This is a genomic window from Deltaproteobacteria bacterium GWA2_45_12, assembly GCA_001797365.1.
GTDB lineage: Bacteria > UBA10199 > UBA10199 > UBA10199 > UBA10199 > UBA10199.
The window spans coordinates 1-52,106 of record MGPH01000050.1; the positions used below are offsets into that span (position 1 = coordinate 1).

The 52,106-nt window shown below is 45.5% G+C and carries 49 protein-coding genes, 1 tRNA gene and 2 pseudogenes; 18 read left to right on the plus strand and 34 right to left on the minus strand.

Annotated features, from left to right (window positions below; all coding sequences use genetic code 11):
- From A2048_07250 to A2048_07270, 5 genes and pseudogenes are all read right to left on the minus strand, one after another.
- A pseudogene (locus A2048_07250) lies at window positions 1–1,212 on the minus strand (hypothetical protein).
- Window positions 1,213–1,404: 192 nt separating this feature from the next.
- Window positions 1,405–2,148, minus strand: a complete 744-nt coding sequence (locus A2048_07255) for a hypothetical protein (GenBank protein ID OGP08217.1) — start codon at window positions 2,146–2,148, stop codon at window positions 1,405–1,407.
- Window positions 2,136–3,518 (minus strand): hypothetical protein, encoded by a 1,383-nt coding sequence (locus tag A2048_07260; GenBank protein OGP08218.1) that lies wholly within the window; start codon window positions 3,516–3,518, stop codon window positions 2,136–2,138. Before A2048_07260 ends, A2048_07255 begins: the two co-directional genes overlap by 13 nt.
- 246 nt (window positions 3,519–3,764) lie before the next feature.
- The gene (locus A2048_07265; GenBank protein OGP08219.1) at window positions 3,765–4,196 is read right to left on the minus strand and encodes a hypothetical protein; all 432 of its coding nucleotides are present in this window, start codon (window positions 4,194–4,196) and stop codon (window positions 3,765–3,767) included.
- A 101-nt stretch (window positions 4,197–4,297) separates the two neighbouring features.
- Window positions 4,298–5,617 (minus strand): hypothetical protein, encoded by a 1,320-nt coding sequence (locus A2048_07270; protein ID OGP08264.1) that lies wholly within the window; start codon window positions 5,615–5,617, stop codon window positions 4,298–4,300.
- Window positions 5,618–5,924: 307 nt separating this feature from the next.
- On the opposite strand from A2048_07270, the gene A2048_07275 reads away from it, so the two are divergent.
- Complete coding sequence (locus A2048_07275) at window positions 5,925–7,682, plus strand: hypothetical protein (protein ID OGP08220.1); 1,758 nt, start codon at window positions 5,925–5,927, stop codon at window positions 7,680–7,682.
- Window positions 7,683–7,698: 16 nt separating this feature from the next.
- Here A2048_07275 and A2048_07280 read toward each other — a convergent pair whose 3' ends face one another.
- The 12 genes from A2048_07280 to A2048_07335 all read right to left on the minus strand — a co-directional run bounded on the left by A2048_07280 (window position 7,699) and on the right by A2048_07335 (window position 22,176).
- Entirely contained in the window at window positions 7,699–8,424 is a 726-nt protein-coding gene (locus A2048_07280; protein OGP08221.1) for a hypothetical protein, read from the minus strand.
- The gene (locus A2048_07285; GenBank protein ID OGP08222.1) at window positions 8,412–9,785 is read right to left on the minus strand and encodes a hypothetical protein; all 1,374 of its coding nucleotides are present in this window, start codon (window positions 9,783–9,785) and stop codon (window positions 8,412–8,414) included. Before A2048_07285 ends, A2048_07280 begins: the two co-directional genes overlap by 13 nt.
- 197 nt (window positions 9,786–9,982) lie before the next feature.
- Window positions 9,983–11,872, minus strand: a complete 1,890-nt coding sequence (locus A2048_07290) for a hypothetical protein (protein OGP08223.1) — start codon at window positions 11,870–11,872, stop codon at window positions 9,983–9,985.
- A gap of 195 nt (window positions 11,873–12,067) precedes the next feature.
- Window positions 12,068–14,260, minus strand: a complete 2,193-nt coding sequence (locus A2048_07295) for a hypothetical protein (protein ID OGP08224.1) — start codon at window positions 14,258–14,260, stop codon at window positions 12,068–12,070.
- Between the two features lie 178 nt (window positions 14,261–14,438).
- Window positions 14,439–15,743 (minus strand): hypothetical protein, encoded by a 1,305-nt coding sequence (locus tag A2048_07300; GenBank protein ID OGP08225.1) that lies wholly within the window; start codon window positions 15,741–15,743, stop codon window positions 14,439–14,441.
- A gap of 21 nt (window positions 15,744–15,764) precedes the next feature.
- Window positions 15,765–16,661: a 4Fe-4S ferredoxin gene (locus tag A2048_07305; protein OGP08265.1), complete on the minus strand. Its 897-nt coding sequence runs from the start codon at window positions 16,659–16,661 to the stop codon at window positions 15,765–15,767.
- A gap of 38 nt (window positions 16,662–16,699) precedes the next feature.
- Window positions 16,700–17,398, minus strand: coding sequence for a hypothetical protein (locus tag A2048_07310; GenBank protein OGP08226.1), 699 nt, complete (start codon window positions 17,396–17,398; stop codon window positions 16,700–16,702).
- A gap of 31 nt (window positions 17,399–17,429) precedes the next feature.
- Entirely contained in the window at window positions 17,430–18,299 is an 870-nt protein-coding gene (locus A2048_07315) for a peptidase (protein OGP08227.1), read from the minus strand.
- 142 nt (window positions 18,300–18,441) lie between these two features.
- Complete coding sequence (locus tag A2048_07320; protein OGP08266.1) at window positions 18,442–19,656, minus strand: polysulfide reductase; 1,215 nt, start codon at window positions 19,654–19,656, stop codon at window positions 18,442–18,444.
- Window positions 19,657–19,718: 62 nt separating this feature from the next.
- Window positions 19,719–20,675 carry a 4Fe-4S ferredoxin gene (locus A2048_07325; protein ID OGP08228.1) on the minus strand — a complete coding sequence of 319 codons (957 nt, stop codon included), beginning with the start codon at window positions 20,673–20,675 and terminating at the stop codon, window positions 19,719–19,721.
- A complete protein-coding gene (locus A2048_07330) occupies window positions 20,632–21,279 on the minus strand; it encodes a hypothetical protein (protein OGP08229.1) in 648 nt (215 codons plus the stop codon). Before A2048_07330 ends, A2048_07325 begins: the two co-directional genes overlap by 44 nt.
- Before the next feature lie 30 nt (window positions 21,280–21,309).
- On the minus strand, window positions 21,310–22,176 hold the full coding sequence (locus A2048_07335) for a peptidase (protein OGP08230.1): 867 nt from the start codon (window positions 22,174–22,176) through the stop codon (window positions 21,310–21,312).
- A gap of 304 nt (window positions 22,177–22,480) precedes the next feature.
- Between A2048_07335 and A2048_07340 the strand changes: the two are divergent.
- Window positions 22,481–22,717: pseudogene (locus A2048_07340) on the plus strand (hypothetical protein).
- Window positions 22,715–22,789 (plus strand) — tRNA-Pro (locus A2048_07345). The pseudogene A2048_07340 and the gene A2048_07345 overlap by 3 nt, the downstream one beginning before the upstream one ends.
- A gap of 138 nt (window positions 22,790–22,927) precedes the next feature.
- Here A2048_07345 and A2048_07350 read toward each other — a convergent pair.
- The 8 genes from A2048_07350 to A2048_07385 form a co-directional block, all read right to left on the minus strand.
- Window positions 22,928–23,389, minus strand: coding sequence for a hypothetical protein (locus A2048_07350; protein ID OGP08231.1), 462 nt, complete (start codon window positions 23,387–23,389; stop codon window positions 22,928–22,930).
- Complete coding sequence (locus A2048_07355; GenBank protein ID OGP08232.1) at window positions 23,314–24,558, minus strand: hypothetical protein; 1,245 nt, start codon at window positions 24,556–24,558, stop codon at window positions 23,314–23,316. The genes A2048_07350 and A2048_07355 overlap by 76 nt, the downstream gene beginning before the upstream one ends.
- Before the next feature lie 221 nt (window positions 24,559–24,779).
- Complete coding sequence (locus A2048_07360; protein ID OGP08233.1) at window positions 24,780–25,541, minus strand: ribosomal RNA small subunit methyltransferase A; 762 nt, start codon at window positions 25,539–25,541, stop codon at window positions 24,780–24,782.
- Window positions 25,522–25,974 (minus strand): hypothetical protein, encoded by a 453-nt coding sequence (locus A2048_07365; protein OGP08234.1) that lies wholly within the window; start codon window positions 25,972–25,974, stop codon window positions 25,522–25,524. Before A2048_07365 ends, A2048_07360 begins: the two co-directional genes overlap by 20 nt.
- A gap of 106 nt (window positions 25,975–26,080) precedes the next feature.
- Window positions 26,081–27,121, minus strand: a complete 1,041-nt coding sequence (locus A2048_07370; GenBank protein OGP08235.1) for a tRNA (adenosine(37)-N6)-threonylcarbamoyltransferase complex transferase subunit TsaD — start codon at window positions 27,119–27,121, stop codon at window positions 26,081–26,083.
- A 169-nt stretch (window positions 27,122–27,290) separates the two neighbouring features.
- Entirely contained in the window at window positions 27,291–28,073 is a 783-nt protein-coding gene (locus A2048_07375; GenBank protein OGP08236.1) for a tol-pal system protein YbgF, read from the minus strand.
- Between the two features lie 7 nt (window positions 28,074–28,080).
- Window positions 28,081–28,530, minus strand: coding sequence for a peptidoglycan-associated lipoprotein (locus A2048_07380; GenBank protein OGP08237.1), 450 nt, complete (start codon window positions 28,528–28,530; stop codon window positions 28,081–28,083).
- A gap of 26 nt (window positions 28,531–28,556) precedes the next feature.
- A complete protein-coding gene (locus A2048_07385) occupies window positions 28,557–28,979 on the minus strand; it encodes a peptidoglycan-associated lipoprotein (GenBank protein ID OGP08238.1) in 423 nt (140 codons plus the stop codon).
- A gap of 115 nt (window positions 28,980–29,094) precedes the next feature.
- Here A2048_07385 and A2048_07390 point away from each other — a divergent pair, with 115 nt between their 5' ends.
- From A2048_07390 to A2048_07400, 3 genes are read left to right on the plus strand one after another with little or no spacing between them, the layout of a single operon-like run.
- Window positions 29,095–29,943, plus strand: coding sequence for a hypothetical protein (locus A2048_07390; GenBank protein OGP08239.1), 849 nt, complete (start codon window positions 29,095–29,097; stop codon window positions 29,941–29,943).
- Window positions 29,940–30,347 carry a hypothetical protein gene (locus A2048_07395; GenBank protein OGP08240.1) on the plus strand — a complete coding sequence of 136 codons (408 nt, stop codon included), beginning with the start codon at window positions 29,940–29,942 and terminating at the stop codon, window positions 30,345–30,347. The genes A2048_07390 and A2048_07395 overlap by 4 nt, the downstream gene beginning before the upstream one ends.
- Window positions 30,348–30,357: 10 nt before the next feature.
- Complete coding sequence (locus tag A2048_07400) at window positions 30,358–30,717, plus strand: hypothetical protein (protein ID OGP08241.1); 360 nt, start codon at window positions 30,358–30,360, stop codon at window positions 30,715–30,717.
- 157 nt (window positions 30,718–30,874) lie between these two features.
- On the opposite strand, the gene A2048_07405 is transcribed toward A2048_07400, so the two are convergent.
- Together A2048_07405 and A2048_07410 are read right to left on the minus strand one after the other, a co-directional pair.
- Window positions 30,875–31,774 carry a hypothetical protein gene (locus A2048_07405; GenBank protein OGP08242.1) on the minus strand — a complete coding sequence of 300 codons (900 nt, stop codon included), beginning with the start codon at window positions 31,772–31,774 and terminating at the stop codon, window positions 30,875–30,877.
- Window positions 31,775–31,833: 59 nt separating this feature from the next.
- Window positions 31,834–32,928, minus strand: a complete 1,095-nt coding sequence (locus tag A2048_07410) for a redox-regulated ATPase YchF (GenBank protein OGP08243.1) — start codon at window positions 32,926–32,928, stop codon at window positions 31,834–31,836.
- A gap of 126 nt (window positions 32,929–33,054) precedes the next feature.
- Here A2048_07410 and A2048_07415 point away from each other — a divergent pair, with 126 nt between their 5' ends.
- Window positions 33,055–34,908, plus strand: a complete 1,854-nt coding sequence (locus A2048_07415; protein ID OGP08244.1) for a hypothetical protein — start codon at window positions 33,055–33,057, stop codon at window positions 34,906–34,908.
- A gap of 53 nt (window positions 34,909–34,961) precedes the next feature.
- Here the strand turns inward: A2048_07415 and A2048_07420 are convergent, their stop codons facing one another.
- From A2048_07420 to A2048_07430, 3 genes are read right to left on the minus strand one after another with little or no spacing between them, the layout of a single operon-like run.
- Window positions 34,962–35,168, minus strand: coding sequence for a hypothetical protein (locus A2048_07420; protein ID OGP08245.1), 207 nt, complete (start codon window positions 35,166–35,168; stop codon window positions 34,962–34,964).
- The gene (locus A2048_07425; protein OGP08246.1) at window positions 35,169–35,408 is read right to left on the minus strand and encodes a hypothetical protein; all 240 of its coding nucleotides are present in this window, start codon (window positions 35,406–35,408) and stop codon (window positions 35,169–35,171) included.
- A gap of 52 nt (window positions 35,409–35,460) precedes the next feature.
- A complete protein-coding gene (locus tag A2048_07430; protein ID OGP08247.1) occupies window positions 35,461–37,122 on the minus strand; it encodes a hypothetical protein in 1,662 nt (553 codons plus the stop codon).
- 67 nt (window positions 37,123–37,189) lie between these two features.
- On the opposite strand from A2048_07430, the gene A2048_07435 reads away from it, so the two are divergent.
- From A2048_07435 to A2048_07450, 4 genes are all read left to right on the plus strand, one after another.
- A complete protein-coding gene (locus A2048_07435; GenBank protein OGP08248.1) occupies window positions 37,190–39,004 on the plus strand; it encodes a hypothetical protein in 1,815 nt (604 codons plus the stop codon).
- Window positions 39,005–39,063: 59 nt separating this feature from the next.
- Window positions 39,064–40,476: a hypothetical protein gene (locus tag A2048_07440; protein ID OGP08249.1), complete on the plus strand. Its 1,413-nt coding sequence runs from the start codon at window positions 39,064–39,066 to the stop codon at window positions 40,474–40,476.
- Between the two features lie 56 nt (window positions 40,477–40,532).
- A complete protein-coding gene (locus A2048_07445; GenBank protein ID OGP08250.1) occupies window positions 40,533–41,165 on the plus strand; it encodes a hypothetical protein in 633 nt (210 codons plus the stop codon).
- 204 nt (window positions 41,166–41,369) lie between these two features.
- Window positions 41,370–41,861, plus strand: coding sequence for a YajQ family cyclic di-GMP-binding protein (locus A2048_07450; protein ID OGP08251.1), 492 nt, complete (start codon window positions 41,370–41,372; stop codon window positions 41,859–41,861).
- Here the strand turns inward: A2048_07450 and A2048_07455 are convergent.
- Window positions 41,858–42,073 (minus strand): hypothetical protein, encoded by a 216-nt coding sequence (locus A2048_07455; protein ID OGP08252.1) that lies wholly within the window; start codon window positions 42,071–42,073, stop codon window positions 41,858–41,860. The genes A2048_07450 and A2048_07455 overlap by 4 nt on opposite strands.
- 91 nt (window positions 42,074–42,164) lie before the next feature.
- Here A2048_07455 and A2048_07460 point away from each other — a divergent pair, with 91 nt between their 5' ends.
- Both A2048_07460 and A2048_07465 read left to right on the plus strand, forming a co-directional pair.
- Window positions 42,165–42,632 (plus strand): hypothetical protein, encoded by a 468-nt coding sequence (locus tag A2048_07460; GenBank protein ID OGP08253.1) that lies wholly within the window; start codon window positions 42,165–42,167, stop codon window positions 42,630–42,632.
- Window positions 42,633–42,828: 196 nt separating this feature from the next.
- Window positions 42,829–43,827 carry a hypothetical protein gene (locus A2048_07465; GenBank protein OGP08254.1) on the plus strand — a complete coding sequence of 333 codons (999 nt, stop codon included), beginning with the start codon at window positions 42,829–42,831 and terminating at the stop codon, window positions 43,825–43,827.
- A 7-nt stretch (window positions 43,828–43,834) separates the two neighbouring features.
- Here A2048_07465 and A2048_07470 read toward each other — a convergent pair whose 3' ends face one another.
- The 3 genes from A2048_07470 to A2048_07480 all read right to left on the minus strand — a co-directional run bounded on the left by A2048_07470 (window position 43,835) and on the right by A2048_07480 (window position 47,333).
- Window positions 43,835–44,509 carry a hypothetical protein gene (locus tag A2048_07470; protein OGP08255.1) on the minus strand — a complete coding sequence of 225 codons (675 nt, stop codon included), beginning with the start codon at window positions 44,507–44,509 and terminating at the stop codon, window positions 43,835–43,837.
- Window positions 44,510–46,768, minus strand: coding sequence for a hypothetical protein (locus A2048_07475; GenBank protein OGP08256.1), 2,259 nt, complete (start codon window positions 46,766–46,768; stop codon window positions 44,510–44,512). It lies immediately after the preceding gene.
- Window positions 46,769–46,895: 127 nt separating this feature from the next.
- Window positions 46,896–47,333: a hypothetical protein gene (locus tag A2048_07480; GenBank protein OGP08267.1), complete on the minus strand. Its 438-nt coding sequence runs from the start codon at window positions 47,331–47,333 to the stop codon at window positions 46,896–46,898.
- A 112-nt stretch (window positions 47,334–47,445) separates the two neighbouring features.
- Between A2048_07480 and A2048_07485 the strand changes: the two genes are divergently transcribed.
- The 5 genes from A2048_07485 to A2048_07505 all read left to right on the plus strand — a co-directional run bounded on the left by A2048_07485 (window position 47,446) and on the right by A2048_07505 (window position 52,010).
- Window positions 47,446–47,865, plus strand: a complete 420-nt coding sequence (locus A2048_07485) for a Holliday junction DNA helicase RuvA (protein ID OGP08257.1) — start codon at window positions 47,446–47,448, stop codon at window positions 47,863–47,865.
- 36 nt (window positions 47,866–47,901) lie between these two features.
- Window positions 47,902–48,933, plus strand: coding sequence for a hypothetical protein (locus tag A2048_07490; GenBank protein ID OGP08268.1), 1,032 nt, complete (start codon window positions 47,902–47,904; stop codon window positions 48,931–48,933).
- A 77-nt stretch (window positions 48,934–49,010) separates the two neighbouring features.
- The gene (locus tag A2048_07495) at window positions 49,011–49,724 is read left to right on the plus strand and encodes a hypothetical protein (GenBank protein ID OGP08258.1); all 714 of its coding nucleotides are present in this window, start codon (window positions 49,011–49,013) and stop codon (window positions 49,722–49,724) included.
- A gap of 98 nt (window positions 49,725–49,822) precedes the next feature.
- On the plus strand, window positions 49,823–50,233 hold the full coding sequence (locus A2048_07500) for a hypothetical protein (GenBank protein ID OGP08259.1): 411 nt from the start codon (window positions 49,823–49,825) through the stop codon (window positions 50,231–50,233).
- 46 nt (window positions 50,234–50,279) lie between these two features.
- The gene (locus A2048_07505; protein ID OGP08260.1) at window positions 50,280–52,010 is read left to right on the plus strand and encodes a carbon starvation protein CstA; all 1,731 of its coding nucleotides are present in this window, start codon (window positions 50,280–50,282) and stop codon (window positions 52,008–52,010) included.
- Window positions 52,011–52,106: the final 96 nt, after the last annotated feature.

Consider the following 52,106-nt stretch of genomic DNA (forward strand, 5'->3'; position numbering starts at 1 on the left):
CCCTGTTTGTTTATCTGCTTGTACCGACCCATCATGGCACGTGGCACATTGGGGGGATGCCGGGGTTGTATCTCCAATAGTCCCCACACCCACCCAATCGGCCGCGTTAATGGTAAGAGTCCCTGGAGATTTTACAGTCGTGGCCGCAGTAGCCCCGGCATAGGCCCCTGTCACACTCGAATAGCTTACAGTATAAAGGCCGGCCCCATCCGGGACAAATTTGGGAGTTTGTAAAGTGGAGGATGTAGTCCCTGAATCGACGAAAGTGGCAGAGGATCCATCCGGAACCGAAAGTGTCCAGCTCCAATCGGTGATAGGGCCTCCTTCAAGTTGAGTGGTTGTATTAGCCGTTGAGGCTTTAAGATCAGGGCCTGCAAGATAAACAGTTTCCCCTACAGCAACATTGGGAAGCCCGCTGGCAGGATGAAGTTCAGAACCATCATCCTCCAGATAAACCGTGAAAAAAGTCGTATCCGTCCCCCCATTGCTTCCGGTCACTGTTAATTTAAAAACCATTTTTGCGTCATTTCGTGAAATGGGGAACACCTGCCATTTATAATGATCCGCCACATTGTAAAGGTCAGTTAATGCCGGGGCAGTAAATTCAAGGGTTTCATTGGAAGACCCATTGGTGGTGGTTGCATTTGGGCCTTCAACCTGTTCCCACAAATAATTGCTTACCGTGGCCGCCTTAGGCCCCGCAACACTGGCTAAAGCAGAAACCTGGCTTGTTGCCGCTGAAAGAATGCCCCCCGTATCTTCGGCATCAATGACATATTCGGTTGTATTAAAGCGAGTTCGGGTCGTGACCGCCGAACTTGCAGGAACCGATACAACAGCCTGAACCTCACTGGCCGTTATTGTAACAGTATCTGTTGAGGCTCCGCTATTAATCGAAAGTTGAACAACATAATCCCCATTGACATCAGGGGTAAAGGTGGGGGTTAAGTTATCTTCATTAACAAGGGCCGCTGCAGAGCCCGTGGGTCTTGAAGAAAAAGTCCAGGTTGCGGTTTCAACACCGGTACTGGCTTCACCATCCAGGCTTGCAGTTTCTGCAGTTAAAACCTCTTGATCATCTCCAGCATTGGCATTGGGCGTACCCGAATTATCACTCCCGGACCCGCATCCTGTAAGCAAGATCGCCCAAAAAAGAAAAATAAAAAAACCAGAACACCAAAAGATTTTCTTAGAAAGTTTTAAGTAACTCATGGGCACCCCCTTTTAAATGGATTTATTTGACATTTTTTCATGAAATTCTGTTCCCCTTATATCAAAACTATTTCTTCTCTACCTATGATCAACATCAGCAACTCAACTGACCCCGCTCATCCCATAATTGCCCATTCCCAATGGGGGCAATTTAACAATACAGAATGCTTTGAGGAATCTATTCAAAGAACACTATTGCGTATGGCAACTTGTGCAAGTCATTCCATTATCGGGATGACGGAGGGGGTTATGGCAACCGCGACAATCCGCTCCTGCAGCATGCAGGGCATTATTGGGTCGCGATGGAGTTTGATCGTGTGTGGGTAAATTTGCATGGCATACGGCACATGTTTGGGCTCCTGCGGAGGTAATGGGAAAGTGGCAACTCATGCAATGATTGTTGGTCGTGTTCCCCCAAGAGGCAATATGGTTTGTGGGTTTGGTTTCCGAATGGCAACGTTCGCAAAAGTCGGTCCCTGCATGGCACACGGCACAAGTACTGCGATTAAGCCCTACCGAAACACCGTGCCCTCGAAGCTTCCAGAACATCGTGTGATTTTGGGGCTCTTCAATTTGATGGCACTGGGTGCACGTTGAATCAGTGTGGCAAAGCCGGCAAACGTTTTCATCCCTAAATCCGAATTTGAGCTGGGCATATTTGCCATGTTCACGTTCCCAAACCACATCATGACTTTTGGGCCTCGAGTTTTTATTCTTTATGGCATCGTGGCAGTCAGAACATTTTGTGTCGCGGTCCATGTCCTTGTGATCATCTTCCCATTTGGCCACAACATCTTTATTGATGTCACCCCATGTAAATGTTTTATCGCATCCTTTATTTCCAAACAAAAAGGGAAGCAAAAACAGGAATGGCAAGACATGGAAAACCATTTTCCCATGAAAGCGTTTTTGACGAGATGGTTTTAAAAATTCCATGTCACTCCTGCTTTTAAACTATGAAAAGTGTTGAACTTGTTATCTTCAATTTCATAGGCCATTTTCGCCTTGAGATCCTTCTTTTTGGTAAGTATGGCTTCGGCATTGGTAAAATAAGTTCGGACATTGTCTGATTCATTTCCTGTAAGCAAATTATAACGGTATAAATAAAACGCCGTTCCGGCACCCACCTTGAGACGTTTTTTGAGAAGATCCTGATTTGCCGAAAAAGACACCCCTGAGGTATTATTTTTGAGAACATTGTCCCGGCTATGGTAATAGTCGAAAGTGGTTGAAGTCGACAAACCCTTTACCAAAAAGTCCCGGCTCGATAAAGAAGTAAAAACCCGTTCAAATCCGTGGTTAAAGGCGCTTGCAATTTGCCTGTCATCTAAACGTCGCACCACAAAACCGCCATCGACTGAAAAATACTTGCTCATTTCCTTTGTGACATTTAAACCCCCTTCAGTATAGGGGCGATAACTGCCGGCGATACCATAAGCATCCCAGTCAACCACACGAATGTCATAGTCTTCCAGAAGACGGTACACACGAAAACGAAAGGACAGCTTTTGTGGATCAAAACGGAGTGTGGAGGCCGCCTCAACATCACGCATCTCATCTGAAAAAGCACTCACGCGTCCAAAAACATTCCAGATCTTTGTTAAATCAGCCCAAACCGAACCTGAAAGAAGTGTGTCCTCTTGATCTTGCTGGGTAATACGGAAACTGCTTGTATCATCTTTAAGATGAACGACATCTCCACGAAGCCTTAAACGGGCCAAAGGTGTCCATTGAACCGAACCGCCGAGAGTCCAATCTTTTTTCCCAACACCAATCTGGCTTTCATAAAGATGAACCGGCACACCTCCAAACGCAGAAAAAACGAGACCGTAATAAGGCCGGGTTGTCACCGAAGCACCATCAAAATACACAGAATCAATTTCATAGATGTGCTGACGCCCCAAACGAGCCAGGCCAATGGGGCCCACTTTGCGCGCGTCAAAGTAGGCATGATACAAACGTCCAACAGCGCGGCTGGAATAACTATCATAGATGCTGGAAAAAAGTTTATTGTCTTCCGCACCGTTGATATCAACGATAAGCCCTGCCTGAACAGAAGCTGAAAAACGATCATAATTCCCATGACCAAGGTTTAAATTGACGATCGATTCACTATCGTGGTCGGAAACAGCCCCCGTGGAGCGCAATTTATATCGTTGGGTGAGCGACCCCCAGAAAGAGTGCTCTTTTTCCTTTCCAAAAACAAATGAACTTGTTCCCAAACCTATTAAAAGGAAAATGACTATAAAGAATAAATAATGTGATTTCTTGGAAAAGATAGTTGGCTGTCTTGACTTAAGTTGCAAGAGCGACCTCTCTTATTAAAGAACTATTTTTTAATGCCAGAGAAATTGGAGAACTAATTTTTTTTACACTAATTTTGTGTATGAGTATATCGGGGAAGAAATTTTTGCAAATGATAAAGATCATATTTTTATTTTTTAAAAATAAACCTGACAAACATACTCTTGAATTTAAGAGGAAAACTAACAAGCCCCATGTTCTGATACTAGAACATGGGGCTTGAGAATAAAACAAACAACTAAGGAGGGTTATTTTACCGTAAGTAAAAAGTTAACAAGCGCCGTCAAGTCGGCATCAGCTCCCTTGAACAGCTTTTTATGCTTGCGCGGCTTTTTGTTGGCTCCTTCACCACCTGTATGATCCACCTTTTTTTGGAGGTAATCTTTCAGGTATTGGGATGCACCCCCGGCAGCCTTTTGGACTTGGTCGTCGGTGGCAACAGCTTTAAGATCGGGCGCTTCAAGAGTATCCGCTTCTTCCTCAGCTTCAGCTTCTTCCCCGGCTTCAGCTTCCTTGGGAAGTTTGGCGATACTTAAGCTTTTAATTTCATGGCATTTGTTGCATTTTTGATCGAGGAAAATCTTTTTCCCCGGATCATCGGCCGCATTGGCCACCGAAAAAAGACCCAAGAGACCCAAAAAGAGGATCCCTGTAACTCCATTTTTAAGCATGGTTTTCATATTAATAAGCTCCTTTTAGTAAAGTTTGTAATCCAAACACGGCAGTGTGTTTATCAAAAATCCTGTAGGACATAAATGATAAAAGTCATAAACATCAAAGATCATGGGGGGTCATCATGGCAAAAGTCACAATCTTGTGAAATGACTTTGCCTTTCTTGGTTTCGTGTTCGTCATCGTGACAACGAAAACATCCATAGCCCTCAAGTTCATATTCATGACCCAAATGACTTTTGTAAGTCCCCCAATCAATATTCATGTTGGGCCATACATTCCCCATGTATTGTTCCAGCAGATAATCTCCTGCTACTTGAATATCTTTTGAAAAGAGGTTTGCCTGTTCCTGGTTACGCTCGGTTTGAAGTCCCATGAGATATTGGCCAAGTTCACTCCGGGCTTCTTCCCGTGAGGCATATCCCTTCTTAAGGGCTTTGAGCCCGTCTTCCCTTAGTCCAATAATTTCAGGATTGATCTTTTTGCTCAACAAACCAAAATCAACAGCCTCTTCGGCAGACTTATAAATATGCGTCGGTCTGTTGTGGCAATCAACGCATTCCATCACACGCCACTTATTCTCTTTGTCAGCGGGAACTTCTTCACCATTGGAATATTCATTTATAGAACCATCCTCTTTTTTGACACGAACACGGGGAATGGAAGTACGCTTTTCATCGGCCGCCAGGAAACTGACCTGAATATCCCGGCTGACATGCCAATGAATGCCTTCAAAAGCTTCCGTCCGCGGGTTACGCCCCCCTATATGAAGGGCAATGTTTGTTTTATCGGGTTCCAATTGATTTTCATTGGTAAAATGAATGAAGGTTTTTGTCTTTTTGCCGGCAAATTTTTCGGACCAATGACATTGTTCGCAGGTCTCCCGGGAAAAACGTAAATGTTCAATGGGGGTGTGAATGGGTTTGTTATAGGTCCCCAACATGACGGCAGCCACCTGTCTTAGCCCGGAAATTTTTGCACGGACATACCAGTCAGCTCCTGATCCAATATGGCAATTCACACAATCAACGCGTGCATGGGGAGATCGTTGATAGACAGTGTATTCAGGTTCCATGACTTTATGGCAAATAGCCCCGCAAAATTGGTTTGATTCCGTATAATGATATCCTTCGTAACTAATCATACCCAAAATAACGAAATTAATTGAAGTAAGCACAATAAAACCGATGACAAACAAACGATGCCGATGGTTACTCAGATTGATCTGCAAATGTTCCTTCTCGACACCATGCTTTTCCCAGTGTCTTCTTCGCAAATAAGCTGCCACGGGCATAATCAGAAGGCCTGCGATCATTCCAACTGGAAGAACCAAAAAGATGAAAATTCCCAGATAAGCATTACGAAAAACACCCAGGAATTCAGCGGCCAACCCGATGATCATCAGGGTAGCAGAAATTGTGGTCAGCATTACACCCAATAATCCCAAAGGGGAACGCCATAGGCCGTGAAAAATATACGCCCATGGGCTTCGTTTTTTCTTGTGATCCCCGGAGGGGGATTGTGCTTGTCTTTCATCTTGTTGGGTCATTTGGGTTCTCCTAAAGTAAACCAACTTATTAAATTTCGAACCTGACTGTAATGATTTTGGTCAGTAGAAAGGGCCTATAATATACTGATTTAAATCATTGGGCATTGTTTTTTTACAGGCCCCGTGAATCATTAATTTTTGACATTTATCCTGCCTTAAGCCATAGTCCCCCTCGCCATATTAGGGGATGGCCATTTACTTCGCTCGTAAAAAAGTTCAATTTCAAAGAAAAGAGTTCAACATGTCTTGTGAAAAGACACTTGATCAACTGAAGCAGTCCATTTCTTCATTGGAAAAGCGCATTGAAAAAATCGAGGGAGCTCTTTTAACTCCGGCAAACAATCCGGTCTACATTATTCCCAATAATGAACATCCCACATCCGAATCGATTCTCGACAAGAAAATAAATCTTGAAAGTTTTTCGGGCGCCACCCAACTGGGTTGGCTGGGCATTGCCATGGCCCTGCTCTTTTGTTGTTTTTTTGTGCGCTATTGCTTTGTTCAAAACTGGGTCACGGGGCTGGGGCAGGTCATTGTCCTTGCCCTTCTGGGTTTGATCTTTTTTTCCGTATCAAGCTACATTCGCATAAAAAATTATCCCAAATTCGGCGGGTTCTTGGGGCTTATTGGGGCCCTGTTGTTTTTCATGGCCATCTACTGGTCAAGTATCAGGCTTTCTTTGACAGGGCCTTATTTCCTGCTCATTTCTTCATTGAGCCTCTGGTTGGCATTTCTGCTTTGGGCATTCCTAAAAAAAACTTCCCTATGGGCCCTTTGGGGCCTTGGGGGATCATGCCTGCTTCCCCTTTTTGTCCTCCCTGACTTCATGGGTACCCACTGGCTTATTCTTTATTATACCGTTATTGTTATGGGCAGTTTTGCGCTGACCCTGCTATGCGATTGGCCCTGCCTGAGCGCTGCTGCATCGTTGATGACTCATCTTTTTGTCTTTGTCTTTATCCGTAATATCAATCTGCAACCCCAACTTGAATCAACACATCTTGTTTTGTGGAAGACAACCCTATTCCCGGCCATTTTCATCCTTTGGAGCGGATTTTTGCCCCTTACTCACAAACGGCCAACCTTCCTTTCGGAAAAATTCACCTGGGGCTTTAACAACATCGCCCTCTATTTTTACCTCTTTGCCTTCTGGGGAAAATTCAACACACCATGGCTTGTGCTGATCCCTGTGGCTCTAAATGCCATCTTGTATTTTACAACCTGGTTAAAAAAACAATCACACGATTTTTTGTTTCTGGTGGGCACGGTACTTTCAACAGCCATCGCCCTGACCATTCTGATGCCCATTCCGCTGGATATCATCACCCTCTGTCTTTTTGCCGTTCTTCTTGGGCATAAGGGAAACAGGGAAGATGGATGGCAACTAAAAACCGTGTCCGGCACAATGATCATATGGTCCCTGATATTTCTTTTTTCGATGCGGTTTCATTTTACGGCGCAGGAAGACATCCCATTTTTTAATTTAAAATTTGTCTCCTTTGTCATCACTTTCCTCTGCTTTGGATACCAGGGCCGGATGATCAACAACGACCTTAAAGCCAAGAACTTGGGCCCCCTGCTTGGGCAGGGATTATTCAGTTTGGGGTTGGCTGTTTTATTGCTTGGCATGGGAAGTGAAATCATGCGCCTCTTCCCTTCCCAAAATCAAAACCAGATTTCACAATTAGCTCTTTTGTTTTTGACCGTTCTCGGAGGATTTTTTGCTTTTTGTGTGGCTTACGTCGGGGTTGTTCTCAAATTATTTTTCATCCGTATTCTTTCAATTTTTTTATACCTTCTTCTTGTATTTAAACTCCTGTTTTTTGATTTTTTCAGGCTTGAACTTCTCTACCTTGTCATTTCACTGGGGTGCATCGGGCTTCTGCTTGGAGGAACGTCCATTTTGCTTAAAAGTAAATTCCCCATCCTGAGGCATTTGGAATAAATAGGAGAGGTGCCCTTTACGGCATGGCATGACAGCTCAAGCAACTTCCACCATTGTCGGCATGGGTTAAATTAGCATGGCAGGTGCGACAATCAGCTCCTGCCACATGGAGGGGAATGGTGTTGGGGGCTGCTGGGGCCGTAAGATGGGATGGGTTCTCTTGATGGCACACTCCGCAACGATCCGGGATGGAGACTGACAATGGGAAATGGCAACTCAAGCAGTGCGTATTCCGGGTGCTTCCCCACAGACCTGTGTGATCCACGGGTTTGGTCTCGCTGTGGCAGCGCGTGCAAAAATCATCGCTGATATGACATGCGGTACACTTGCTGCGATCAAGCCCCACAGTCAAACCATGCCCGCGGTTTTTCCAGAATACTGTGTGGTTTTGTGGAGGCTCTATCTGATGGCAGGATTCGCAAAATGAATCCGTATGGCATAAAGTGCAGATGTTTTCTTTTCGGTATCCGTATTTGAGTTGGGCATACTTGCCATGTTCCCTTTTCCAAACGATGTCGTGACTATTGTGACTTTTGGGAGCTTTGGTCGCCGATCTGCGGTCATCATGGCATTCCCTGCATTTGGTTGACGCATCAAAGTCTTTGTGATCGGCTTCCCAAGCCGAAACAAAATCAACATTGGGATCTCCCCAAGTATACGAACGCTTGCATTCCTTGTTCCCAAGAAGAACAGGGAGCAGCAAGAGGCCCATCCAAAAATATTTGTTCCTTAAAAATTCCATATAAAACGAAAAGTTCCTGTATGAAAAGCATTCAGCTCGCTGTGCTCAAGCTCGTAACGCGTGACGATTTTTATATTGTCAATAATTTTGGTTCCATACTCGGCAAAATAAGTTTGAACATCACTTTCTTCATTGCCTGTCAATAAGTTATACCAATACAAGTAATAAGCCGTTCCAAGGGTAAACTTCATATCCTTGTCTTTAAGGGTTTTGTGCTTCTTGAATAAGGCCTGGGAAGCAGAAAAAGAAGCCCCCACCGAATTATTTTTAAGGGAATTATCCTCACCGTGATAATAATCAAAGACGGCATTGGTAGACAGCCCATCAATCAGGAAATTCTGGCTAAGAAATGAAAAATACCCCCGGCTAAATCCGTGATTAAAAGCACTGACACTTTGGGCATCATCAAGAATGCGTTTAGCACCTCCCACATCAATACTAAAAAATTTGCCCAGCCCTTTTGTCAGGTTCGCTCCAATTTCAGTATAGGGCTGATAAACTCCTGCAAAATTCATCGCATCCCAGTCACTCACGCGAATGTCGTAGGATTCAAGCAAGCGATAAGCCTGAAGCCGGACTGTCAGAGATTTTTCTGGAAATAACAAGGTGGCGGCCAATGTGGCATCCCTTAACTCATCCGAAAAGGAAGTGAGCCGGCCAAAGACGTTAAAATTTTTGCTGGCATCAATCCAAAGGGAAGCTCCCAAGAGATTGTCTTCCTGATCCCCTTGGCTCAGTCTTAACCCGACATCGTCATCCTTGATGTGGGAATAATCAAACTTGACCCTCACAATGCTCACCGGGTTCCATTGAATGCCTCCGCCGACAATCCAATCCCCCACGTCCGTCCCAAGTTTTTTTTCATAGAGATGAACGGGAATACCCCCGAAGGCACTCACCACAAACCCAACAAAGGGGATTGTTTCAAAAGAAACCCCATCAAAATAATGATGCTCGATGCTTTGAAGATGTTGGCGCCCCGCACGAACGTAGCTGATGGGATCAAGCTTGTTAATATTGACATAGGCGTGATAAAGCCGCCCGACAACATCGCCTGAATAAGCGTTATTGATGCCGGAGAAAACATTGGTGTCTTCGTCCCCATTGAGATCGGAAATGATGCCCCCTTGAAGAGACCCCGTGACACGGTCCCAATTAGGGTTTCCAAAATTCAAAGAAAGAATGTCTTCCAAATCGTGATCCGAAAAATCTCCGGTAGTCCGAAATTTATACCTGTTCGTTAAATAGCCACTGACAAAACTATTCTTTTTCTTTTTGGGAGTGGCAGCAAACACATCGGCTACCCCCAAAAATGAAAAAACAATAAGAAAAGACACTATTTTAGAAAAGAAAGAAGTCATGACTTTATCTTTTAAAGACTAACTCAAATAAGACATGCAACCATGATTTTGCTCAGTTTATCAAAAATAAACCAATAAAATTGATGTGTGCAAACTATACGTGTAACCCATGAGAACCTCAATAATTAACATAAGAAATTCTTCATCTTTATGAAAAATTCTTTTTGAGTAAGGAGGTCATTCTGATTTTTCTCAGATTAGGGTAATGGGATGTGACAATAACTTGTACATAGATCAGGGGCCCGAAATTCAAGAACGGGGGATCCTCGTCCATTAAAGTGACAATTTCCTTCAGAGCCCCCACATGTATTTTCTATGGCCTCAAATACTGCCGGATTTTCAACCCCATTCACAAATTGGGCCTGATGATTTCCATTTTCGTCCACCAATAATGGGTTTCCAAAAATATAAGAGAGATGAGCTAAATGCTCGCTTGCAGGCGCCCAATCATTAATGCGCCTTCGACCATTCGGCCTTGGATTTCCATACTCAACCCTGACATGGGGAAAGGCCCAATGACAACGATAACAATCAGATTGCTGCGCAAGGCCTTCCAATGTGTCGTTCAAAGTAAAAGTAACAGGAGTTCCATGACAATGCCCGCAGGAGGCATTAATCCACACATCCACTGAGTTTGGATTTGAATACTGGCTGACATAATAAGCCCCATGCCCCTGGCCATCGGCCCAAGGTTCAGGAATGTTTCGATGCGTCACTCCACTGGGATGACAACCCGCCGCCGTACACGAAACACCATTGACCACACGATCATAATCCTGCCCGTGGCATTCGGTGCAGGCATCGTTATCCCCGGCTCTTACCTTTGCAATAAAGGTCGTCATATGGGTTGGGTTTTGTTCGGCCATCCAGTTTGGATCAAGTTGGTGGGGGTAATTGGGATGGCAATCCTGATTGACACATCCCTTAATAAGGGGTTCACGACCTGAAAAATCGGGGCTGTGGCAATTGGCTGAATTACAGTTGTTCTTTCCTTCTCCATAAGCGGCCACTCCATGTTGAGCCGCTTGCACCCAGTTTTCATTGTGGGGATAAGTAGTATGACAGTTGGCATTGTAGCAGGAAATATTTGAATTACCGCCCTGGAAATCGTTCCCATGACACAGCTTGCACCCCTCTTTTCCATTGAGCAAAGTCACAACTCCATGTTGATCGGGCTGGGGCCATTGTTCATTGTGAGGGAAACTGGCATGGCAGTTGGCATAACAACTTACCCCTGAAATCCCACCGGTAAAATCATCTCCATGGCATGTTTTACATGCATTTTTTCCTTCTCCCAGGGCTGCAGAGCCGTGAGTTTCCTGGCGCCAATTATCAGGGTGGGGGTAAGTCGCGTGGCAACTGGCATTGTAACAAGACACATTGGAGATACCGCCTTGGAAATCCTGCCCATGACAGTCTTTGCAATCTTCTTTTCCTTGGTCATGAGCAAAAAATCCATGTTTTTCTACTTGAGCCCAACCCGACGGATGCGGATAAGTCGCGTGACAATTGGCATTGTAACAAGAAGGTCCGAAAACCCCTCCTTTGTAATCTTCCCCATGGCAACTCTTGCAAGATTCTTTGTCGTTCTGAATGACATATAGTCCGTGACTATCGGCCGCGGCCCAACCTTCCGGGTGATGGCAGCTTTGGCAAGAAATCCTGGATAACCCGCTAGCCAAATCGGCTCCATGACAATCGGTGGCACAGCCTGCTGTGCCATTATCACGCACATAAGCGCCATGGTTGATTGGGTCCTTCCAATTTTCCATGTGAGGAAAAAGCGGATGACAACTAATACAGGTGGGGGCCTCTTTTCGAAGATTGTGGCAAAGAATGCACAAACTGGAATTGGGGTCTTGACCGTTTTGAAGGGTGGATTGGTAAGCCGCCCCATGGTTTACAGGGGCCTTAAAATTCTTGGCATGAGGGTAATAAACAGGGGCCCCCCCACTTGGATTGGGGGCCCCAATATTCGGATCGGGTTCAACTAATGGAATTGCATTGGGTGTTCGCCCGCAATGCACCCCCATGAAGGAAGAAAAAACAAACAAGAATATAAAAAAGTAAGTTTTAGGGGCCATCATAAAATTTCCCTACCAATATCTAAGAGTCCCCTTTTTCCCCAAATCGTCTTAAGTGTAACAATATCTATCTATTTAAATCCATGATTTAAATTAGGATTTAAATAAATCGTCTTTAAAAAAGCCCCCCTTTCTTAAAAGAATTATATTTAATTTCAATTGTTTATACTCTTGCATGCCTGTGAAACCAGGGGATGGTTATTCAACATGGCATGCCGCTTCGCAATAAGTATTGAAAACATGCCAACCGGGATGTTGCCTATTATTGTTATGACATACGCCGCCGCTGGCACCGTAACAGCCCCCTTGATCCATAGTCGACGTCAAAACACTTTCAACGCGATCCCTGCATTCCTGAGTACGACAGTTGTTGTCCAAATTGATGCCCGCATAGCCCTCATTATAATAAATAAAGTTTCTATGACCCTCTTCCCATTGTTGAGAAATAACAATTCCAAGATCAGCTAGGATAGGATCAATTGCCTCGTAATAGACATGAGGATAAGTGGGATGACACGCTTGGTTGTAACAACGTTTCACACCATTTTCAGTGAAATCACTAATGAGTGTGGGAGGACTTTCGTTGTCAAATAAGACCGTTGGGCCATGGCAATTTCTGCATTGGGCATCAAAAACGGGTTGATTGAATTTATCGTAAGGACTTTGCCAGTAAAAATTTTTCCTTAAAACCGATGATCCATGATTTTCGGCCTGGATCCAGTTTTCATCATGGGGATAATTTGCATGGCATGTAAAACAGCTCCATGTGTCATTTTCATAATGGCACTTGGCGCATTCTTCGGTTCCTTCGAGAAGAGCATATTGTCTGTGTCCCTCTTGCCCTTCATCATGCCATACATCACGGTCCCAATGGTTGTCAGGAAATGATGGATGACAATCAGCATTTCCACAATTGGGCAGGCCACGGGCTATCCCCTGATCGCCATGACACTGACTGGTTTGACATGTTTGGTCGATATTTTCATAAATATCCCCTGGCATGGCCTTTAGCTGACTACCGTGTTCATCTTGCCAAGCTTCAAGATGGGGATAAGCAGTGTGGCAATTGGCATTGTAACAGGAGACTCCTGATATGCCTCCGTTAAATTCTTCTCCGTGACAAGCTTTGCAATCTTCCTTTCCATTTTGAAGAGCGAAGACACCATGGTTTTCAACTTGGGCCCAATCGGCTTGGTGAGGATAATTGGCATGACAGTTGGCGTTGTAACAAGTGATACCCGAAATCCCTCCGGTAAAATCATCTCCATGACAGCTCTTACATTCATTTTTTGCATCTCCAACGGCAAGGGCCCCATGATTTTCGGGTTGAGCCCAATTCTCAGTGTGAGGATAACTGGCATGGCAATTAGAATTATAACAAGTGACCTCTGATATCCCGCCTTTAAAATCTTCCCCATGGCAGTTTTTGCATTTTGTCACTCCGGTTAACAAGGCAAACATCCCATGTTGATCAAACTGGGCCCATTGTTCGTTGTGAGGGTAACTGGCATGGCAATTGGCATTGTAACAAGTAACCCCTGAAATCCCTCCGGTGAAATCATCCCCATGACAAGTTTTACAATCTTCCTTGCCATTTTCATGGGCAAAGAGTCCGTGATTTTCCACTTGCACCCAATCGGCTTGATGCGGATAAGTTGTATGACAATTGGCGTTGTAGCAGGAAATATTTGAAATGCCCCCTTTAAAATCTTCCCCGTGGCAACTCTTGCAATCTTCTTTTCCCTCCTCATGGGCAAAGAATCCGTGGTTCTCGACCTTGGCCCAATCGGCTTGGTGCGGATAGGTTGTGTGGCAACTGCTGTTATAACAAGAAGTGTTTGTAACACCGCCCTTGTAATCTTCCCCATGGCATTTTTTGCATGATTCCTTGTCGTTTTGAATGACATACAAACCATGGGTATCCGCAGCGGCCCACCCTTCGGGATGGTGGCAACTCTTGCATGAAATTCCGGATAAGCCATTTGTCAAATCGGCTCCGTGGCAGTCTGTTGCACAATTTGCGGTCCCATTCTCACGAACATAGGTTCCATGATTAAGAGGATCCTTCCAATTTTCTATATGAGGAAACTCCGGATGACAACTGCCGCAGGTGGGGGAATCTTTGCGGAAATTATGGCAAATAACGCACAAACTTGATTTGGAATTCTGATTGTTACGAATGGTTGCCCGGTAGGCATCCCCATGGGTGGCAGGATTTTTCCAACCCTCGGCATGGGGATAATAAACAGGGGCCCCACCACTAATATTGGGAGCTCCCGCATTGGGATCAGGCTCAACCAAAGAAACTGCATCGGGCGCGCTTCCACAATGCACTACAGTCAAAGCAAAAAAAACGAAAAAAAATAGTAAAAACCAATTTTTTGGGAACATACATTAATCTTGATTTTTTGCTGACTCTTCCCCTTTATTCTCCGGACTTGTTTTGTTAACAACATTTGGCATTTTAAATCCATGATATGGGTCATCTATTCAAATAACTAATCTTTGAAAACTGCTGTTTTAAGTTCATCTGTTTTGAATTTAATGAATGATATTTGATTTCAATAACTTACTGCCAAGAAGAGGAAAACCATTTTTTCCAAGAGGAAGGAGGTTTGCTTTCGGTCCAATCTTGATTCACATAGCGCGGTTCATAGATCTCTTCTTTTTCCATGACAAGTTCATCGGTTAATATGGCAATGGCCACTTTTGTGGTGATGGTAAACATGAGGGCTCCCAAGGACACAACCCCCAGACATACAAAAATTTCTCCCATATTCGGCACATACTCGACGATTTCTCCCAAAGGAGTGGGAATAAAACCGGGAAAAATAAGCCCCATGCCTTTTTCGATCCAAATGCCGATGATCGTCATGACACAAGCCCCCAGAAAAATTCTTCGATCCGAACGGAGCCTTGGAACCACGACAATAATGGTCGACAGAATATTGAATGCTGTCGCTGTCCAAATAAACTTGGTGAGCATATTGTGGCCATCCAATCCGAAAAAAAGATACCTGGCAGACAAGGCATGAATGGTATTGGGATATAGTTCCTTAAACAGCTCACAGCCAAGAAGAAACAGGTTAATGGGCAAAGTCACCTTCATGATATTGAGCAAGTAGGCGAAAACGGATGGCTTAACATGTAGCTTGGTTTGACGATTGATGATTTCGAAAATAATGGTCAGAAGGGCCGGACCAACAGCAAATGCCGTGATGAGAAAACGAGGCGCCATAATGGCCGTATTCCAGAAATAGCGGGTTCCCAGACCAGAAAGCAAAAATGCGGTGACCGTGTGAATGCTGACAGCGAAAAAAATCGATACAAAAACCAATGGGAGATAAAAATAGGGCTGAGGTTTTTCCCCCTTATACCTCATGTACAAAAGATAACCGGGAATATGTAAATTCAAGGCAAGGTAAACATTGAAAACAACCACGTCCCAGGCCAAAAGGGAGCTGGGAAGATTGAGCTGGCCGCCAATCAAAGGAATGAGGTGCCATAAACGTTCGGGTCTTCCAATGTCAGTGGAGATAAAAAGCAGACACATCACAATGGCTGTGAAAGCAAGCTGTTCCCCGAGAATGACCACTTCTTTGATGTCTTTATTTCCTTTGACGTAAGCAGGATAGACCAAGAGAACAGCAGACGCTGCCACACCTACAAAGTACACGAAATTGGCGATCCCGATGCCCCAGCTCACCTGGTCACTCATGTTGGTAACCTCAAGCCCTGCCACAAGATGATGGTGATAACTAAAGCCACCAATAGCCAAAAAAAAGCCAAGGACGCCCAGCCAAATATAATAAAGCCGCCCGCCGGTCAAAGCACAGCGGGTCATGCGCATCCAGTATTCGAGATAGTTCATCATAGCTAATTAATCCTCTCAACATTAACCGAAGTAATAAAAAAACTGTGGGATTGTGTTCAGATCCTCCTTCAGAACAAAAATATTCTTGTGCTTTAGAATGTAATAAACCTCGCTATTCGGATCCAGGATATTCCCAAATTTTCTGGCTCCCGTGGGACAAGCCTCGAGGCAGGCCGGATATCTGCCATTGCGCGTGCGGTGGAGACAAAAAGTACATTTTTCGACCACGCCACGCATTCGAATCCGGTTACTTAAATAAGCCTGATTCGGATTAATTTCTTCGGCGGGAACCTCAGGCGCATGGAAGTTGAAATGCCGGGCCTCATAAGGACAGGCCGCCTGGCAATAACGGCAACCGATGCACCAGTTATAATCGATGACAACAATCCCGTCTTCTTGCTTCCAAGTGGCTTTAATGGGACAGGCGCGCGTACAAGGGGGGCTTTCGCACTGGTTACATTGGACGGGCAGATAAAACTTCCCTTCTTTGGGAACTTGCCCATCATAGTAACGGTTGCCCTTCTCAAGATTAAAGTTCCCCTTATCCATCTCAAGAACCTTGATATAGCCAAACGAGCGGTCAGTGTTGTTTTCCTTCTGGCAAGCCGCCACGCACAAACGATTCCCGTTGCACTTGGTGAGATTTAAGCCATAAACGAATTTGACTCCCGGAATGGGTTGAGGATCGGTAATATGCACGTCAACCCCATATTTGCTTTTGGTTTCGGCCTCCAAACGCTCAAAAATTCTTTTTTTGTCATCCGGCGTGAGATTTTTGTAATGCTTCTGAAAAAAGGATTCAAACGAGAAGGCTTGGGATTCCGCCGGATTTCCGACAACGGCCGCCGCCGCAACCCCCACAAGACCCTTCAGGAAACTTCGACGGGATGCCTTCCCCTTAAGTTTTTTTTTGGCCAGCAGTCCGGCCCGTAGTCCTGTATCTGTCTTTTTCATGTTCATAAAACCCAAAAGGTATTCACGGGTGGCACTGAAGTTTTCTTTGTATCCATGGGCTTGAACTTAGGGTCATGAGGATCGTGACATTCCGGACACGAGTATACCTCGCGCGGTCCGTTCCACAACCCGACCCGCTTCCCATGGGCGTTTTTATTCCATTTGTTGAGGAGGTCACCATGACATTCCCCGCAGATAAGATAGGATTCGTTGAAGTTGATTTCTCGCCCACTCTGAAGAATGAGTTTCTTGTAATTGCCTTCCAGATGGCAGTTATGACACCACCTTTCCTCCACACCTTCCTTAGCCGCAAAATGAAGCTTTTTATCAGTGTGTTCTTCATTCAGAATACGCTTCGTTGGGTTAAAATCCTTGGACGTACTGTGGCAATCATCACAGGGATACATTTCTAATTTGGGAATACGTTTGATGACCTTATCTCCTTCCGGACCGGGAACAGGTGGTCCCCCACCCATGCTAAGTACGGGCGCGGTTTCCTCTGCGGGTTCCGTGCTCCAACTTGCAAAAGCAGGAAACAAGGCAAGCCCCAAAATAAATCCTGCGATCAATGGTATGCACCCCAGGGCAAGCCCTGGACCCAAGATTCCGTGGCAAGCCACGGGGTTTTGACCCAGTAAGGCTCGTCCCCGAAGCCAACGAGCGTAGGGGATAAGAATAGATTGTCTTGGGCCAAATATCATCCGATGCTCAATTCTTGGAAAGAAGGGTTTTTTAAATTGTCTTCTTTAATTGCGGAGCAGGCTCGGCCAAAACGGGCAAACCCGTCATGGCACCCAACCCCATCGTTTCGACAGCCGAGGAGGGAACAATAATAATGGAGGAATTTTGTCGCATACCTTCTAACAAAATATTCATGGCCCTTAAATGCAAGGCTGTCGGATTATTCACGTATTTTTCGGATGCTTTGCTGAATTTTTCTGAAACTTGTAGTTCGGATTCGCCTAGTATCACCCGAGCCTGTCTCTCCCGCTCGGCCTGGGCCTGCATGGACATGGCATTTTGTAAATTAGCCGGGATTTTCACATCACGGAGCTCCACAGACAGCACTCTGATACCCCAGGCTTTTGTACTGGCATCAATGGTCTGACAAAGTTTCGAGTCAATTTGCGCACGGCCCACCAACATATCGGCTAAAATCGTTTCACCAATCACGTCCCGCAGGGCTGTTTGAGAAGCCCACGAAATGGCTTTTTTGTAATTTTCAACCTCCAAAGCAGCCTTGGCCGGATCAATCACACGCCAGAACAGGACGGCATCTACATCCACAGGCACGCTATCCTTGGTCAGGGTTTGCTCGGCGGTAAAAGGGGTTGTGATTGTTCTTAAATCGATGCAATAGGGAATGGTATCCACAAAAGGGATGATCGTGAAGAAGCCAGGCCCTTTGAGCTCCTTAAACTTCCCAAGACGCAGTACGATTGCTCTTTGCCACTGGTTGGCAACCCGACAAACAAAAAGAAAACTCAGCCCTAGTACAGCTCCCATCAAGCCGTAAGCACCCACGGATGTAACTTCCCATGCTACAAACCCGGCAACCGTTGACACTATCAACACAATTAAAATAAATGGATGTAACTTCATGGATGTTTTTTCTCCTATGATGGTTATGCAATCAAACTGCTTCTGTCGTTCATGCCAAAACCCATATCAGCTCCTTCATAAAACCAGCCATGACTCAGATCATGTGCACAAATGATCATGATCATGGCTCAAAAAGTGCGAATCATTCTTCCTTACTCATTTTCGGAAAATCGAGGGATTCTTCCTGCCATCTCAGCTTTCCAGATTCAATGGGAATCGCCGCTTTCAAAAGAAGGGTAAAAATAAAAAATCCCGTAGCCCAAATACCCACGCAAACTTGAATCTCCGTAAGAGAAGGAGCATATTCGACAATGTCACCCAAAGGAGTGGGAATGAATCCCGGCACAATGAGCCCCATGCCTTTCTCAATCCAGATGCCCACAATAGCGCATCCTGACGCGATATTGATGTAAAGCCGGTTTTGATTGAGCCCGGGGCTAATGTAAGTGATAGTTGCAATAATATTGAGGACAATGGCAGTCCAGATAAACGGGACTAAAAGGTGATAGCCGTGCAACCCCGTAAAAAGATATTGAGCGGAGGCACTGTGGACTGAATCGGTGTAAAACTCTTTGAACAGCTCACATACCAGAAGAAAAAGATTAATCACAAGCGTGACTGCGATGATTCTCTTTAAAACCTTATAAACTTCATGATCCACTTTAAGACTCGAGAACTTTTCAATGACCTGTAGGGACAGGAGAATAAAAGAAGGTCCTACTGCAAAGGCAGATGCTAAAAAACGAGGCGCTATGATGGCCGAATTCCAGAAAGGCTTACCCCCGAGACCTGAATAGAGAAAAGCCGTCACAGTATGAATGCTGACAGCCCAAAAGATGGAGATCATCACAAAGGGCATGTAATAATGTGAAGTTGGTTCCTGACCCCGATATTTTTTATAGAGAAGATAACCAGGAATGTGCAGGTTCAAGAGCAAGTAACCATTAAGCACAATCACGTCCCAGGTCAACATCGAGATGGGCCAGTTCATGCGACCAAGCTTTGGAATTAAGTGCCATAGACGGTCTGGCCTGCCCATATCTACGGTTACAAACAAGAGGCACATGACAATCGACGCAATGGCAAACAGTTCCCCCACAAGAAGAATCTCTTTTATGGACTTGATCTTGTAGACATAGGCAGGAATCACCAGCATAACAGCTGCTGCAGCCAAACCGACAATATAGGTGAAATTGGCAATATAGGCGCCCCAGGATACCTGGTCGGTCATGTTGCTGAGAATGAGACCTTCTTGAAGTTGCCGCGCATAGCCCGCGACTCCTATCAATATCAACACACCCAGGAAACCCAGCCAGGCAAAGTAAATACGGGGGCCTTGGTAGACCTGCCGGATCATATCTTTCCAGAATTGAATATATGCTGACATATTTTAAATCCTAAAACTTGAATGCCATTAACCTAATCAAAAAAATAATAAAAATGCGGATATGTTTTTAAATCTTCCTTAAGAACAAAAATCCGCTTTTCCTGAATAATGTTTCTCACCTCGCTATTCGGGTCTAAAAGATTCCCGAATTTTCTGGAACCTGTTGGGCATGCCTCAAGACATGCCGGGTAACGACCCTGACGCGTCCTGTGAAGACAAAACGTACATTTTTCCATAACCCCACGCGGACGAATACGGTTTGAAAGATATCCCTGCTCAGGATTGATCTCTTCAGCGGGTATTTTGGGAGTTGCAAAATTAAAGCGTCTGGCCTCGTATGGGCAAGCAGCTTCGCAATACCGGCAACCAATGCACCAGTTGTAATCGATAACGACAATGCCATCCTTCTCCTTCCAGGTTGCTTCGACAGGACACACCTTGGTACAAGGCGGATTCCGGCACTGATGGCACTGAACAGGCATGTAGAATTTGTCTTTTCGAGGAACTTGGTCCGTATCGTAATATATGTCACCCTTTTCCACGTCGAGCGAGCCTTTGGGAATTTCAAGAACTTTAATGTATTGTATTTGTGGGTCACGCGATTGGTTATTTTCAGCCACACACGCATAAACACATCGCCGGCATCCGACACATTTTGAAAGATTGAGAAAATAGGCAAACTCGACTCCATCCATCGGCGGCGGATCGCCAATCCGGACTTTAACCCCGTATTTCTTCTCAGTTTCTTTTTCCAGACGAGCAAAAATCCTTTTTTTATCCTCGGGAGTAAGCTCCTGGTAATGCCTTTGGAAGAATTCCCCCTGAAGAAATCCATCGATGGTAAACGCCTGGCTGGACTCAGGTGAAAGCGCCATCGCCGAAGCGACACCGGCAACAGCACCTTTCAAAAACGTTCGCCGGGAAACCGTCTTCTTTAGCTTGCGATCAATGAGGTGTTTCGTCCTCTTTGTGTTTCTGTTTTCCTTCATAAATAAAATTTCCAAACAAGAGCTTCAAAAATGATCGACTTTTCCCTTTTGGGAGCACGGGCGGCGGCTTGGGTGTGAGTGGTTTGAATTTAGGATCATGGGGATCGTGGCATTCCGGACACGAAGATACTTCACGCGGCCCGTTCCATAACCCGACCCTTTTGCCGTGTATGTTCTTGTTCCAGTCATCTAAAATCGTACCATGGCATTCTCCGCAGATAAGATAGGTCTCATTAAAGGTGATCTCCCGTCCACTTTGAAGATAGAGTTTCTTGTAATTTCCTTTCTGGTGGCAGGTATGGCACCATCTTTCTTCTTGACCGTCCGTGGCTGCGAAATGGAGCTTTTTGTCGGTGTGTTCCTCATCCAGCACGCGCTTCTCTGTGTTGAAATCCCCAGGCGTGCTGTGACAGTCATCGCAGGGATACATTTCAAGCTTGGAAATGCGTTTAAGAATCTTATCCCCCCCAATTCCGGAAACCGGCTGAGCTGACGTCACCGGTGGGTTCGCAGATTCCGCACCCTGACTTACAAAGGCAGGAAGCAAGGTGAGCCCTAAAAGGAACCCTACTTTAAGAACGGGTTGTCTTAGACCATATGTCATTCGATGCTCCGTTCTTAAAAGAAAAGATTTTTAAACTGTCACTTTTTTTTGCGGAGCTTGCTGGGCTAAGGCAGCCAAACCCGTCATGGCGCCCAATCCCATCGTCTCAACAGCCGAGGAGGGGACAATAATAACGGATGAGTTCTGCCTCATTCCTTCCAACAAGATATTCATGGCCCTTAAGTGCAAGGCTGTGGGGTTGTCTTTGTACCTCTCAGAAGCTTTTTCGAATTTTTCAGCCACCTGAAGTTCCGATTCGCCAAGAATCACCCTGGCCTGTCTTTCCCTTTCAGCCTGGGCTTGCATGGACATGGCATTCTGCAATGCCTGGGGGATTTTCACATCCCTTAGTTCCACCGATAAAACCTTGATCCCCCATGCGGTGGCACTGGCATCGATTCTTGCACAGAGTTTGTGATCAATTTCCCGCCTGCCCACAAGCATTTCGGACAAATCGGTTTCACCAATCACATCCCGAAGGGCTGTTTGCGAAGCCCATGAAACCGCTTTCTTGAAATTTTCGACTTCCAAAGCGGCTTTTACCGGATCAATCACACGCCAGAACAAAACAGCATCCACATCCACGGGGACACTGTCTTTTGTCAGGGTTTGCTCTGCGGTAAACGGGGTAGCCACGGTTCTAAGGTCAATGCAGTAGGGGATCGTATCGACAAACGGGATGATGGAAAAAAAGCCCGGGCCTTTAAGCCCATTAAATTTACCAAAACGCAACATCACAACTCTTTGCCATTGGCTAACCACACGAAAAATGAAAATACAAAGGCCCCCCGAAAGAAATCCAAGCACACCAAAAGCAGCATGACTTGTGGCTAGCGCCCCGCCCACCCCAAGTATTGTTATGCTTAAGGCTAAAACTAAAATAAATGGATGCATCATAAAATATATCTCCTCATTGGAAAATTTGATTTCAAATTACTTAAGAATCAACTTGTAGCTTATAGGGTGAGGCGGGAAAAAGAATGATCTACATCTCAAATCGGGATGATTGAAATCAGGATGGGTGAATTTACCCAGCACCGTCCTCGCTCGTTGGCAGGGACATGGCAGGGACTTCGATTGACAAATACGGTCAAAATGTTGATGGTGGGCTTTTTCATGCAAGCGGAATGTAGCTCAGCCCGGTAGAGCGTTCGGTTCGGGACCGAAAGGTCGTCCGCCTAAGGCGGATCATCCCGACTATATGAAGCACATTGTATATGTAATTAAAAATTCTGAAGGGAAACTATACAAAGGCTATACAACTGATCTAAATAAGAGAATACAGTATCACAACCAAGAACTGGGTTCGTGGACACGGCATCGCGGACCTTGGCAACTGGTTTATCAAGAATCTTGTAACGACAAATCAGAGGCATTAAAAAGAGAAAAATTTCTGAAAAGTGGTAAAGGCAGAGAATTTCTGAAAGAAAAATTACGGGGCATAGCTCAGCCCGGCTAGAGCGTTCGGTTCGGGACCGAAAGGTCGCAGGTTCAAATCCTGTTGCCCCGACATTCGAGGGGTCGTCCGCCTAAGGCGGATTGCCCCGACATTCGAGGGGTCGTCCGCCTAAGGCGGATTGCCCCGAGATTATATTTGAAAATAAAAAATTGTTTTTTGAAATTTCATGGGTTTTTATCCTTCTGATTCTCAAAGATCTGCTGATTTTATCAGGATACTTCCATCGGGTTCAAAATGATCAGCAAAATATTTTCGCCGCGCTTCCTGTTCAATACGAACACGATTTGCCTCAAAAGTCTTGAGAGGATCAGCATCATTACCTCCAAAATGATCTTCCAAGGCTTCTCGACTGATGGAACAGGGAATAATCGAATCCCCATCCTTCCCGCGAAACAAAACCACATCACGATTGAAATCATGTCTTTCTTCTGGAAATACCAGCTGACGCTGATCAACCATCCCCAGCACTTTTAAAATGCTGATAACCGTTGATAGCTGGATATCTTTTTCGCCATTCTCAAAGCGCGAAATAGTGGGCGTACTAACTCCTGCCAGAAGCGCCAGCTTTTTTTGTGTCAGACGCTCGTTTTTCCGCCGCTGTTTCGCTTCTTCGACAAGAGCTGACCAGTTAATTTGAAACTGCCGTTCCATCGTTTCTCCATTTTTTGAATTATTTGATCCTGCAAACTTTTGGTCCCAATTTCCGACTTTGATAAAGCTTCAAACGCCATTGGCAGGCGTTTCCCCAGTGCCTCCACGGAATCAACAAGGGCTTCTTCACTCAAACCAAAACTAACTCCCATTTTTAATAAGTGTTTGGGTTTTACCGAATGCACAGCGAGATTTTTGATTCCTGCTACCGAGAGAGCGACGTATTGATACTCCGGATAGATGGATGAAGCCACTAGATCGTAGGAGGGAGTCAAGCGAAGCCCATCACGAGTATGAAACATGGCAAAGTTTTTGAAATGCGCATCCGTATTCCCTACCAAAAAACAAGCCAGAATGCGATTGAACAAACGATCGGCCTCCGCAGGAATACAGGCCGCTGTTTTCCGGATAAATTGCCCCATTTCTTCGTAAGAGCCCTCGTATTTTTCATCTCCTGAAGATCGGCCCAAAACTTGATTGAATTCTTCAAAATGAAGTCGCTTGATGCCACTGCTGGTCATGACACGGTCAAAACGGGAAATGATGAGAACGTGCTCTTTAATGGAGGCAACAGCGCTCACTTCCAGATCCACTACATCGTCATTTGGCAATAATTTACGAATTGCCAGAGTTGTCAGGTATTCCAGTTCAATCAAATTTTCATGATTTCCGGAAGTCAGCTTAGCAATGTGTGTACTAAGCTCCTTTGGGCCTACGGGACGATAATACTTGCCGTCTTTGACCACCAACAGTTTTCGTTGCACACCCGACAAGGAAGCTTTGCCCAGCGTTGCTGCAAGAGTAGCTTGGTCGGCATGGTCAAGGGATTGGAGTTCTGTTTTTTCTGGATCAATAACAGATACCGCACCGGCCAAATCAAACCCAAATCCCAAAAGCAAACTCAACCGATGATGAGGGTTCACTCCCAAAACTTTTGCCTGCGCATTTTGGAGCCACCCCTCTGCCACCAAATTATCAAAAAATGAATGGAGTCCCGATTCCGAAATATAAGGTTCAGCCCGCAACGGCAAGGTATGGGCAATGGCTGGCTCCTTGGCTTCCAAATAGGAAGCATCATAGGTAAAAACCACTCGTCCGCCTGGCTCTTCCTGAAGCCGTCCTACATATTTATCTTTAAAGTAAACCTTGCCCCACAGTGTCTTTGCCATAAAATATATTTTATATAATTAAAATTATTAAATATAAAACTAAATATAGTTTATCTATTTAATTAAAATTATCAATATATAAAATATATTTTATCAATGGTATGCACCCTAGGGCAAGCCCCGGACCCAAGATTCCGTCCGCCTTAGGCGGACGGGATTTTAACCGTTTCGGCTCGTCCGCCGAAGTCCCCGCCAACGAGCCGGGACGTAGGTGGATAATATCACGGGATCGATCTTAAAAATTTCACCAACTCTTCCACAGTCAGCTCTTCTGCCCGCACTTTTTGATAGGATTCTGGAAAATCAATTTTCTTTTTCTTTAAAACAGACCCCATAGTTTTTCGTCGTTGCTGAAACAACAGGCGCATCAAAATCCAAAAATTTTCTTCTTCAGATTCTTCAATCAAGGGCTGGGTTTTGATTTTAAAATGGACAAAACTCGAATTCACCTTGGGTTGGGGCTTAAACACAGTGGGGGGGAGATGAAAAAGGATTTTGGGGGCGGTATAAATTTGCGCCCATAATGAAAGAAGCCCGTAATCCTTGGTGGAAGGCTTGGCCACAAAACGGGCGGCCATTTCTTTTTGAAACATCAAAAACAAATCCGAAAAATATTTCCTGTTTTGGACAAGCTTGATAAAAATCTGGGAAGCCACATTATAGGGAAGATTACCTACCACAACCCAGTTTTTTTCTTCCCCAAAAAGTGCCGATAAATCACATTCCAAAAAATCCGCCTCAACAACGCGAACCCCTTTAGAATACTTTTCGATTAAATGAGAAGCCAGCTCGCGGTCTTTTTCAACCACCAACAAATGGCCGGCCCGCTTTACAAAATGCTGGGTCAGAGCCTCTCGCCCGGGACCAATTTCCATGATGTTGGATGGATTTGTGCAACAAACAGCCTCAAAAATTTTTCGTTGATAATTCCCATCAACCAAAAAGTTCTGTCCCAGACTTTTTTTAGGGCGAAGAATGGTCATGTTTGAATTTTTTAAAACGTGGATAAATGGTTAAAACAATCCAATAACTGGCAAACGCACTCACCAAGCCCACAAAAACCCCTCCCACCAAAAGAGGGGCCATCACCGACTGCCCCATATGAAGCATATCCGTCAAGGATTCCGGGCGAAGTTGCCTGATATGCCGCGTCCCCAACAACCAGTGCCCTATGCGATAAATAAAATAAAAAACAGGGAACAAGGTAAGGGGATTGACCACCCAGCATCCCAAAAGAGACGCTATTTTATTCTGCCTGGTAAAGGCCGCCAAAGCCAAAGTGATAATGGTATGAAACCCGATGGTGGGCGTCATGGCCACAAAAATGCCGAGGGCGAAACCACCTGCAACTTCTCTGGGCGTTGCATGGGAAGCAATGAGTTTATGATAGTATGTTCGTAATTTTCGGATGGGCATTTTGTTGTTCGTCACTCGCGAACTCGTCGCTCGCAACCCAAGATTTTCAAATAACAGGTTTACGAGCCCGCGAGCGACGAGCTCGCGAGTAGTCCCCCACGAGCAACTACCCTATCGGCATTGAAGCATGGGCATTCACATCTTGATTGGCGGTGCGTCCCAACGCAATTTGTTTGGCCCCCACATAAGCAACCATCGCCCCGTTATCGGTGCATAAACTGGGGGATGGTCTTAAACAAAGAACCTTTTTTTGCGTACAAAATTCCTGCAAACGCTCCCGTAAACGTGAGTTAACCGCCACTCCCCCACTTACCGCCACGGCCTTAATTTCCGGATGGTCGTTTAAGGACAAATTAATTTTATCAATTAAGGATTCCACAACTTCATTTTGAAAAGAAGCTAACAGATCCCAAACAAATTTGTCTTCCTTCCGATTTGCATCTTTCCAAAGTTTTTCGCCCCGTTTTTCCTTTTCTTTGGTTATTAAATGATGGACAGCTGTTTTAAGCCCACTAAAACTTAAGTAATAAGGACCCCGTTTGACTTTGGCTCGGGTAAACGAAAAAGCTTTTGGGTCTCCAAGTCTGGCCAATTTGTCAACAATGGGACCACCCGGATACCCCAGGCCCAAAATTTTAGAAACCTTGTCATAGGCCTCACCAGCGGCATCATCAACTGTTTGCCCAAGACATGCAATATCATCAAAACTTTTTACTAAATACAAAGCCGTATGTCCTCCTGAAACAACTACCCCCAAAAAGGGATACACTTCATTATGCTCCAGGAAAGGACTGAACAGATGGGCCTTGAGATGATGCACCATCGTGAGAGGAATTTTTTTGGAATACGAAAGGGCCTTGGCATAGGACAAGCCCACCAATAAACATCCAATAAGTCCCGGTGAGTTGGTAATAGCCACCCCTGTTAAATCATCAAACCCTATTTGGGCTTTATCAAAAGCTTGCAACACAACATGGGAGAGTGCTTCCACGTGGTTACGTGAAGCAATTTCAGGCACAACCCCTCCATAAGGAGCATGAAGAGCCACCTGGGAGGAGATAATATTGGCCCGGAGGGTTTTGCTTCCTTCCAAAACAGCCACCGAAGTTTCATCACAAGATGTATCGATTCCAAGAATGATGGACATTGTTTTGACTCACCCTTCGATCACCGCGTAGCGGGATCCCGTTTGCGGGACAAGCTCAGGGTGTCCTTTATGTAAGGGCAATTCATGAATTGCCCTTACACGATACGGACATGGTGAGCCCCGTCCCGCAAACGGGACCCCGCTACGCGGTGGTCGAACCATAAAAACCCTACATCGGTTTCTTCTCTAACGCTTCTTTTTGCTTTTGATCAAGAAGTTGATCTATTTTTTGGATTTTTTGTTTGGCTAGAATAGCTTCTGTGGATTGGGGAAACATCGTCACAAGCTTGTTTAAAAAAGCCTTGGCATCCGCAAAGGATTGCATTTCAAAAAAAGCATAACCCTGTTTTAAAAGGGCGGGAGCCACCTTTTCACTTTTGGGAAAATTTTTGACCACCTTCTGAAATTCCGTAATGGCAATGGGGTAATCACGAAGGGCATAATTGGTTTCTCCAAGCCAGTACTGGGCATGAAGCACATAAGGACTTTTGGAACGATTTTTTAGAAAACTTTGTAAAGCGCTTTGGGCTTCCTTATAATTTTCGACATTGACAAGGGTGAGTCCTTTTTCGAGTTCTTTAAAATCTTCCAAATTTTTGACTTGAGCTGGGTTTAACAACCCCGTAACTTTAATTTCTTCAAGCTGCTTTATAAGGAGGGCCTGTTTTTCCTCCAAAACATCCAGACGTCGCTGGCTGTCACGAATGGTGGCGTTCTGTTCATCAACGGTGTGCATGCTCTGTTCCAAAAGACCATTCATCCTTTGAAACTCGGAAGTCATGCTTTGAACCTGGTTTACCGCATCTGCCAAGTTTTGGGATTGGGCCTCAATAACACGGCTGACTCGATCAACTTCAGCCTCCAACTCTTTTGAGGAAAGACCATGGCTCTTAAAAGAAAAAAGAAGGGCCACTCCACAAACAAGTAGGCTAAAGCCCTTGGAATGATGCATAGATTAATTATTTTCCCTTCACAAAATCATCCCGACGGTTTTTCCACCAGCATGATTCATCGGACTGGGTACAAATAGGACGTTCTTCACCATAACTGATGGTTGAAAGACGTGAAGGATCAATACCTGTGTTAATAAGATAATCGTAGGAAGCCCGCGCACGACGATCTCCCAAGGCCAGATTGTATTCATTGGTGCCCCGATCATCGCAATGACCTTCGATAGTCACTTTGAGTTTGCTCTTGTCTTTTAAAGTAGAAATATTGGATTTCATGACCGAGATTTGATCGCCCCGAATGGTTGACTGGTCAAAGTCAAAATAAACAGAATCCAACACTTTTTCAGCACCACTTCCATTGGTGGTGCTGTCATAATCAGAACGCGCCCCTTTCTTTCCTCCACAAGCAGCCAGAGCCAAGATTAAGGCAAAAGAGCCCAAAATGATTATTTTTTTCATAACGCCCCCTTTTTCTTACTCACACATTATTTATTTCCAAAATCGGCACGACGATTTTTCCACCAGCATGATTCATCTTCTTGGTGACATACCGGTTTTTCTTCGCCATAGCTTACGGCCTTCATCCTGCTTGATTCAATGCCTTTTTTAACCAAAAACTGCTTTGTCTGGCTGGCTCTACGGTCCCCCAAGGCCAAATTGTATTCGTTGGTCCCACGGGAATCACAATGACCTTCAATGGTGACCGATGTTTTTTCATGTTTTTGAAGATAGCCTGCGTTGCCATTCATCACTCCAACCATGTCCGACTTGATATTAGAATGGTCAAAATCAAAATGAACCGCATTCAAGCTTTTTGAACTTGAACTTTGGGCCGACTTTTTACCCTGACAGGCATTCAACCCGACAATCAATAAAGCTGCAACGGCTAAACGAGACAAAAGTTTCATGATTTTCCTCCTTGAAATTGAAAATAAAACATTGGATGCTTCATCGACATGTAAATTATTTAAAGGCGTGTAAATTTACGAAATTTACGTGCTGTGATTTCTAATTTTCTATTCGATGAAAAATTCAAAGTCAAGACCATTCTCTGTTGCAAACAAAAGAACCAAACTCAAAGTCGGTCTTGTTCAATACAATATTGCAAACAATCCGGAAAAAAATCTCAAAACCATTTTTACTCATCTCAAAACATGCCTGAAACAAAAACCCCATTTCATTGTACTGCCTGAAATGGCCTTGGGAAGCCCTGCAAATAAAAAAGAAGCCAAAAAGTGGGGGCAAATATACAAAAAAACCCTTCCCTCATTACAAAACTGGTGTGCCACCCATAAAACGGGGCTCGTTTTTTTTGGCATGGAAGAAAAAAATTCCCGCTTTTATAATGCCTGTTTTTGGATAACCCCAAAAGGTCACATTCAAAATCGTTACCACAAAATCCATCTTTTCTCTTTTGGAGGAGAACATCATATTTATTCTTTTGGGGGCCAGCCCGCTGTCACCCCAAGCCCTTGGGGACCTATGGGGTTTGCTGTTTGTTATGACATCCGGTTCCCGGAATTATTACGTGCCCTTACTTTTAAAGGAGCAAAAATAATTGTTGTGGGGGCCCAATGGCCAAGTGTGCGCATTCATCACTGGCTCGGCCTGCTTACTTCCCGTGCCATTGAAAATCAGGTATACATTATTGGCTGTAACCGTACCGGACGGAAAAAAGGATTGAAGTTTAATGGACAATCCGTTGTCATAGGCCCTTGGGGGCGTATTCTTTTACAAATGCCTGCCAAACAATCAACCTCAGTGACAATGATAAATCTGAACACAGTGGATATCTTAAGAAAAAAATATCCCTTTTTAAAAGAGGCCCGACTCATGGGTGGAAGCCTCTCTAAAAAACCATTTCGGCCATGAAAAACATCTTGTACATATCGCAATCACGTTTAAGCCACAATTTGCTCAGGGCCCTTCTCCCTTATCTGCCTGAAATGGTGCAGCTTACCTGTGTTGACCGACTTAACGAGGCACTTCTATTGCCTAAAATGGGAAAACCCTACCAACTTGTGATTATCGACTGGAATACATTGGCTGGCCATAACCCCCTTGAACCCCATATCAATGACTTAAATCGCCATCCTCTTATTACCAAAGCACCGAAAATTTTGATCCACTCTTATAACCAGGAAATCCCCAAGGAAATTTTGACAACAAAAGGCTTCGTGGCTTTTTACACAAAACCTTTTTTAACAGATGAACTTATTAATATTATGGTGAAGTGGACCAAAAAACAGAGCGATCTGTTTGTTGAATTGAATTGAGAGACCACTTATGTTTAGCTCTTACGAAGAACATCGCATATCTCCCAGAAAAGCCCTGCGCACGCGTGTCATTTTTGAAGACGAGCTTAATGAAGAATTTTTATATTTTCTCTCAACCGATATTTCCCTTTCCGGGATTTTTATTGAGTCAGATATTGAGCTTCAAAGCCACACCAAGCTTTTCCTGAAATTTTCCCTTTACGAAGGAGATGCCCCCATCCAGGTCACAGGCGAGGTCATTCGCATTCAAGAGCCCCCCCATCATCGCGGTCGCCGGAAAAAAAATGAAAAGCGCGGCATTGGCATCCGATTTTTGGGGCTTAAATCGACAGACCTGAAAAAAATAGAGGAATATATTTTATCCAAGTAGTGACCCCTGCGACGCGGGGTCACGACAACTAGATGAACATCGGGGGTAAGCCCTCGAGTTTCATCCTGAGCAACCCTTCGACTCTCCGCCTGCGGCGGATCGCTCAGGGTTGATCCGTTTTTTATTTTGGCCCCAAGGGGCCAAAATAAAAAACGGATCAATATTGCACCTGGGTAACCTGAAATTCGAAATAATCTTTGAAAAAATGAAAGATCCCCTTAAAAGCGGAAGGAACCTCCGCTGGATTGAACTCAATATTTAAAATAAGGGGGGTCGAAGCATTGTTTAAAACCGTTAACACCACATATTTGTTCCCCACCAAAACAGCCGGAACCTTCGCCTGATTTCCATTCACAATCAGGGGTTCGTTTTTATTTCCTTCCAAAAAATGGATATGTCTTAGATCGTGGATAAAGGCTTCCAGCTTCCTTTTGTCTTTCAGGGGTAAATTGGTGGCTGCCTCCGGATTATCCGGGGACAATACAAGCCCCACCAAGGTGCGAAACTCGTTTACTTTCTGAAACAATCCTGAATCTATTTTCCCAAAATTTTCGATGAAAGGATTTAGAAAAACCAGATCAAAAAAAACATCTTTTTTCGCAATAGCCGGATTTAGTAATTCGGCCGGCACCCATAAAGGGTTCCCTTCCTCAAGGCTGGAAAATCCTGACGACCAGAAATGAGGATGAAGCCAAAAAGTTTTCAGGGAATGGGCCGGCCATTGAATCACCCCGCGCTTCATGGCCACCTTATACTCGGGCCAGGGCTTTGTTTTTTTGGACAATCGTACCGTAGAAAACCAATCGATTTTGACAGTATTCCCATCCGCCGATACTGTAATAGTTTTCACCCCCAAATCGCCCACGGGCTCCACTGTTTTGGGGACAAGACGAATCTTAAGACCGTTTAAGGGGATATGAATATTTTCTGCAGCCCGAAGGGAAAAACTGAGCAAGAAAAAAACAATAAAAAAAAATGATTGAACCCTAAAAACCATATTACGGAGCTCCCTCCAGAGGAGGGCAGGCAGGATGCCCTTTTTGTAAGGGCAATTCATGAATTGCCCCTACCCAGACATGAGGCTCCTCGAACCATGAATGGACTTTTCAGCAGTTACTACACATTAAACCTAAAGTGCATCAGGTCGCCGTCCTTCACCACATATTCTTTTCCTTCCGATCGCAGCAACCCCGCTTCCTTTATTTTTTGTTCTGATCCAAGACGAATAAGGTCATCGTAGTGATAAACTTCTGCGCGAATAAATCCTTTTTCAAAATCGGAATGAATAACACCAGCTGCTTGCGGCGCCAGGGCTCCACGAATAACTGTCCATGCCCGCACTTCCTTGGGGCCGGCGGTAAAATAGGTGATCAGATTAAGCAATCTGTAGGCAGCCGTTCCCAAACGATCAAGACCTGATTCTGTAAGACCATAATCTTTCAGAAAAGCCGTTTTTTCTTCTTCCTGCATCTGCGCTATTTCTGATTCGATCGAGCCACAAATAATCACGACCTGTGTCCCTTCTTTGGCAGCCAATTCCTGCACTTTGGCCACACTGGGAGGAGGATTTGTGACATGGGCTTCGTCAACATTGCAAACATAGAGCACGGGTTTGGCCGTAATCAAAAACAACGGGACCAAATGTTCTTTTTCTTCCGGGGACAAACGAAGGGAGCGTATGGGATTGGCTTCATTTAAGGCCGCACGCACTTTTTCAAGAACAGCCACTTCGGCGGCAATTTTTTTGTCGCCAACTTTGACAAGCCTTGCCTGCTTTTCGATGCGTTTTTCCACAGCCTGAAGATCGGCTAAAATCAGCTCGGTGTTGATCACTTCAATATCACGAATGGGATCAACTTCCCCATGCACATGCACCACATCGGCATTTTCAAAACAACGCACAATATGGGCGATGGCGTCCACATTTTTGATATTCCCCAAAAACTGGTTTCCCAAGCCCTCACCGGTAGAAGCCCCTTTGACAAGGCCGGCAATATCTACAAACTCAACTGTTGTGGGAAGAATCTTTTCAGGTTTAAAAAGCTCGGCAATGCGTTTCATCCGGAGGTCGTTTAAGGGCACCACCCCCACATTGGGCTCAATGGTGCAAAACGGATAGTTTGCCGCTTGAGCCCCTGCATTGGTAAGCGCATTGAAAATGGTGGACTTGCCAACATTGGGAAGCCCTACGATGCCACAATTAAAACCCATGCGCGACCTTTAGTGGAGAAAAACGAAAGAATCAAGTTGATAGAACAATGCGGCTTTAACTAAGATTTGACTTCGGAATTCAAATTTATTTATGGTGACATTTCATTATTCCTGATGGGAGGTTTCATGCCTTTTCAAAAATTGATGAAAAGTTTGGTGATTGTTTTCTCCTTTTTCTTGTTGCTTTCAAAGCAAGTGTGGGCCGTGCCGGTGGACCTCGACGGCGATTTTGGGCAAGCCGGATCTGCGTTTGCTCAACTCCCCGTCGATTGGGAAATCACTTACACCGACATGGTGCTGTTAGAAAACGGCCAAATCCTTGCGACAGCTTCAGTCTATCTGGATGCCCCACGATGCCAATGCGCCCCGGAAGAAATCATGTGCAACCAACCGGAAGGCTGCCTCTTCTCAGAACCTTCAGGGCAGGATTCCCTTGTTTTGACACGATATAACCCTGATGGAAGCGTCGATGAAAATTTTGGGAATGGAGGGTTTTCCATCATTTCTTTTCCCGAATGGGATGGGCTTGAATTATCAAAATTAGCAGTCCGGCATGACGGTAAAATTGTGGTGATGGGATATGCCTGGGTAGGGCCGGATCGTCAGGAATTGGTGGGGCTTCTTCTTCCTGACGGGCAGATCGACCCCGACTTCGGCCACGGAGGTTTTGTGACCGGTCAGGATGGCCTCTTTGGGATAAACGATGACTCTTACCGTTTTGCCCTTCAAGCCGATGGCAAAATCTTGGTATCGGGCCGGCTTCAGGGCCAAGACCGTTCCGTCATTTTGGGACGTATTGCAGAAGACGGCTCCATCGATGACACATTTGGGAATCAGGGATCCATCAACATCTGGCAACTGGCTCCGGAGGAGGAGCGCTATGTCATCAAGAATATATTTCAACAGCCCGATGGTAAAATTCTTACCGTCGGTGGCATGTACCGTCCCGCCCAAGCCAACGGGATGCTTGTTGCAGGACAAGAAGTGCTTGCCTTGCGTTTTTTTGCCAATGGGGAACCGGACGCCGGATTTGGTGCGGGAGGAAAAGTATCCATGGATGTCAGCCCTGATTCCATGGACACGGCCACAAAGGCCATCATTGGGGAAGATGGTCGTATTCTTCTTTTGGGAAACGGAAGATTCGAAGGGCCCTACCTGGGAGACACCATCCAACCCTTTCTGATTCGGTTGATGGAGGATGGCCGGGTGGATCCCGGTTTTGGTGAAAACGGAATTGTACGGGCTTCCATGCGCGATGATCGCGGCAGTCTTTGGAATACGGACATGGCTCTAGATGACCGTGCCAACATCGTCGTTAGCATGACACGATGGTACGAGAACGAAAATGACCCCATGCGCACCAACATGCTCTTGGCCCGCTATAGGACCAATGGCCGCCTTGATCGGGATTTTGGAAACAATGGTTTCATCGAGAGGGAAAACCATCCTTATGGAAAAATATTAATACAGGATGATGGCAAGCTCCTCTTAAGTTCGGGGTTTAACCTCGCTCAAATGCAGGTGAATCGTTACGTTCCGCCCATCAGACAGGAAGCCGATCTGGAAGTAAGATCCCTTTTCAGAATGCCCGTCGTCACACGACCAAACCGCAAGGTCGTTTATGATTTCGAAGTGACCAACCATGGCCCCATCGCTGCCCAAAATACCAAATGGGCCGTTTCCATGCCTGGAATCCAGGGATCCTTGAACGCCAAAACCAGTCAAGGGCGGTGCCAAACCATCATCCAACCCCCAAGAGTGGAACAAATCAATCCTTGGACCCGTGTGGAATGTCTGTTCGGTGTCGTGGAAGTAAATGCACGAATTTCAATTTCGGTTGTTGTCCTTTCCCAAGTGGCAGGTGTTTTCAACCACAGAACCGCAACAACAAGCCAAACACGGGATCCTGATGAAATGAATAATTCGGGAGGATGGGTTTTACGAGTGGGCGGACAAAATGCGTTCGAAAGACGGCCGTAAGTAGGAAATCACACTTCTTGAATGACCGGGATCACCACCGGTTTGCGGTCAAGTTATATAGATGAACTTGAAATTGTTTGATAAGAAACATCCAGGCTCTTGTCTTTCTGCCGGGCATGCTCGATAGTCATGCTTATCACCTTACCATCCTTGTCCAAGTCAATGAGGATGTTTTCGTTCAAATCTTTCGTTTCAATAACCTTCCCGTCAGAAAGAGTTATATGAAGCGTATCTGTATCTGGAAAATATTTTAATTTCATTTATTCCTCCTGAAAATCACGATCAAAAAAAGCATTATGCACTGTTTCCTTATCCTCCAACAAAATGACTCTCAAATATTTATTGCCTGCCTCTTTTATTTTACCCCACAACCGAATGCGATCATCTTTTTGAATTTCTTTCTTTATCGGTTTTTGAATCACCTCCTCAATCCATTCGAATTTAATCCCCACACGATCTGGGCGCTTCATAGCAAATTTGAAATATTGCGAAGTTTTCATAATGATACCCGCTTATCAAACTACTTTCAAGCCAAGCATTCCTTGATAGAAATCACACTTCTTGAATGACCGGGATCACCACCGGTTTGCGGTCAAGTTCTTTATTGAAAAAACGTCTTAAGGCCACGCGCACCTCTTCCTGAACTTCGGCCAGATCTTTTCGTTCTTCAAAGTTAAAACTTTCCAAAAGTTCCGTCACAATTTTTTTGGCCCGTTCAAAAATTTCCTGGCCGTCTTCTGCCTCGATAAATCCACGTGAAATAAGTTCTGGCCCGCGCAAGATTTCACCCTTCACACGGTCGATCATCAGCACGCAAATAACAATACCCGTACCGGCAAGCTGGCGTCTGTCACGCAATACAACGGTATCAATATCCCCAATGCCACTGCCATCGACAAACACACGTCCCACTTGCAGCCCTCCCTCCCTTGCGCCCTTTTTATTGTCAAAAAGAAGGGTCTGCCCATTTTCAACCACAAAAATATTTTCCTTCTTCACTCCCCATTCTTTCACCAATTGGGCATGTTGAAGCAATTGACGATAAGCCCCGTGTATAGGAATAAAATGTCTTGGTCTTAATTTTTTAACGGCGGTTTCAAGCTCGTCTTGATGGGCGTGCCCCGAGGTGTGAATATCGTGGATGGCTTCATAGAGCACCTTGGCCCCATGGCGCGAAAGCTGGTCAATGTTGTGATAAATATTACGTTCATTTCCGGGGATCACACGGGCCGAATACAAAACCAAATCCCCCTCGGCAATCTGGAAAGGCTTGAAATTATTATGAGCCAGGCGCGTCAAAACCGAACGCGGTTCTCCTTGGGTCCCTGTCACCAAAAGCATCACGCGTGAAGGGTCAAGGCCCCTGGTTTCTTCCACATCCACAACATCCACACCGGCAAAGGAAAGACTTCCCAGTTGGTTGGCAAGCTTTGTATTTTCCTTCATGCTGCGCCCCAGCAGCGAAACAACACGACCGGTTTCTTTGGCTATTTCTAAAAGCCCCTGCACGCGCTGAACATTGGAAGCAAACAAAGTCACAATAATGCGCCCCTGGTGCTTTTTAACGATTTTTTTGATCTGTTTTAAAACTTCTTTTTCAGAAAGGGTGGCCCCCGAAATATTCACATTGGTTGAATCGGAAAAAAGCGCCAACACCCCTTCTTTTCCCCAGCGTTTGAAAGTTTTGAGATCGGTGGAAAGCCCTGAAGGGGGCGTGTAGTCAATCTTCCAGTCCGTCAGATGAATAATGGAACCTTGATCGGTTTGAATGGCCAGGGCACACGCATCGAGAATACTATGATTGACAAAAGCGGTCTGAATTTCAAAAGAGCCCAGCTTGACCGTGTCTCCTGGCTTGAAAACATTGATCCTTGGTTTTTTGGGAAGCGCATATTCCTCACATTTTTCACGGATAAGCCCCGCGGTAAAGGGAGTGGCATAAACAGGAATATTGAATTGTCTAAGCAAAAAAGGAGAGGACCCGATATGGTCTTCGTGACCATGCGTGAAAATGATTCCCTTGAGTTTGTGGCGGATGGATTCAAGCGATGAAAAGTCGGGAATAATCAGATCAACACCCAAGATTTCTTCATCGGGAAACATGGAACCGCTATCGATCAAAAAAGCCTCGGTGGCCGTTTCGTACAACATGCAATTCAGGGAACCGATCTCACCAACCCCGCCTAACGGGGTAATCCATATTTTTTCTGTCATAGCAACTCTTTATCCAATCCACCGATAATATTAATGTTAATTTAACATTGAATGGAAAAACTTAATTATGCTAAAGTGGCATCACTCTTTTGGCAGAAAAAATTTTCAAATTCAATCTTTTACTTTAAAAAGTACATTGCGAAAAATACTAGCCATCGTCATCCTCTTCAGCAGCCTTAGTCTAAGCGCCCCTGTGTGGGCCATTGATTTTTCAGCCCATGGCTACTACCGTCAGCGTTTTGAATTCACCCACGACCTTGATTTGCAACGTCCCAACCCCGGTATTGTCGGGGCCGATGACGACAATGACCGCTTTGGCACCATCGCTTTTGGGCAACAGCGTTTTCGCCTACAACCCCTTTTAAAACTCAACGACCACATTTCCATCCATGGTGAAATTGATTTTTTGGACAATCTTCTTTTTGGCCAAAGCAATGTTCAATCCCTTGAAATTTCCAATCCCATTGTGGGCACACTTGAACTTCCCCCCGCCAATGGCGCCTTTGGGGTGGTTGGGGGAGATGCCGGTGCCAACTTGGGAAGCGGTGGGGGAAATATCAATGTAAGGCAAATGTATGTTGATATCATGACTGCCGGCGGAAAATTCCGTATCGGCCGACAGGCTTTCAACTGGGGGCTGGGTGTTTTTGTAAACGATGGAGAAGGAGTGGAGGGTGATTTTGGCGACGTATTTGATCGCGTTCTTTACTTGGCCGGTTTGGGGCTTAAAAACGGGGCGCAAATCAATGTGGGTATTGCCTATGACTTTGCCTTTGAAGCCACGCGTGACCCCTCTATCGGCGGGCTTGATTCAGGTTTGGGTTCCAACTGGAACGATGTGTCCCAGGCTGCGGTTATCCTGCTTTATCGAAGCACCAATTTTGAAATCGGCTTATTAAGTGCCCTGCGTTTTAGGGATGGCAACGACGGCTCCACCACAACAACCGCCACTTTCATTGACACGGGCGATGTGGATGGGGATGGCAACGTGGATGAAGGGGTGGAACTCCCCGCCGGCAAAGATGGCGATACCCTTTTGTTTGTTTTTGACGCTTACGGAAAACTTCACTTTGCCAAATATTATACCGTGGCTGTGGAAGCCGTTTTCATTGGCGGTAAAATTGCCCCCGGCGTGGCCATTGATGCCATTATTTTAGATGACCCTGCCCAGGCAGGGCTGACCAACCCCTTAGATGAACCCATCACCCTCCCCTTGGATGGAAACCAAAACGACATTGCTGTTTTTATGGCCGCGGCTGAACTAACTGCCGACTGGGATTTTGGAGGGGAAGCCAAGGTTCAAGCGGGCTTTGCTAGTGGCGATAGTTCGCCTCTTTCCTCCAAAATAACCCAACTGGGGTTCAGACCCGACTACGACATTGCTCTGATGATGTTTGATGTCCCCTTGGGAACTTCCCCTTCCATACGTGTTGGAGGTATTCGTGAGCTGGGTAAAAAGCCTGTTTCATCCAATTACATTAACAATGCCATTTATTTTACCATGGGGTACAAGCATGAATTCGACATTACCAGTGGGGTCCCTTGGGCCCAGGATTTCAAGGTAGGAGGGAAAGTCATTACAGCTTTTGCCCCTTCGCGCACCATCGATCTTGATTTTACTGAAATCACGGGCGTGGCTGGCCTGCCCCATGTGGTTAACGACAGTCCTTGGTATGGTTTTGAAATTGACCTTTCGGTGGAAGCCCGGTTCTTTGAATTCATGAAATGGGAAACCGTCATCGGTGGGCTCTTCCCCGGAGGGGTTTACGATATCAAGGATGATTTCATTGCTTCAAACCCGGGTGGAGTCATCAATTCCATTTCTGCCGATGGAGCCGAACCCGCCTTTGCTGCCAAAACCACCTTGTTTTTTGAATTTTAACCCCTCGACTCCGCTCGGGGTCCCCCTGGTCCCTGAGCGGAGTCGAAGGGACTCTCTTCATGACATCTATCAAATTCGGTACCGACGGATGGCGCGCCCTTATCGGCCAAGATTTCATTCCATCCAATATAGAACAAGTCATTCAGGCCTTCTGCGATTGGCGCACAGCCCATTCCCCAAAACAAAAAAAAATTATTTTGGGTTTTGACCGAAGATCCCAGTCGGACACATCGGCAAAGCTTGCCGCCGAAGTATTGGCGGGCAATAATTTCAACGTCCTTTTGTCCAAGGATTACTGCCCCACCCCGTGCATTTCGTGGATGGTCAAAAATTCCGAGGCCTTTGCCGGCATCATGATCACTGCCTCGCATAACCCTTGGACCTGGAACGGAATCAAATTCAAGGAAGAATACGGGGGATCAGCATCTCAAGAATACACCGAAAAAATAGAAACTCAGTTGCAGGCAAACCAGAAAACTTCCCGAAAAATTTTGAAAATGCCCTTTCAAGAAGCCCAAAAAAAAGGCTTCGTTCAATTTTTTGATCCAAAAAAAGATTATTTAAACCAGATTGCCAACCTCATTGACTTGCCAGCCATTCAAAAGGCCGGCTTTAAAATTTTATATGATGCCATGTTTGGTGCCGGGTCGCATTATATGGAAACCTTGCTTGGCCCCCAAGTGACTGAAATGCGAAATTCAGCACCCCCGGCCGATGCCACAAACCCCGAACCCATTGACAAATATCTGGGAGAATTCATCGCCACCATGAAAAAAGGCAGTTACCACTTAGGGCTGGCTACCGACGGCGATGCCGACCGCATTGGTGCGCTTGATGAAGACGGAAATTTTGTCAGTTCGCACCTTATTTTTGCCCTCCTTTTAAAACACTATGTTGAAGATAAAAAATTAACCGGGACCGTGGTCAAATCCCTTTCAACGACCAACATGATCAATCTCCTTTGCCAAAAATATGATATCCCCTGCCTGGAAACCCCGGTGGGCTTCAAATATATTTGCAAAGAATTGGTCGCTCACGATGCCCTGATGGGGGGGGAAGAATCCGGGGGAATCAGCTTTAAACCCCATGTCCACGAACGTGACGGAATTTTAAACGGCTTGATGATTTTAAACATGATGAGTGTCCGTAAAAAAACACTTAAGGAACTCGTTGCCGATCTTTTTGCTGAATTTGGAAACTTTTTTTACAACCGCCTTGATCTTCACGTAAAACCTGAAAACATCACACGCATGAAGGAAAATTTGTCAAAAAATCCTCCGCAAGATATTGCCGGTTTCCGTATTGTAAAAATCAACTCCATGGACGGGTTTAAATATATTTTCGAAGACGGCAGTTGGCTCTTGTTCCGCACCTCGGGCACAGAGCCCTTGGTGCGCGTGTATGCCGAGGGCCGCACCATGGAAAAAGTAAAAGCTCTTTTAGAGGCGGGGAAAAATATTGTCACCACATAGGGGTACCACGTAAGGGCAATTCATGAATTGCCCTTACACAGACCGGACATAACACCATGCCCTCATCAAAATATCTCATCCCTTTAATCCTCCTCCTCACCGCAGCCTCCCCTTCCCTTTCCCAAAATAAAATCGTGGAAGGGGTTCAGTCGGCTTATCAGAAATCCAGGACATGGCAGGCTCATTTCAAACAGAAAACCTATGTTGAACTCACCGGTCAGCACATTGAAAAAACAGGCCGGCTATGGTTTCAAAAACCGGGGCAAATGCGCATTGAATATGAGGGACCCCTTGCCAAAACCTATATCAGCAATGGGAAAAAATTATGGGTGTTAGACGAAAACAAAAAAAACATGCAGAGCTTTGAAAAACTGGCGATCATGGTCGACAAACAGGCCCTGGTTTTTTTGCAAGGCTTTGGAAATTTGTCGGAAGAATTTTTCATCGAAAAACTTGATTTCGCAAAAATTCAAGAGCTAAAATTGGAAACAAAAAAATTTGTTTTCCTGAATTTGAAGCCAAAAAAAAATTCCTCTGTCAAAAAGCTTATTTTGGGAATCAACCCCAAAACTTTTCTGGTGGAAAATTTGATTCTGTTTCATGTTTCAGGCAATTATACGATTTATCAATTTGTCGACATTGGCTTGAATGAAAATTTAAACTCGAGCCTTTTTAAGGCTTCATCGTAAGGAATAAGAGAGAATTTTAATGAAAAAATCCTACCTCCCCTTTCTCCCCTCCTTATCAAGGAGGGGAGATTTTACTGCCTGTCCGCCTTTGGCGGATAGGGGGAATTACATGCTTTCCTTCTGTCCCCCTTAATCCCGCGAAGCGGGATCCCGTTTGCGGGATAAGGGGGACTACAGGGGGTAGAAAACCAAGGAGTCTATTTTATGCCCAGCTTTGATACTGTTTCAGAAGTCAATTTGCAGGAAGTTGACAATGCCGTTAATCAAACGGTCAAAGAAATTGTCACACGTTACGATTTTAAGGGGTCCAAAAGTACGATTGAATTTGATAAAGAAAAAAAAGTCGTCAAACTCTCCGGCGATGACGACTACAAACTAAAAGCCCTCACCGATATTTTTCAATCCAAACTGGTCAAACGCGGCATTGGACTTCAATCCGTCCAGTTTGAGGCTCCCTTTGATGCCGCCGGAAATTTTAAAAAGCGGGAAGCTAAACTCGTCTTGGGCATTGAACAAGACAAGGCCAGGGAAATCATCAAATCAATCAAAGACACAAAACTGAAAGTGCAGGCCCAAATCCAGGACCAAAAAGTGCGTATTTCCGGAAAAAAGAAGGATGACCTTCAGGAAGCCATTGCCTTTTTGAAATCGAGGGATTTTGGCATCCCGCTTCAATTCAATAATTTTAGGGATTAAAGAAAAAACGGGTACGGAAACAAATACGGGCTCAAATCCCCCCTACCCCCCTTTTTTCCCGCATACGGGATCCCGCTACGCGGTGACAAAGGGGGATGAAAGCCAGGGGATCCCTGTATTCTTTCCCCCTTTACAAAAGGGGGATTCAGGGGGATTTTCCCCCGTTCCCGTTCCCGTTCTCGTTTTCTTTTCCCACAAATTCCACTTTGCATTCATTCCTTCTTTCCCTACAATGACCCAATATCCCCGCTATCAGTGGTGGGGTGTCAAATTTAAGGAGTATTGCATATGTCGAAATTAAGTATGACCGATTTTGAAGTTGAAATACCCGCCAACTGGACGGACCAGGGTATGGTTACTTTGACCATGCCATCCACCGATAAAAAAGTGCGTCCCAACATTATTCTTACCAAGGAAAGGCTGGCCCAACCCACTGACTTGAATGCTTATTTTGAAAAAATAAAAAAATCGGTGCAATCCCGTGGCATTGAGAGTTTCAAAATTTTGGAAGAAAAAGATGTATCGTTGGATGGAGTCCCCGCCAAAATGATGGTGTGCACCTGGGATCTTGCCGCCATGAAAAAAATGATGGGAAACCAGTCCGGTAATTTGGACCATATTCAAGCCGGACAAATGGTGCAGCAAATCCAGGTTTCGTGCATCCGCAATGATGCGGCCATCAATTTAACAGCCAGTTTCCCCGCGGACCAATTCCAACTCTACACCCGCCCTTTCCAAAATTTCATCAAAGGGTTTAAATTTTTGGGATAAACCACTACCTCCCCTTAATCCCCTCTCCTTCGATCGCCGCGTAGCGGGATCCCGTGCGCGGGACAAGCTCAGGACGGCGCTTATAAAGGAGGGGAGAATTTGACAATCTCCTCCCCTTTGTCCCGCGAAGCGGGATCCCGTTTGCGGGATAAGGGGAGGATACAGGAGGGGTAGGATAATCAAAAAATAATTTTCTATGCCCTCCCACGCCCTCATCACCGGAACAGGTTCTTACCTTCCCCCACGTGTTGTTTCCAACAAGGAACTGGAAAAAAAACTCGACACGACCGATGCCTGGATTCGTGAAAAAGTCGGCATTCAGGAAAGGCGATTTGTCGATGCCGGGGTCGGCACCTCCGACCTGGCTGTCAATGCTGCAAAAAAAGCCTTGGAGAAAGCCCAAAAGACAGCGGGGGACGTTGATTGCATTTTGGCCGCAACCTCCACCCCTGACTACAATGCCCCCGGCATTGGGGTACTCATCCAAACCAAGCTTGGATGCCACAAGATTCCGGCCTTTGATATTCACAATACATCTCCGGGATTTTTATTTGCCCTTGAACTGGGCAACAGCCTCATACAATCCGGAAAATATGAATGTGTTCTGATTGTGGCGAGTGAAGTGCATTCAACGGCCCTCGATTTTAGCCCCCAAGGCCGCATGATGAGTGTTATTTTTGGTGATGGTGCCGGCGCTGTTCTTTTAGAACGCACGGAAGGGGATCATGGAGTATTGGCTACAAAGCTCCATTCCGACGGACTCCATTTTAACAAACTTTGGTGTGAGGCTCCTGGGTCTCTTTTCCATCCTCGAATTACACAAGAAATGATCAAGTCAGGAAAAACCGCCCCCACCATGGATGGGCGTTTTGTTTTTGAAAAAGCCGTGCATAGCATGAGTCTGGTCTGTCAGGAAATTCTGGTGGCTCACAATTTATCTGTCAAAAATATTGATCACGTCGTTCCCCATCAAGCCAATTTGCGCATCATCGAAGCCATCGCCGAAAACCTGAAAATTCCCATGAGCCAAGTGCACACCACCATCCAAAAATATGGCAACACCTCCTCTGCGGCCATTCCCATTACACTCGATGAAGCCATCAATGCCGGAAAAATAAAAAAAGGGGAACTCATTCTCACCACCAGCTTTGGGTCAGGCCTGTCGTGGGGAGCGGGATTGATAAGGTGGGGTTAGAAATTTTCTAGGGTTTACGTGGAGGAGGGGGTCTTTTTCCCACGGGCACTCGCCCACGCGGGGGTTTGAAACCGTGGCGGAATGTCTGGGCCGTGGGGCCATTGGAGTCAACCACATCAATAATCTGGCCAGTCTGGGTTTCCCATTTACGAAGGGCTTTTTCTAAAAGAGGCTGGTTTACCGACCACAGCATTTCATCGGTGCCTTCAAGCAGGCTTTCATTAAACAAGGTGTAGCTGATACTGAAATTCTGAAACCCCGTTTCATCAGGCCCTCCCCAAACGATAAACGAACTCGGTTCCTGGATTTGAATGCGCACCAGATTATCCGGATTGTGATGGGTACGGATAAAACCAACCAGGTTCAAATTAAGCCGCAAGGTCCAGAGCGGTTCCTTCAAATTTTTCATCATCAACATCAATTCATCCAGAAAGGTTTGCTGTTCCAGGTTTTCTTTTTTGACATGCTTGGTGGCATTGTAGGTGATCAACTCGATATTGTCAGGAAGGATAAGACCAAAAAAGGCCCGCAAAAAATTAAACACCTGCTCAAAAAACCAGACATTGGTTTCTTCGGCGGAAACACGCGAAAAGTCACGGTTGGAATTAAAACCCCACGTACCCACCACATGCTTTTTGGCGGTCATTTCATCTAAATAATCATCAAGGCTGGTAAGGGCCATTTATTCCCCCGTACGGTGTTTAAGACAGGACATGTGAATCTTAAATTTTTGGACCTTTTCAAGCAATCGTTGTTTTTCGTCCTTGTCTTTTAATCCTTCGACATCACGATAAATCTCTTCAAACTGCAAGGGCAAATGGGCCTGCAATTCTTCCAGGCGCATGATGGCATGATGAATCCCCTCATCCAAATCTTCCATATGCCCCACAACCTCGCGCATTTCTTCCTTTGAAATATCCCCGCGTCCCAGGCGTTTTTTAAGTTCGCCCAAATGCTCTTTTAAATGTTCTCCCAACTCATGCACATTTAAGAGTTCAACAGAGGTGTCCGCCATCTGTTGCTCAAGCTGTTTTTCTTCGCGGGGAACTTTGACCCATAATTGCCATAAAAGCCCCAAGCCAAAAATAACCACAAAGACAAATTGCACCCCCAGGCTTTCGGCGAAGGGATAAATCCCCAAAAAGGGAATAGTTAAAAAGGGAATGGGTGTTTGGGGCAAAAAATCAGCTTCCTGGAGGTTGTGAATGCCCTGTCCAAAAAAGACAACGGCCAGCAAGTAAAGCAGAACACCGCTCACCCCAAAAAATAGGTTCAGGGGAATTTTTTTGCCAAGCTTTAAGATCATCCAGGCAATAATGATTAATACGACAAATCCCAGAACAACCCCGGACACAAGCCACACCGGCTGATGGGTTCCTTGCACACTTAAGGCCTCATAAAAAAGGATGGATTCAAAAACCTCGCGATAAACCGCCATGAAAGCGACCAAAGAAATGGTAAAAGCCCCAAATGTCTTTCCACGAATTTTTCCCATGAGAAACTGCTTCCAACGTTCGGCATCTTTTTTGGCCAACAACCAAAAACTGACATACAAAAGAACCAGGGCCGCAAGCAAACTCACCCAACCTTCCAAACCCTCTCTGGCCGCACCACTCACCACTTTGCGCGCTACAAGCCAGGTCAAAAATCCGACGAACAAAGCCAAAACCCAACTGGCATGCACCCATTTTTTGTACTCATCATTCTTTAACGCCTGAAGGACTGAAAAAATAATGGCGAGCAGCAAAATAGCTTCCATCCCTTCCCTGAAAACAATCATGAACGAAGCCGTCATGGAAACCCAACGATTAACGACCCCTTCTTCCTGTAAAATATTTTTGGCTTCCGTTAAATTTTTTGTGAGGCTGGCCACTACAATATCTGGAGTACTTCCCTCCCTGATTATTTTTCTTAAATGAAGAAAATCGCGTTCAATATGATTGACCAGATCGCCATGTCCGGACGATTTGAAAAATGCCTCTGTTTTTTCAAAACCATCTAAATAAGCACTCACGCACAAATTAAGGGCTTCTTCTTTTTTTCCTTCTTCCAGGGCTTTGACCGAATCCCGAAGCATCTTGAGAGTCTGTTCAATTTCTGCACCGGCTTTGTGCGAAGAAGCGGTTAAGGGGGCCTTTCCATTTAAATGCCGCACCTGGCTTAAAGCACTTAAGGCCACATCGTCTTTCAAACCTTTTTCAGACAACAAGGCCAACAACTCACCATCGGTTAAGGCCATGGTTTTTTCCCAGTCGATGATAGGAGCTCTTTCCGTAGTGGGAGCAGATAAATTATTTCTTAAAAGAAAAACATAGGAAGCCACGGCCCATCGATCTTCGGCTGAAAGCATGCCAAAAGAAGGCATGGGTGTTTTTTCGATGCCAAAGGTGACGGTATTAAAAACCCGAAAGGGAGAAAGTTTTTCCAAAACTTCATGATTGGCAAAAGCGGGTGGTTTGATGGGGAAATGCCCTGCAGCAGGCGTTTGCGAAAGACCATCGGCGCCGTGACATGTACTGCACGACTGCAAAAATAGAGCGCGTCCACGTTCTAAATCGGGTTTTTTCTGAGGCGCTACTGCTATCGAAAACTGACGGATTATTTCATTTTTCAAGGAAACCGCCCTGTTTTGGACCCCGGATACCGGGTCTTTTTGGAAAATGGCCTTTTGAAGGTCGCCTGCCTGTTTTAAAAGGGGAGAATCGGCCGTGGTTAGTTTTTGGATATAGCCAAAAATGATGCCGGCAAAATCCTGCATTTCCAGAAATTCATCTTCATTGATTATTTTTTTGCCTTCAGAAGCGACCGCCTTATCGTAATCACCGGCAATGTATTCGGCCAAGCCCACGGCACGCAGGACATCATCATTGGAGTGAGAGTAAGCTTGAGGGGATGAGACAAGAAAGATGGATAGAAAAACTAAAAAATTGAAAAACTTCATTAGCAGTTTGTTGACAATCCCAATTCATGGTTCGACGGGGCTCACCATGTCCTATAATGGACACCCTGCCTGCCCGCCTCTGGAGGGAGCCCCGTCGAAGGGTCAATTTTGATTTGTCAACACGCTATTATTTACATTTATGGCATAACCCATACAATTCCATCTTATGGTTGGTAAGCTTGAAATTGTGTTTTTTGGCCACTGACTCCTGCAATTTTTCAATGGCATCGTTTTCAAATTCTATAATAACCCCACATTGGGTACATATGAGATGGTCATGATGATGGCTGGCGACTGACTCAAACAGTGACTGCCCCTTCCCAAAATGGCGTTGGGTGGCCAGGCCCGCTTCCACAAGAAGCATCAAGGTGCGATAAACGGTGGCATAGCTGATTGTGGAATCTTCCTTGCGTGATTTTTCCAAAATATCTTCAATGCGATAATGCCTGTGCGGGGGAGCAAAAAAAATATTGCAGATAACATCCCTTTGATGGGTTTTTTTTAGCCCCTTGGTGGAAAGGTATTGATTGAGTGTTTCAATGTATTGCTTCTTTTGCGAAGACATGAAAACAAAGCTAGCAAACAGGCCTTTTAAATCAAGCAATTTTTGAAAGTCGTTTTCAATTTTGCCAGTCCGACATTGCAATAAACAAATCCTTTGGGCATACTCACTCCCTATGAGAATTCTGGGCTTGGATGTCGGCACAAAAACGGTGGGCGTGGCTTTAAGCGATCCCTTGCGGATGACAGCCCAACCGGTGGAAACCATCCGTTATCAAACCGTGTCGCAAGCCTGGAAACGCCTGGCTGAAATCATCAAAAGCCAGACCGTCAGGCAAATTGTGGTGGGGCTTCCCTTAAACATGAATGGATCAGAAGGCCCCCAGTCGGAAAAAGTGCGGAAATTCATGGACGACTTTTTAAAATGGGCCAAAAATATTAATGTCACGATCACTTTTTGGGACGAACGGCTGTCGACGGTGGGCGCCGAACGTGTGTTGCTCGAAGCCGATCTTTCCCGCGCAAAACGGGCCAAAGTCATCGATAAAATGGCCGCCGTGTTTATTTTGCAGGGGTATTTGGATTCACTTAGCTAGTTGTAAGGGCAATTCATGAATTGCCCTTACAAAATTATGAAAAAATTCCTTTTCATTCTTTTTTTATTAGCCGCTGTTACCTTTGCAGGTTGGAAATGGACGCAATATTTTTTCGCCTACCAGAACCCTCAAACCATTATCTTAGAAATTCCCCCAGGAGCCTCGCTTAAAACTATTAGCCGTCTTCTTTTTGAAAACAAGGTCATTCCTCATAAGCTTTCTTTTGAACTTTATGCCCGTCTCATAAAAAAAGCGAACAAACTTAAAGCCGGCGAATATGAACTGGAAGCCGGGCTCCGTCCCTTGCAAGTTTTGGACAAAATGGTGGCGGGTCAGGTGAGGCAATATGCCCTGACCATTCCCGAGGGTTTTAATCTGGATCAGATTGGAGACATTCTCATCACCAAGGGCCTTGCCACAAAACAGGAATGGTTTCTTCTTAAAAAAGAAACAAGCTTACTGCGCCCGTTGGGCGTAGAAGCCACAAGTTTAGAGGGCTATCTTTTTCCTGAAACCTACACTTACACCAAAACATCCACGGCAAAAAACCTCATGGAAAACATGGTTCGTTTGTTTGCAAAAAAACTGATGGATGAAGAAAAAAACAAGGCCGCTTCGATGGGGTTAAATCTGCATCAATGGGTGACACTGGCTTCCCTTATTGAAAAAGAGACGGGGCTTGGCTCTGAACGCCCTTTGATCGCCGGGGTTTTTTTAAACCGGCTTAAATTGGGCATGCTCCTTCAAACAGACCCTTCTGTCATTTATGGCATTCCCCATTTTAACGGCAACCTCACCCTGGCCGACCTTGAACGTGACACCCCCTATAACACTTACACCCGTCCCGGACTCCCCCCCGGTCCCATTTGTTCGCCCGGATGGGAATCCATGCAGGCAGTCCTCCACCCCGCCCAAACCCAGGCCCTTTATTTTGTGGGCAAAGGCGATGGCAGCCATTTTTTTTCCGAAAATTTGGACCAACATAATCAGGCAGTCAGGTATTACCAGTTACGTCAGGGAAGGGAGCCGATTCCCACATTCCATCCCCCTTTAAAAAAGGGGGACTAAGGGGGATTTTACCCGCACCCGTATCCCCCCCATTTCCCCATTGTCAGCCTTTTTTGGTTAGGCTATGCCTCATACCCATGAAAAAAATCCTCTTTTTGATCTTTTTATTTGGTGTCAGCTTCCAGGCCCATGCCTACAACACCTTTCATCCGGAAGCGGATGAAGAGTTAAAACAGGGTAAAATGTGGGCCATAGTCGAGTTTGAAAAAAAGAGCACGGCAACCAAATGCAGTTTTCGTACATGGCTTGATTTTCCGGCCGACAAGTTATGGCATGCTTTAATTGATATCAACCAGTGGAAGATCATTCATGATGACTATAAAGACTCCCGGTCAATTGACAAAAACCAGTTTGAACTCGTCAATGAAAAAAAACCGACCAATATCCAGGCATTTTATGAATTAGTGGGAGAAGAGATTTCCCCTTCCGAACTTTACCGTGTCCCCGGAAAAATTTGGGAAAGTTATGCCTTTCAGCGCTTTGCTTTTCCGTTCCCCTTAAAGGACCGATGGGTTGTCATGAAGGTTAAAAACAATGAAAATAATGCCCAAAAAAAAGAATATCGTTATGACTACGAGATGACGGTGGGCAATTTCAAGTCCCTTAAAGGTTATTGGGAATTGCTCCCTGTGCCGGAAAATCCCGGCTGGATCGAGTTTCGCGGGGAATACAAGGCCGATCCCGGCATTTCCGTCCCCCATTTTTTGACACGATCCATTTTCAAGTCATCGATGAAGAACAATGTTCAGGATATTGTTAAAGTATTGGAAGCCCAGGGACAGCAGAAATAATTATGGTTCATCTAAATGCCGAGTAATGGTTCGATCACCGCGTAGCGGGATCTCGTGCGCGGGACAGGCTTAGGGTTTCCTTTTTGTAAGGGCAATTCATGAATTGCCCTTACCCGGACATGGTGAGCTCCGTCGAACCATCACTCGGCATTTACCAGACCCGTTTTATGAAATACCTTTTACTTTTATTTTTTTTACTCCCCATCATTTCACACGCCCAACAACGCAACAAGTTTGACAACCATCGTGACACCCGCGCCCAAGAAGAAACCGTTGACGAGCAAATAGACCAAATCCCCATTTTTCGCGACAAGGTGGAAGGAGATTATGTCATTTTGGGGGAAATCGACGGCCAGGATGTGTTTAACAAAAATATTAAAGGAATTGTGAAACAGATACGAGTCAAGGCCTACCAGCTTAAAGCCGATGCCGTTATGGAATTTAGCTGCCAGGAAGGCTGGAAAAAAACATTTCAGTACTGTGCCGGGTACGCGATTAAGTATAAATAACCGTAAGGACGATTCATGAATCGCCCCTACAAAAAACCCATCAACCATGCCCCTCCCCTTACTTGCCATCCTCGTTTTGGTTGTTCTTTTTTTGGGCTACCACTTCTACGGTAAATTCATCGCCCGCGTTTTTATTCCAACGGATAAAAACCAGACCCCGGCCCACACTTTTAATGACGGGGTTGATTTTGTCCCCACCAAACCATTCTACCTTCTAAGCCAGCATTTTAGCGCCATCGCAGCAGCAGGGCCGATCGCCGGGCCCATTTTGGCGGCACAGAATTTTGGGTGGCTCCCTTGTTTGTTATGGATTGGATTTGGCGTTGTCTTTATTGGAGCCGTGCACGATTTTGGGGCGCTTATGGCCAGCGTGCGCCACAAGGGGAACTCCATTGCGGAAATTATTCGCGAAAACATCGGAAGCAAAGCGGCCCTGGCCATGATGGGCTTTATATGGCTGGCCCTTTTATACGTGATTGTGGCGTTCACCGATATTACCGCCAGCACTTTTTTGGGAAAAAGCGAAGAATTGCAGGGGTTGAATGTGTCATTTAACCGCGGCGGGGCTGTGGCCATGGCCAGCGCGCTTTATCTGGCCCTGTCGATTGTCCTTGGCATCATCCAAAAAAAATTCAATCCACCCCTGTGGCTTGTCACCCTTGTTTTTGTCCCGGCCACACTGGGCGCTGTTTGGCTGGGAACGCACTGGGACGGTTTTTTTGTCATGGGTCAAAAAAGCTGGGGCCTCACGATTTTGGCTTATTGTTTTGTGGCCAGCCTTTTACCCGTGTGGATGCTTCTTCAACCGCGCGGCTATTTGGGCGGCTTTGTTTTGTACATGGCCCTGGCTGTAGGCACACTGGGGCTTTTTTTTGGGGGATACGAAATTACCCAACCTGCCTTTAAAACCTGGCAGGCCCCCGGCTTGACTGGTTCCCTCTTCCCTTTTTTATTTGTCACCATTGCCTGCGGGGCATGTTCGGGCTTTCACGGTCTGGTCTGCACCGGCACCACTTCCAAACAAATTGACAAAGAAACCCACTGCCATCCCGTCGGCTACGGCGCCATGCTCATGGAAGGTTTTGTCGCTGTGATGGCCCTGACCACGTTCATGATTTTGCCGGCAAGCCAGGCCGTGGGGCCGCCGGCACAAGTGTATGGGGCAGGCCTAGGACAGTTTTTAACGCTTATTATAGGGAAGGAAAATCTCGTTTTTGCCATGACTTTTGGAGCCATGGCTTTTTCGACTTTTGTGTTTGATACGCTGGATGTGGCGACGCGGTTGGGGCGCTACATCATTCAGGAACTCACAGGGCTTAAAAATTTTTGGGGTGCCGCCCTGGGAACGGGGCTTACTGTGGCCATTCCCGCTTTTTTTCTGCTTTCGGCCAAGGAAGGCAGTTGGACCCTCTTTTGGGTGTTGTTTGGCACCTCCAACCAAATGCTGGCCGCCCTCACCCTTTTGGGTATTTCCATCTGGCTTAAAAAATCGGGGAAAAAATACTGGTTCACTTTTTATCCGATGATTTTTGTGATGGGGATGACGGTGTGGTCGCTATTCAAACAAATCACCATGGGCCTCACCCAATGGCAAACCACCGGCTTTGGCACCCCTGCCATTAATGCAGCCATCGGCATCATGCTGTTGTTACTAGCGGGTTTTATGGTGATGGAGGCGGGAAGGGTGTGGAAGAAAAACAAATATAAACTGGGTGGGGGACCCTATTATTCCTCCCGCGACATTCTTCATGATCGATGCGGAAAAAACCGGTTGTAATCAAAACACAATGATGTATATTATACATTATGAAACGAACACAGCTTTACATAGACGATCAAATTTTTTACAGGCTATTCCTTATCAGCAAACAAA

Excerpts from the sequence above, each read along its gene's own strand:
- A2048_07460 (OGP08253.1), top strand. The coding sequence starts at position 42,165 with ATGACCGATTTTGAAGTTGAAATACCCGCCAACTGGACGGACCAGGGT.
- A2048_07485 (OGP08257.1), top strand. The coding sequence starts at position 47,446 with ATGAGAATTCTGGGCTTGGATGTCGGCACAAAAACGGTGGGCGTGGCT.
- A2048_07365 (OGP08234.1), bottom strand. The coding sequence starts at position 25,974 with ATGCCCATCCGAAAATTACGAACATACTATCATAAACTCATTGCTTCC.
- A2048_07385 (OGP08238.1), bottom strand. The coding sequence starts at position 28,979 with ATGAAACTTTTGTCTCGTTTAGCCGTTGCAGCTTTATTGATTGTCGGG.
- A2048_07490 (OGP08268.1), top strand. The coding sequence starts at position 47,902 with ATGAAAAAATTCCTTTTCATTCTTTTTTTATTAGCCGCTGTTACCTTT.
- A2048_07310 (OGP08226.1), bottom strand. The coding sequence starts at position 17,398 with ATGATATTTGGCCCAAGACAATCTATTCTTATCCCCTACGCTCGTTGG.
- A2048_07285 (OGP08222.1), bottom strand. The coding sequence starts at position 9,785 with ATGACTTCTTTCTTTTCTAAAATAGTGTCTTTTCTTATTGTTTTTTCA.
- A2048_07350 (OGP08231.1), bottom strand. The coding sequence starts at position 23,389 with ATGGAACGGCAGTTTCAAATTAACTGGTCAGCTCTTGTCGAAGAAGCG.
- A2048_07470 (OGP08255.1), bottom strand. The coding sequence starts at position 44,509 with ATGGCCCTTACCAGCCTTGATGATTATTTAGATGAAATGACCGCCAAA.
- A2048_07395 (OGP08240.1), top strand. The coding sequence starts at position 29,940 with ATGAAAAACATCTTGTACATATCGCAATCACGTTTAAGCCACAATTTG.
- A2048_07270 (OGP08264.1), bottom strand. The coding sequence starts at position 5,617 with ATGCTGACCACAATTTCTGCTACCCTGATGATCATCGGGTTGGCCGCT.
- A2048_07355 (OGP08232.1), bottom strand. The coding sequence starts at position 24,558 with ATGGCAAAGACACTGTGGGGCAAGGTTTACTTTAAAGATAAATATGTA.
- A2048_07280 (OGP08221.1), bottom strand. The coding sequence starts at position 8,424 with ATGGAATTTTTAAGGAACAAATATTTTTGGATGGGCCTCTTGCTGCTC.
- A2048_07375 (OGP08236.1), bottom strand. The coding sequence starts at position 28,073 with ATGCATCATTCCAAGGGCTTTAGCCTACTTGTTTGTGGAGTGGCCCTT.
- A2048_07405 (OGP08242.1), bottom strand. The coding sequence starts at position 31,774 with ATGAATTGCCCTTACAAAAAGGGCATCCTGCCTGCCCTCCTCTGGAGG.
- A2048_07415 (OGP08244.1), top strand. The coding sequence starts at position 33,055 with ATGCCTTTTCAAAAATTGATGAAAAGTTTGGTGATTGTTTTCTCCTTT.
- A2048_07390 (OGP08239.1), top strand. The coding sequence starts at position 29,095 with ATGAAAAATTCAAAGTCAAGACCATTCTCTGTTGCAAACAAAAGAACC.
- A2048_07440 (OGP08249.1), top strand. The coding sequence starts at position 39,064 with ATGACATCTATCAAATTCGGTACCGACGGATGGCGCGCCCTTATCGGC.
- A2048_07505 (OGP08260.1), top strand. The coding sequence starts at position 50,280 with ATGCCCCTCCCCTTACTTGCCATCCTCGTTTTGGTTGTTCTTTTTTTG.
- A2048_07360 (OGP08233.1), bottom strand. The coding sequence starts at position 25,541 with ATGACCATTCTTCGCCCTAAAAAAAGTCTGGGACAGAACTTTTTGGTT.
- A2048_07370 (OGP08235.1), bottom strand. The coding sequence starts at position 27,121 with ATGTCCATCATTCTTGGAATCGATACATCTTGTGATGAAACTTCGGTG.
- A2048_07475 (OGP08256.1), bottom strand. The coding sequence starts at position 46,768 with ATGAAGTTTTTCAATTTTTTAGTTTTTCTATCCATCTTTCTTGTCTCA.
- A2048_07420 (OGP08245.1), bottom strand. The coding sequence starts at position 35,168 with ATGAAATTAAAATATTTTCCAGATACAGATACGCTTCATATAACTCTT.
- A2048_07275 (OGP08220.1), top strand. The coding sequence starts at position 5,925 with ATGGCCATTTACTTCGCTCGTAAAAAAGTTCAATTTCAAAGAAAAGAG.
- A2048_07265 (OGP08219.1), bottom strand. The coding sequence starts at position 4,196 with ATGAAAACCATGCTTAAAAATGGAGTTACAGGGATCCTCTTTTTGGGT.
- A2048_07465 (OGP08254.1), top strand. The coding sequence starts at position 42,829 with ATGCCCTCCCACGCCCTCATCACCGGAACAGGTTCTTACCTTCCCCCA.
- A2048_07380 (OGP08237.1), bottom strand. The coding sequence starts at position 28,530 with ATGAAAAAAATAATCATTTTGGGCTCTTTTGCCTTAATCTTGGCTCTG.
- A2048_07455 (OGP08252.1), bottom strand. The coding sequence starts at position 42,073 with ATGCAAAGTGGAATTTGTGGGAAAAGAAAACGAGAACGGGAACGGGAA.
- A2048_07295 (OGP08224.1), bottom strand. The coding sequence starts at position 14,260 with ATGTTCCCAAAAAATTGGTTTTTACTATTTTTTTTCGTTTTTTTTGCT.
- A2048_07450 (OGP08251.1), top strand. The coding sequence starts at position 41,370 with ATGCCCAGCTTTGATACTGTTTCAGAAGTCAATTTGCAGGAAGTTGAC.
- A2048_07445 (OGP08250.1), top strand. The coding sequence starts at position 40,533 with ATGCCCTCATCAAAATATCTCATCCCTTTAATCCTCCTCCTCACCGCA.
- A2048_07255 (OGP08217.1), bottom strand. The coding sequence starts at position 2,148 with ATGGAATTTTTAAAACCATCTCGTCAAAAACGCTTTCATGGGAAAATG.
- A2048_07495 (OGP08258.1), top strand. The coding sequence starts at position 49,011 with ATGAAAAAAATCCTCTTTTTGATCTTTTTATTTGGTGTCAGCTTCCAG.
- A2048_07290 (OGP08223.1), bottom strand. The coding sequence starts at position 11,872 with ATGATGGCCCCTAAAACTTACTTTTTTATATTCTTGTTTGTTTTTTCT.
- A2048_07315 (OGP08227.1), bottom strand. The coding sequence starts at position 18,299 with ATGAAGTTACATCCATTTATTTTAATTGTGTTGATAGTGTCAACGGTT.
- A2048_07330 (OGP08229.1), bottom strand. The coding sequence starts at position 21,279 with ATGACATATGGTCTAAGACAACCCGTTCTTAAAGTAGGGTTCCTTTTA.
- A2048_07480 (OGP08267.1), bottom strand. The coding sequence starts at position 47,333 with ATGTCTTCGCAAAAGAAGCAATACATTGAAACACTCAATCAATACCTT.
- A2048_07320 (OGP08266.1), bottom strand. The coding sequence starts at position 19,656 with ATGATCCGGCAGGTCTACCAAGGCCCCCGTATTTACTTTGCCTGGCTG.
- A2048_07425 (OGP08246.1), bottom strand. The coding sequence starts at position 35,408 with ATGAAAACTTCGCAATATTTCAAATTTGCTATGAAGCGCCCAGATCGT.
- A2048_07335 (OGP08230.1), bottom strand. The coding sequence starts at position 22,176 with ATGATGCATCCATTTATTTTAGTTTTAGCCTTAAGCATAACAATACTT.
- A2048_07500 (OGP08259.1), top strand. The coding sequence starts at position 49,823 with ATGAATTGCCCTTACCCGGACATGGTGAGCTCCGTCGAACCATCACTC.
- A2048_07430 (OGP08247.1), bottom strand. The coding sequence starts at position 37,122 with ATGACAGAAAAAATATGGATTACCCCGTTAGGCGGGGTTGGTGAGATC.
- A2048_07400 (OGP08241.1), top strand. The coding sequence starts at position 30,358 with ATGTTTAGCTCTTACGAAGAACATCGCATATCTCCCAGAAAAGCCCTG.
- A2048_07325 (OGP08228.1), bottom strand. The coding sequence starts at position 20,675 with ATGAAGGAAAACAGAAACACAAAGAGGACGAAACACCTCATTGATCGC.
- A2048_07300 (OGP08225.1), bottom strand. The coding sequence starts at position 15,743 with ATGATGAACTATCTCGAATACTGGATGCGCATGACCCGCTGTGCTTTG.
- A2048_07435 (OGP08248.1), top strand. The coding sequence starts at position 37,190 with ATGCTAAAGTGGCATCACTCTTTTGGCAGAAAAAATTTTCAAATTCAA.
- A2048_07410 (OGP08243.1), bottom strand. The coding sequence starts at position 32,928 with ATGGGTTTTAATTGTGGCATCGTAGGGCTTCCCAATGTTGGCAAGTCC.